The sequence below is a fragment of the Rhizobium mesoamericanum STM3625 genome (genome assembly GCF_000312665.1).
Lineage (GTDB): Bacteria > Pseudomonadota > Alphaproteobacteria > Rhizobiales > Rhizobiaceae > Rhizobium > Rhizobium mesoamericanum.
In genome coordinates this window covers 3,188,732-3,245,312 of the sequence record NZ_HF536772.1, presented here as the reverse complement: position 1 = coordinate 3,245,312, position 56,581 = coordinate 3,188,732, and the positions used below count along the sequence as shown (strand labels likewise).

56 protein-coding genes and 1 pseudogene (1 of these 57 only partly in view) are annotated in these 56,581 nt (G+C 59.0%); 20 read left to right on the top strand and 37 right to left on the bottom strand.

Annotated elements, in window-relative coordinates:
- Positions 1–512, top strand: partial view of a dihydropyrimidinase gene (gene hydA / locus BN77_RS15920; protein WP_007533692.1) — the 3' portion only. The gene continues 946 nt to the left of window position 1, outside the view; 512 of the gene's 1,458 nt are visible here — the last part of the coding sequence; the start codon falls outside the window, past its left edge; the stop codon is at positions 510–512.
- A gap of 9 nt (positions 513–521) precedes the next feature.
- Here the strand turns inward: hydA and BN77_RS15915 are convergent, their stop codons facing one another.
- Positions 522–935, bottom strand: a complete 414-nt coding sequence (locus tag BN77_RS15915) for a cupin domain-containing protein (protein WP_007533690.1) — start codon at positions 933–935, stop codon at positions 522–524.
- 95 nt (positions 936–1,030) lie between these two features.
- Here BN77_RS15915 and BN77_RS15910 point away from each other — a divergent pair, with 95 nt between their 5' ends.
- The 7 genes from BN77_RS15910 (at position 1,031) to BN77_RS15880 (ending at position 10,604) form a co-directional block, all read left to right on the top strand.
- A complete protein-coding gene (locus BN77_RS15910; protein WP_007533688.1) occupies positions 1,031–1,819 on the top strand; it encodes an ABC transporter ATP-binding protein in 789 nt (262 codons plus the stop codon).
- A gap of 36 nt (positions 1,820–1,855) precedes the next feature.
- Positions 1,856–2,740 carry an ABC transporter permease gene (locus BN77_RS15905; RefSeq protein WP_007533686.1) on the top strand — a complete coding sequence of 295 codons (885 nt, stop codon included), beginning with the start codon at positions 1,856–1,858 and terminating at the stop codon, positions 2,738–2,740.
- A complete protein-coding gene (locus BN77_RS15900) occupies positions 2,737–3,864 on the top strand; it encodes an ABC transporter permease (protein ID WP_007533684.1) in 1,128 nt (375 codons plus the stop codon). Before BN77_RS15905 ends, BN77_RS15900 begins: the two co-directional genes overlap by 4 nt.
- Positions 3,865–3,919: 55 nt before the next feature.
- A complete protein-coding gene (locus BN77_RS15895) occupies positions 3,920–4,891 on the top strand; it encodes an ABC transporter substrate-binding protein (RefSeq protein WP_007533681.1) in 972 nt (323 codons plus the stop codon).
- A gap of 396 nt (positions 4,892–5,287) precedes the next feature.
- On the top strand, positions 5,288–6,478 hold the full coding sequence (locus tag BN77_RS15890; RefSeq protein ID WP_007533679.1) for an efflux RND transporter periplasmic adaptor subunit: 1,191 nt from the start codon (positions 5,288–5,290) through the stop codon (positions 6,476–6,478).
- Between the two features lie 10 nt (positions 6,479–6,488).
- The gene (locus BN77_RS15885; protein ID WP_007533677.1) at positions 6,489–9,782 is read left to right on the top strand and encodes an efflux RND transporter permease subunit; all 3,294 of its coding nucleotides are present in this window, start codon (positions 6,489–6,491) and stop codon (positions 9,780–9,782) included.
- A 141-nt stretch (positions 9,783–9,923) separates the two neighbouring features.
- The gene (locus tag BN77_RS15880; RefSeq protein ID WP_007533675.1) at positions 9,924–10,604 is read left to right on the top strand and encodes a Crp/Fnr family transcriptional regulator; all 681 of its coding nucleotides are present in this window, start codon (positions 9,924–9,926) and stop codon (positions 10,602–10,604) included.
- Between the two features lie 5 nt (positions 10,605–10,609).
- Here BN77_RS15880 and ureG read toward each other — a convergent pair whose 3' ends face one another.
- The 16 genes from ureG to urtA form a co-directional block, all read right to left on the bottom strand.
- Complete coding sequence (gene ureG, locus BN77_RS15875) at positions 10,610–11,221, bottom strand: urease accessory protein UreG (protein ID WP_007533673.1); 612 nt, start codon at positions 11,219–11,221, stop codon at positions 10,610–10,612.
- 90 nt (positions 11,222–11,311) lie between these two features.
- Complete coding sequence (locus BN77_RS15870) at positions 11,312–11,983, bottom strand: urease accessory protein UreF (RefSeq protein WP_040677829.1); 672 nt, start codon at positions 11,981–11,983, stop codon at positions 11,312–11,314.
- A gap of 1 nt (position 11,984) precedes the next feature.
- Entirely contained in the window at positions 11,985–12,479 is a 495-nt protein-coding gene (gene ureE / locus BN77_RS32215; RefSeq protein WP_007533669.1) for an urease accessory protein UreE, read from the bottom strand.
- Positions 12,480–12,576: 97 nt separating this feature from the next.
- Positions 12,577–13,428, bottom strand: coding sequence for a GGDEF domain-containing protein (locus tag BN77_RS15860; RefSeq protein ID WP_007533667.1), 852 nt, complete (start codon positions 13,426–13,428; stop codon positions 12,577–12,579).
- Between the two features lie 341 nt (positions 13,429–13,769).
- Positions 13,770–15,479: an urease subunit alpha gene (gene ureC, locus BN77_RS15855; RefSeq protein ID WP_007533665.1), complete on the bottom strand. Its 1,710-nt coding sequence runs from the start codon at positions 15,477–15,479 to the stop codon at positions 13,770–13,772.
- A gap of 3 nt (positions 15,480–15,482) precedes the next feature.
- Positions 15,483–16,106 carry a hypothetical protein gene (locus BN77_RS15850; RefSeq protein ID WP_007533663.1) on the bottom strand — a complete coding sequence of 208 codons (624 nt, stop codon included), beginning with the start codon at positions 16,104–16,106 and terminating at the stop codon, positions 15,483–15,485.
- A 16-nt stretch (positions 16,107–16,122) separates the two neighbouring features.
- A complete protein-coding gene (locus tag BN77_RS15845) occupies positions 16,123–16,530 on the bottom strand; it encodes a lysozyme inhibitor LprI family protein (RefSeq protein ID WP_007533661.1) in 408 nt (135 codons plus the stop codon).
- 17 nt (positions 16,531–16,547) lie between these two features.
- Positions 16,548–16,853, bottom strand: coding sequence for an urease subunit beta (locus tag BN77_RS15840; RefSeq protein WP_007533659.1), 306 nt, complete (start codon positions 16,851–16,853; stop codon positions 16,548–16,550).
- A gap of 10 nt (positions 16,854–16,863) precedes the next feature.
- The gene (locus BN77_RS15835) at positions 16,864–17,118 is read right to left on the bottom strand and encodes a DUF1272 domain-containing protein (RefSeq protein WP_007533657.1); all 255 of its coding nucleotides are present in this window, start codon (positions 17,116–17,118) and stop codon (positions 16,864–16,866) included.
- 7 nt (positions 17,119–17,125) lie between these two features.
- Complete coding sequence (locus BN77_RS15830) at positions 17,126–17,428, bottom strand: urease subunit gamma (protein ID WP_007533656.1); 303 nt, start codon at positions 17,426–17,428, stop codon at positions 17,126–17,128.
- A gap of 20 nt (positions 17,429–17,448) precedes the next feature.
- Complete coding sequence (locus tag BN77_RS15825) at positions 17,449–18,270, bottom strand: urease accessory protein UreD (RefSeq protein WP_007533655.1); 822 nt, start codon at positions 18,268–18,270, stop codon at positions 17,449–17,451.
- Positions 18,271–18,449: 179 nt separating this feature from the next.
- Complete coding sequence (gene urtE, locus BN77_RS15820; protein WP_007533654.1) at positions 18,450–19,145, bottom strand: urea ABC transporter ATP-binding subunit UrtE; 696 nt, start codon at positions 19,143–19,145, stop codon at positions 18,450–18,452.
- Position 19,146: 1 nt separating this feature from the next.
- Positions 19,147–19,902 (bottom strand): urea ABC transporter ATP-binding protein UrtD, encoded by a 756-nt coding sequence (gene urtD / locus BN77_RS15815; RefSeq protein ID WP_007533653.1) that lies wholly within the window; start codon positions 19,900–19,902, stop codon positions 19,147–19,149.
- 6 nt (positions 19,903–19,908) lie between these two features.
- Positions 19,909–21,072: an urea ABC transporter permease subunit UrtC gene (gene urtC, locus BN77_RS15810; RefSeq protein WP_007533652.1), complete on the bottom strand. Its 1,164-nt coding sequence runs from the start codon at positions 21,070–21,072 to the stop codon at positions 19,909–19,911.
- Positions 21,069–22,688, bottom strand: a complete 1,620-nt coding sequence (gene urtB / locus BN77_RS15805; protein WP_007533651.1) for an urea ABC transporter permease subunit UrtB — start codon at positions 22,686–22,688, stop codon at positions 21,069–21,071. Before urtB ends, urtC begins: the two co-directional genes overlap by 4 nt.
- Before the next feature lie 185 nt (positions 22,689–22,873).
- Entirely contained in the window at positions 22,874–24,166 is a 1,293-nt protein-coding gene (gene urtA / locus BN77_RS15800; RefSeq protein WP_007533650.1) for an urea ABC transporter substrate-binding protein, read from the bottom strand.
- A gap of 216 nt (positions 24,167–24,382) precedes the next feature.
- Here urtA and BN77_RS15795 point away from each other — a divergent pair, with 216 nt between their 5' ends.
- The gene (locus BN77_RS15795) at positions 24,383–27,769 is read left to right on the top strand and encodes a hybrid sensor histidine kinase/response regulator (RefSeq protein WP_007533649.1); all 3,387 of its coding nucleotides are present in this window, start codon (positions 24,383–24,385) and stop codon (positions 27,767–27,769) included.
- Positions 27,762–28,673, top strand: a complete 912-nt coding sequence (locus BN77_RS15790) for a response regulator transcription factor (RefSeq protein WP_007533648.1) — start codon at positions 27,762–27,764, stop codon at positions 28,671–28,673. Before BN77_RS15795 ends, BN77_RS15790 begins: the two co-directional genes overlap by 8 nt.
- A gap of 30 nt (positions 28,674–28,703) precedes the next feature.
- Here BN77_RS15790 and BN77_RS15785 read toward each other — a convergent pair whose 3' ends face one another.
- The 7 genes from BN77_RS15785 to BN77_RS15755 form a co-directional block, all read right to left on the bottom strand.
- Positions 28,704–29,675 (bottom strand): 2-hydroxyacid dehydrogenase, encoded by a 972-nt coding sequence (locus tag BN77_RS15785; RefSeq protein ID WP_007533647.1) that lies wholly within the window; start codon positions 29,673–29,675, stop codon positions 28,704–28,706.
- A 123-nt stretch (positions 29,676–29,798) separates the two neighbouring features.
- Positions 29,799–30,923, bottom strand: a complete 1,125-nt coding sequence (locus tag BN77_RS15780; protein ID WP_007533646.1) for a branched-chain amino acid ABC transporter substrate-binding protein — start codon at positions 30,921–30,923, stop codon at positions 29,799–29,801.
- A gap of 119 nt (positions 30,924–31,042) precedes the next feature.
- Positions 31,043–31,396 (bottom strand): DUF6867 family protein, encoded by a 354-nt coding sequence (locus tag BN77_RS15775; RefSeq protein WP_007533644.1) that lies wholly within the window; start codon positions 31,394–31,396, stop codon positions 31,043–31,045.
- Positions 31,397–31,420: 24 nt separating this feature from the next.
- Positions 31,421–32,149, bottom strand: coding sequence for an ABC transporter ATP-binding protein (locus BN77_RS15770; protein WP_007533642.1), 729 nt, complete (start codon positions 32,147–32,149; stop codon positions 31,421–31,423).
- Entirely contained in the window at positions 32,149–33,024 is an 876-nt protein-coding gene (locus tag BN77_RS15765; protein WP_040677272.1) for an ABC transporter ATP-binding protein, read from the bottom strand. Before BN77_RS15765 ends, BN77_RS15770 begins: the two co-directional genes overlap by 1 nt.
- Positions 33,024–34,418 carry a high-affinity branched-chain amino acid ABC transporter permease LivM gene (gene livM, locus BN77_RS15760; protein ID WP_007533638.1) on the bottom strand — a complete coding sequence of 465 codons (1,395 nt, stop codon included), beginning with the start codon at positions 34,416–34,418 and terminating at the stop codon, positions 33,024–33,026. The genes BN77_RS15765 and livM overlap by 1 nt, the downstream gene beginning before the upstream one ends.
- Positions 34,419–34,422: 4 nt before the next feature.
- Entirely contained in the window at positions 34,423–35,325 is a 903-nt protein-coding gene (locus BN77_RS15755; RefSeq protein ID WP_007533636.1) for a branched-chain amino acid ABC transporter permease, read from the bottom strand.
- Between the two features lie 365 nt (positions 35,326–35,690).
- On the opposite strand from BN77_RS15755, the gene cysQ reads away from it, so the two are divergent.
- Complete coding sequence (cysQ, locus tag BN77_RS15750; RefSeq protein WP_040677827.1) at positions 35,691–36,485, top strand: 3'(2'),5'-bisphosphate nucleotidase CysQ; 795 nt, start codon at positions 35,691–35,693, stop codon at positions 36,483–36,485.
- An 86-nt stretch (positions 36,486–36,571) separates the two neighbouring features.
- Here cysQ and BN77_RS15745 read toward each other — a convergent pair whose 3' ends face one another.
- A complete protein-coding gene (locus BN77_RS15745; protein WP_007533633.1) occupies positions 36,572–37,312 on the bottom strand; it encodes a helix-turn-helix transcriptional regulator in 741 nt (246 codons plus the stop codon).
- A gap of 403 nt (positions 37,313–37,715) precedes the next feature.
- Here BN77_RS15745 and sciP point away from each other — a divergent pair, with 403 nt between their 5' ends.
- Together sciP and BN77_RS15735 are read left to right on the top strand one after the other, a co-directional pair.
- The gene (sciP, locus tag BN77_RS15740) at positions 37,716–37,991 is read left to right on the top strand and encodes a CtrA inhibitor SciP (RefSeq protein ID WP_007533628.1); all 276 of its coding nucleotides are present in this window, start codon (positions 37,716–37,718) and stop codon (positions 37,989–37,991) included.
- A 316-nt stretch (positions 37,992–38,307) separates the two neighbouring features.
- On the top strand, positions 38,308–38,589 hold the full coding sequence (locus BN77_RS15735) for a GNAT family N-acetyltransferase (protein ID WP_007533610.1): 282 nt from the start codon (positions 38,308–38,310) through the stop codon (positions 38,587–38,589).
- Positions 38,590–38,684: 95 nt separating this feature from the next.
- On the opposite strand, the gene BN77_RS15730 is transcribed toward BN77_RS15735, so the two are convergent.
- Entirely contained in the window at positions 38,685–39,035 is a 351-nt protein-coding gene (locus tag BN77_RS15730) for a hypothetical protein (protein ID WP_007533608.1), read from the bottom strand.
- Positions 39,036–39,475: 440 nt separating this feature from the next.
- Between BN77_RS15730 and ctrA the strand changes: the two genes are divergently transcribed.
- Positions 39,476–40,177 (top strand): response regulator transcription factor CtrA, encoded by a 702-nt coding sequence (gene ctrA, locus BN77_RS15725; protein ID WP_007533606.1) that lies wholly within the window; start codon positions 39,476–39,478, stop codon positions 40,175–40,177.
- Between the two features lie 117 nt (positions 40,178–40,294).
- Here the strand turns inward: ctrA and BN77_RS15720 are convergent, their stop codons facing one another.
- Both BN77_RS15720 and chpT read right to left on the bottom strand, forming a co-directional pair.
- On the bottom strand, positions 40,295–40,657 hold the full coding sequence (locus tag BN77_RS15720) for a response regulator (RefSeq protein WP_007533597.1): 363 nt from the start codon (positions 40,655–40,657) through the stop codon (positions 40,295–40,297).
- A 111-nt stretch (positions 40,658–40,768) separates the two neighbouring features.
- On the bottom strand, positions 40,769–41,416 hold the full coding sequence (chpT, locus tag BN77_RS15715; RefSeq protein WP_040677824.1) for a histidine phosphotransferase ChpT: 648 nt from the start codon (positions 41,414–41,416) through the stop codon (positions 40,769–40,771).
- Positions 41,417–41,606: 190 nt separating this feature from the next.
- Between chpT and BN77_RS15710 the strand changes: the two genes are divergently transcribed.
- Positions 41,607–42,206: a DUF1134 domain-containing protein gene (locus tag BN77_RS15710; protein WP_007533592.1), complete on the top strand. Its 600-nt coding sequence runs from the start codon at positions 41,607–41,609 to the stop codon at positions 42,204–42,206.
- Positions 42,207–42,325: 119 nt separating this feature from the next.
- The gene (locus BN77_RS15705) at positions 42,326–43,486 is read left to right on the top strand and encodes a coiled-coil domain-containing protein (RefSeq protein ID WP_040677271.1); all 1,161 of its coding nucleotides are present in this window, start codon (positions 42,326–42,328) and stop codon (positions 43,484–43,486) included.
- 2 nt (positions 43,487–43,488) lie between these two features.
- Here the strand turns inward: BN77_RS15705 and BN77_RS15700 are convergent, their stop codons facing one another.
- Both BN77_RS15700 and BN77_RS15695 read right to left on the bottom strand, forming a co-directional pair.
- Positions 43,489–44,307, bottom strand: a complete 819-nt coding sequence (locus BN77_RS15700; protein WP_007533588.1) for a TrmH family RNA methyltransferase — start codon at positions 44,305–44,307, stop codon at positions 43,489–43,491.
- A gap of 4 nt (positions 44,308–44,311) precedes the next feature.
- Positions 44,312–44,698, bottom strand: coding sequence for a hypothetical protein (locus BN77_RS15695; protein WP_007533585.1), 387 nt, complete (start codon positions 44,696–44,698; stop codon positions 44,312–44,314).
- A gap of 42 nt (positions 44,699–44,740) precedes the next feature.
- Between BN77_RS15695 and BN77_RS15690 the strand changes: the two genes are divergently transcribed.
- Together BN77_RS15690 and rpoH are read left to right on the top strand one after the other, a co-directional pair.
- Complete coding sequence (locus tag BN77_RS15690; RefSeq protein WP_040677269.1) at positions 44,741–45,775, top strand: RluA family pseudouridine synthase; 1,035 nt, start codon at positions 44,741–44,743, stop codon at positions 45,773–45,775.
- A gap of 158 nt (positions 45,776–45,933) precedes the next feature.
- Positions 45,934–46,842, top strand: a complete 909-nt coding sequence (rpoH, locus tag BN77_RS15685; RefSeq protein WP_007533581.1) for an RNA polymerase sigma factor RpoH — start codon at positions 45,934–45,936, stop codon at positions 46,840–46,842.
- 77 nt (positions 46,843–46,919) lie between these two features.
- Here rpoH and BN77_RS15680 read toward each other — a convergent pair whose 3' ends face one another.
- Positions 46,920–49,283, bottom strand: a complete 2,364-nt coding sequence (locus BN77_RS15680) for a hypothetical protein (protein ID WP_007533579.1) — start codon at positions 49,281–49,283, stop codon at positions 46,920–46,922.
- A gap of 60 nt (positions 49,284–49,343) precedes the next feature.
- Positions 49,344–50,642 carry an adenylosuccinate synthase gene (locus BN77_RS15675; protein ID WP_007533577.1) on the bottom strand — a complete coding sequence of 433 codons (1,299 nt, stop codon included), beginning with the start codon at positions 50,640–50,642 and terminating at the stop codon, positions 49,344–49,346.
- Between the two features lie 197 nt (positions 50,643–50,839).
- Here BN77_RS15675 and BN77_RS15670 point away from each other — a divergent pair, with 197 nt between their 5' ends.
- A complete protein-coding gene (locus BN77_RS15670; RefSeq protein ID WP_007533574.1) occupies positions 50,840–51,757 on the top strand; it encodes a DMT family transporter in 918 nt (305 codons plus the stop codon).
- On the opposite strand, the gene BN77_RS15665 is transcribed toward BN77_RS15670, so the two are convergent.
- The 5 genes from BN77_RS15665 to ung all read right to left on the bottom strand — a co-directional run bounded on the left by BN77_RS15665 (position 51,754) and on the right by ung (position 56,254).
- Positions 51,754–52,599 (bottom strand): GNAT family N-acetyltransferase, encoded by an 846-nt coding sequence (locus BN77_RS15665; protein WP_007533572.1) that lies wholly within the window; start codon positions 52,597–52,599, stop codon positions 51,754–51,756. The two genes, BN77_RS15670 and BN77_RS15665, sit on opposite strands and share 4 nt — an antisense overlap.
- Before the next feature lie 308 nt (positions 52,600–52,907).
- On the bottom strand, positions 52,908–53,390 hold the full coding sequence (greA, locus tag BN77_RS15660; protein WP_007533570.1) for a transcription elongation factor GreA: 483 nt from the start codon (positions 53,388–53,390) through the stop codon (positions 52,908–52,910).
- A 470-nt stretch (positions 53,391–53,860) separates the two neighbouring features.
- Positions 53,861–54,469 carry an alpha/beta hydrolase gene (locus BN77_RS15655; protein ID WP_007533565.1) on the bottom strand — a complete coding sequence of 203 codons (609 nt, stop codon included), beginning with the start codon at positions 54,467–54,469 and terminating at the stop codon, positions 53,861–53,863.
- An 11-nt stretch (positions 54,470–54,480) separates the two neighbouring features.
- Positions 54,481–55,413: a VOC family protein gene (locus tag BN77_RS15650; RefSeq protein ID WP_007533563.1), complete on the bottom strand. Its 933-nt coding sequence runs from the start codon at positions 55,411–55,413 to the stop codon at positions 54,481–54,483.
- Positions 55,414–55,552: 139 nt separating this feature from the next.
- A complete protein-coding gene (gene ung, locus BN77_RS15645; RefSeq protein WP_007533561.1) occupies positions 55,553–56,254 on the bottom strand; it encodes a uracil-DNA glycosylase in 702 nt (233 codons plus the stop codon).
- Positions 56,255–56,409: 155 nt separating this feature from the next.
- On the opposite strand from ung, the pseudogene BN77_RS32210 reads away from it, so the two are divergent.
- Positions 56,410–56,581 (top strand): annotated as a pseudogene (locus tag BN77_RS32210) (phosphomannomutase); the annotation flags it as partial.

The window sequence follows — 56,581 nt, the reverse complement described above, 5'->3', positions numbered from 1 at the left end:
GCGCCTTTACTACCGAGCAGAAGCGCTTCGGCGTCGGGAATTTCGCCAAGATCCCCAACGGCACAGGCGGCCTGGAGGACAGGTTGCCGATGTTATGGACCCATGGCGTCAACACGGGCCGCCTGACGATGAACGAGTTCGTTGCCGTCACCTCAACCAACATCGCCAAGATCCTCAACGTCTATCCGAAGAAGGGCGCCATCCTCGTCGGCGCCGATGCCGATATCGTCGTCTGGGATCCTAAGCGCTCCAAGACGATCTCGGCCAAGACCCAGCAGTCGTCGATCGACTACAACGTCTTCGAGGGCAAGCAGGTCACCGGCCTGCCGCGTTACACGCTGACGCGCGGCGAAGTCGCGATCGAGGAAAGCACCGTCAAGACGAAGGAAGGGCACGGCCAGTTCGTCAAGCGCGAGCCGTTCCAGGCGGTCAGCAAGGCACTATCGACATGGAAGGAGTTGGTGGCGCCGCGCAAGGTCGAACGGTCAGGCATTCCGGCGACGGGGGTCTGATCCTTGGCATCACTCCTGCACCAGCCGATCAAGCTCCGGAAGCAGAACAACGCTTTCCTGCTCGTTCGGGTCGGTGCGGGCAATGATCGCGGTGCAAGGGGTACTGCTGAGGTTGGCAGGCAGATGCGGCACACCGGCGGGGATGTAGAACAGCTCGCCGGCGTGCACGACCACATGATGCTCCAACTCGTCGCCATACCAAGTGTGGGCCTCGCCGGAGAGCATGTAGATCGCCGTTTCATGCGCTTCGTGCAGATGCGCCTTGGCGCGAACGCCGGGCGGAATCGTCAGCAAATGCATGCAGATGCCCTTCGCGCCGACCGTCTCGGCTGCGATGCCTTCGAAGTAACTGAGCCCCTGCTTGCCGTCATAGGCATGACTAGGGCGCACAATGTGACAGGTGGGCTTTGATGTCGCGTCCATCGTCATCCTCCATGGACCTTGCCGGAACAATGAAAACCGCTACTCATATTATCACGCAAACCGCGCAAGCGCGGGCAAAACAGGATACACAAGCATTGACGCAAGCTGCCTCCGTCGTATCCGCCAAGGATCTCTGTCTGACCTATCAGGCAGGCGATGCTCCTGTGCAGGCGCTGACGAACGTCAACCTCGAAGTTCGCAAGGGCGACTTTGTCTCCTTCATCGGCCCGTCAGGCTGCGGGAAGACAACTTTCCTGCGCGTGATCGCCGATCTCGAAAGGAAAACATCGGGCGAGATCACCGTCAATGGCATGACGCCCGAGGAAGCTCGCAAAGCTCGTGCCTACGGCTATGTCTTTCAGGCGCCGGCACTCTACCCGTGGCGTACGATCGAGAAGAACATCGCTCTCCCCCTCGAGATCATGGGCTACGCCTCCGCTGACCAGAAGAAACGCATCGCCGACGCGCTCGATCTCGTCAATCTCACGGGCTTCGAGAAAAAGTTCCCTTGGCAGCTTTCCGGCGGCATGCAGCAGCGCGCCTCGATCGCCCGCGCGCTCGCCTTCGATGCCGACCTCCTTTTGATGGACGAGCCCTTCGGCGCACTTGACGAAATCGTCCGCGACCACCTGAACGAGGAACTTCTCAAGCTCTGGGCGCGCACCAACAAGACGATCTGCTTCGTCACCCACTCGATCCCCGAGGCGGTTTACCTCTCCACGAAGATCGTGGTGATGTCGCCTCGCCCGGGCCGCGTGACCGACATTATCGACTCACCGCTTCCGAAGGAGCGACCGCTGGACATCCGCGAGACGCCGGAGTTCCTCGAAATCGCGCATCGCGTGCGCGAGGGCCTGAGAGCGGGGCACAGCTATGAGCATTGAGGTTTTGGCGGCTGAGACCGTTGCGCGAGGGCGCTCATGAAGATCGACTCTCTTAAAGACAGGATCATCCCTGTCCTCACGATCCTCCTAATATTGATCGCGATCTGGTATGTCGCCGCCGTCATCATGAACGCACCGTTCCAACGCGACATGGATCAACGTGCCAACCAGACGCCGGGAACCATCGAATTCATCGAAAAGACGCTTTCGCAACCAAAGCCGCTGCTGCCGGCCCCGCATCAGGTAATGCAGAACGTTTTCGAAAACACTTTCCTGCGCAAGCTTTCTAGCAATCGCAGCCTCGTCTACCACAGCTGGGTCACCCTCTCGTCGACGCTTTTGGGTTTCGGCTTTGGCACGCTGCTCGGCATCGTGATCGCGGTCGGCATCGTTCACATCAAGGCGCTTGACCGCAGCCTCATGCCTTGGGTCATCGCCTCGCAGACCATACCGATCCTGGCGATCGCGCCGATGGTGATCGTCGTCCTCGGCGCCATCAACATCACCGGCCTGATCCCGAAGGCACTGATCTCGACCTACCTCTCCTTCTTCCCGGTCACAGTCGGCATGGTCAAGGGCCTTCGTTCGCCGGAGGTCATGTTTCTCGACCTGATGCGGACCTATAACGCGACACCCTCGCAGACCTTCTGGAAGCTGCGCGTTCCGGCCTCCGTACCCTTTCTCTTCACCTCGATGAAGGTCGCGATCGCCGCAAGCCTGGTCGGCGCTATCGTCGGCGAGCTTCCGACCGGCGCCGTTGCCGGCATCGGCTCGAAGCTGCTCGCTGGCTCCTATTACAGCCAGACGATCGACATTTGGGCGGCCCTCGTTGCGGGCTCCGTGCTGGCCGCAAGCCTCGTTGCCATCGTCGGTCTTGTTGCCAAAATCGTTGACCGTTCGATGGGGGGGAGGCAGGCATGAACCAGATGTCCTTCTCCTGGCAGGGTGTTCTTGCCTTGGTGCTGACGGCGATTGCGATCATCACCCTGCCGATAATGGCCGAAGGCGCACCGGATCCGGTGTCGTCAATGACGGTAGGCCTCACGATCGCGCTGATCGTCGCCCTCGCCTTCGTTTCCTTCTCGTCCTTGCCGAAGCCGTATATTGCTGCCGTTCTGCTGATTGGTGCGCACTGGGCGGCATGGGTTCTCCTCGCCGGGGTGACCGGAAACGAGGGTTTGGCAACGAAGTCCTTCTTCCTGCTGATGGCCGCCAGCTGGCTGCTTGCCTGGCGCTGCGTTACCGAACTTTCGGCAATGACGCCGTATTCAAGTTTCGGCCGTACGAGCCTGCGGCTGCTGATCCCGGCGATCTTCGGCGCCTGGATTCTGATCCTTTGGGAAGCCCTGACACGCGGCGCCGGCATTCCTTTCGTCCTGCTGCCGCCGCCGAGCGCCATTGGTACGAGGATCGCCACTTCGCTGCCGATCCTGGCAGACGACGTCCGTCAGACGATCTTCAAGGCAGTATTTGCCGGTTACATTATTGGCTGTGGTGCAGGCTTTGTCGTCGCGATCCTCGCCGACCGCCTCGCCTTCCTGCGTCGTGGCCTGCTGCCGATCGGAAACATGGTATCTGCGCTTCCGATCATCGGCGTCGCGCCGATCATGGTGATGTGGTTCGGCTTCGACTGGCAGTCGAAGGCTGCCGTCGTCATCATTATGACCTTCTTCCCGATGCTGGTGAACACGGTCGCCGGCCTCGCTGCATCCGGTCCGATGGAACGCGATCTGATGCAAACCTACGCTTCGAACTACTGGCAGACACTCCTGAAGCTCCGGCTTCCGGCGGCGATGCCTTTCATTTTCAATGCATTGAAGATCAACTCGACGCTGGCGCTGATCGGTGCCATCGTCGCGGAGTTCTTTGGTACGCCGATCGTCGGTATGGGCTTTCGCATCTCCACCGAGATCGGGCGCATGAATGTCGACATGGTCTGGGCCGAAATCGCTGTCGCGGCGCTGGTCGGTTCGATCTTCTATGGCGTCGTCGCCCTTGCCGAAAGGGCGGTGACTTTCTGGCATCCGTCTATCCGTGGTGGCTAGGCGTCGCTTTATTCCCGCGAATGGGATTGGGGCATAACTTCAGAGGGAAAAGAAAATGAAAAAACTGATTATTGCGATGATGGCGAGCGCGATGTCGCTTGCAGCAGCCCAAGCCATGGCTGCCGACAAGGTGACGCTGCAGCTCAAGTGGGTGACTCAATCGCAGTTCGCGGGCTACTACGTCGCCAAGGAAAAGGGCTATTACGAGGAAGAAGGCCTCGACGTCACCATAAAGCCGGGCGGCCCTGACATCGCGCCCGAACAGGTGATCGCCGGCGGCGGTGCCGACGTCATCGTCGACTGGATGGGTGGCGCGCTTGTCGCCCGCGAAAAAGGCGTTCCCCTCGTCAATATCGCCCAGCCCTTCCAGAAATCGGGTATGGAAATGATCTGCCGCAAGGACGGCCCGATCAAGACCGAGGCCGATTTCAAGGGGCATACGCTGGGCGTCTGGTTCTTCGGTAACGAATACCCGTTCTTCGCCTGGATGAACAAGCTCGGTCTGAAGACCGACGGCGGCAAAGATGGCGTAACGGTGCTGAAGCAGAGCTTCGACGTGCAGCCGCTGCTTCAGAAGCAGGCCGACTGCATCTCGGTCATGACCTACAATGAATACTGGCAGGCAATCGACGCTGGCTTCAAGCCGGAAGACCTCATCGTCTTCAACTATACCGCCATGGGCAACGACCTTCTCGAAGACGGTCTTTATGCCTTGGAAGACAAGCTGAAAGACCCGGCCTTCAAGGAGAAAATGGTCAAGTTCGTCAAGGCTTCGATGAAGGGCTGGAAATACGCAACCGCGAACCCCGATGAAGCTGCCGAAATCGTCGTCGACGCCGGCGGCCAAGACGAACACCACCAGAAGGTCATGATGGGCGAAGTCGCCAAGCTGATCGGCGACGGCACGGGCAAGCTCGACACGACGCTTTACGACCGCACGGCCAAGGCCCTCCTCGACCAGAAGATCATCAAAAAGGAGCCTGCAGGCGCCTGGACGCACGACATCACGGACGCTGCATCCAAGTAATCGGCAACGACAAGATACGAAACGCGCGGAACTTCCGCGCGTTTTTCACTTTTTTGCTATTTATTACTAAGAAGTTTCGCCGTTGATGTCGCATCGGGCGTTGCTCGCACGTCATAGCGACGATGCACGATCAACTAACGGAATGCTTGCATAACCGCGCAGTGATTGATCTGCATCACAATGGTAATTATTGTGTTCGAATGAGGAATTATTTTCCGCCGGACTTGCGCGATGGGCAAATAGCTACCACGTAAAAGCCGAATTTTGCCGGATGAGGGACTTCTTAAGTAGGTGTCGGCAAAAGAGCAGAAATACTTCTGAGAACACTCTATGGGAACTGGCCATTCGCGACGTGGACGACGCGCGAGCCTGGCCGAGCAAACTGGATAACGACGCATGGCACGTACGCCTGTTAAGATACTTCGCGCCTCCACGCTGCTGATCGCGGCAGCTGTTGCCTCGGCGGCATTTGCCCAGGAACAGCCGGTTACAAAGCCGCAGCAGAACCTGCCGGCCATCGTAGTGACCAAGGCGTCAACCCGCACGCTGGTTGACCGCGTCGTTGCGACCGGTACGGTCAAGCCTGTCGAGGAAGTCTACATACAGCCACAGGTCGAAGGACTGTCGATCCGTACCCTGAATGCCGACGTTGGCGACAAGGTTCAGGCGGAGAGCAAGCTTGCGACGCTGAACGACGACGCACTCATCCTGCAGAAGAGCCAGATGCAGGCCACAAAAGCCAAGAACGAGGCAAGCCTCGCACAGCTTCGCGCGCAGCTCATCGAAGCGCAGGCGAATGCGGAGCAGGCGCGCCAACAGCAGGCGCGCGCCCAGGAAATGGGCAAGAAGGGCACGGTTTCCACGGCAACTGTCGAGCAGGCGGATGCTGCAGCGGCGTCGGCCAACGCGCGCGTCGATTCTGCACAGCAGGCGATCCAGGTGGCGATTGCCGACATCAAGGTCACCGAAAGCCAGATCGCCGATGCGGATCTGAAGCTGGCGCGCACCGACGTTAAGACACCAGTCGGCGGCACGGTGGCCGCCAAGAATGCCAAGGTTGGCGCGATTGCGCTCGGTACCGGCGATCCACTATTCACGATCATTCGCGACGACAAGATCGAACTGGTTGCCGAAGTTGGCGAAAGTGACATTGTCAAGATCGAGCCCGGTCAGAAGGCAACACTTTCGCTCTCGGGTAGCCGCGAGAAGATTACTGGCTCCGTACGCTTGGTCTCGCCGACGGTCGATCCGCTCACGCGCCTTGGTCTTGTCCATATCCTGATCGACGACAGCAGCAAGGCCCGTTCCGGTATGTACGGCAGCGCTGACATCGTCGTACGCACCGCACAGAACGTGGCATTGCCAGTGTCAGCCGTATTGAGCGGCAATGAGGGATCCTCCGCTCGTAAAGTCGAGAACGGCGTCGTCAAGTTCGCCGAGGTGGTGACCGGCATCCAGGACGGTGCCTATGTTGAGATAGTAAAGGGATTGAAAGCCGGCGACGAAGTCGTAGCCAAGGCGGGCGCCTATGTCCGCGATGGCGACCGCATCACGCCGGTACATGAACAGCCACCGGCTTCCAACTGAGAGACGACCGATGAACTTTTCAGCCTGGTCTATTCGAAATCCAGTCGCGCCGCTTTTGGCGTTTGCACTTCTGCTTTTCGTCGGCATTCAGTCCTTTAATAAGCTGCCGATCACGCGCTTTCCGAACATCGACGTTCCGCTCGTTTCCATTGTCGTCACGCAAAGCGGCGCTTCGCCCGCCGAGCTCGAGACACAGGTGACGAAGGAGATCGAGGACGCCGTTGCCAGTATAACAGGCATCGATGAGATCCAGTCGACGGTGACAGATGGCCAGTCGCAGACGGTCGTCATGTTCCGCATGGAAGTGCCAACCGAGCAGGCTGTTCAGGACACCAAGGATGCGATCGACCGCATCCGCAGCGACCTGCCGGCAAACGTCGAAGAGCCGATCGTGTCCAAGGTCGATGTCGAAGGCCAGGCGATCCAGACCTTCGCGGTCTCCTCGCCCGATATGACACTCGAAGAGCTTTCCTGGTTCGTCGATGACACGATCAAGCGCGCCCTTCAGGGGCAGGCTGGTATCGGCCGCGTGGATCGTTATGGCGGTGCCGAACGCGAAGTACGCATCGAGCTAAACCCCGACAAGCTCAATGCCCACGGCATTACCGCAGCGAGCGTGAACCAACAGTTGCGAGGCACCAACGTCGATCTCGGCTCCGGCCGCGGCCAAGTGGCGGGCAGCGAGCAGGCAATCCGCGTGCTCGGCGATGCCCGCAATGTCGCGGAACTCGCCAACACTACGATCGCGCTGCCGAACGGTCGTTTCGTCAAGCTGTCCGACCTTGGCGCCATCAAGGACACCTATCAGGAGCCGAAGTCATTCTCGCGCTTCGATGATACGCCCGTTGTCACCTTCGGCGTGTTCCGCTCGAAGGGCGCCAGTGAAGTCAGTGTTGCGCAGACTGTCGCCAAGAGCCTCGACAAAGTTCGGGCCGAGAACCCGAACGTCGGCATCGAGCTGATCAGTGACTCCGTCTACTTCACCTACGGAAACTATGAAGCCGCCATCGATACACTGATCGAAGGCGCATTGCTTGCCATCGTCGTCGTCTTCCTGTTTCTGCGGAACTGGCGCGCAACGCTGATTTCGGCGATCGCGCTGCCTCTGTCTGCGATCCCGACGTTCTGGATCATGGACCTGATGGGCTTCTCGCTGAACCTGGTCAGCTTCCTGGCTCTGACGCTCGCAACGGGTATTCTCGTCGACGATGCGATCGTTGAGATCGAGAACATTGCCCGCCATATCAAGATGGGCAAGACGCCCTATCGCGCGGCCATTGAGGCCGCTGACGAAATCGGCCTCGCCGTCATCGCCACGACCTTCACGATCATTGCCGTCTTCGTGCCGGTCTCCTTCATGCCCGGCATTCCCGGCCAGTACTTCATCCAGTTTGGTTTGACGGTTGCCTTCTCGGTCTTCTTCTCACTCATGGTGGCACGCCTTATCACGCCGATGATGGCCGCCTACCTGATGCGTGCCGAAGACGGCATCGAAGACCATCACGACAATGATGGTCTCTTCTTCCGCGGCTATACGAGACTTGTGCGCGCCACGACTCGGCGTTGGTGGACGCGCTACCTGACGCTGATCGCGGCGATCGGCTTTCTCATCGGCTCCGTCATGCTGCTTGCGCAAGTGCCCGGCAGCTTCCTTCCGCCGGAAGATGCGTCGCGCATCGTCCTGTCTGTCGAGTTGCCGCCGAACGCGACCCTTGAGGATACCGAAGCGACGACGGATGCAATCTATAAGGACGTAAAAGATATCGATGGCGTTGAGAGCGTCTTTGTCCTTGGCGGCGCATCGCCGAAGGGTGACCTCGAACTGCGTCGCGCAACCGTAACGCTCACGCTCGATAAGCTTGACCAGAGGCTTTCGAAGAAACTGGTCGATAACTTCCTCGGCGGTCTCCCGATCATCGGACCACATCTGCCGAAGGTGGAGCCAAAGGGCCGCGTTCGGCCACAGTGGGATATCGAGAAGGAGGTCTTCGCCAAACTCCACCATATCCCCGATGTACGCATTCTGAAACTCAACGACCGCGGAGAGCGCGACCTGTCGTTCAACTTCCTTTCGAAGAACGAGAAGGACCTGAACGACGCCGTCGGCATCCTTGAGGCAAAGCTGCGTGCCGATCCGCTGCTGGCAAACGTCAGCGCCGAGGGCGCCCTGCCCCGTCCTGAGCTTCAGGTTCGTCCTCGCAAGGACCAGGCTGCCCGCCTTGGCATCACTCCGCAACAGATCTCCGAGACCATCCGCGTCGCCACCATCGGTGACATCGATGCGGCCCTCGCCAAGATCAACCTGGATGATCGCCAGATTCCGATCCGGGTACAGGCGTCGCTCAACATGCGCCGCGATCTTGCCGCCCTGCGGGCATTGAAGATCCAGACCGCAAGCGGCGGCACCGTGCCGCTTTCCACCGTCGCCGATATTGACTATTCGGAGGGCGTCAGCTCGATCAAGCGCAACAACCGCTACCGCGTTGTCGCGATCGGATCCGACCTGCCGCAGGGCGTCGCACTCGATACGGCATCCGCCCGGTTCCGTCAGATCGTCAAGGAAGCAAATCTTCCTACGACCGTCCAGCTCGCCGAGAGCGGCGACACGAAGGTTCAGGCCGAAATGCAGCAGAGCTTCGTCAATGCCATGTTGATGGGCCTGATGCTGGTGTTGACCGTGCTGATCCTCCTCTTCAAGGACGTGATTCAGCCCTTCACCATCCTGTTCTCGCTGCCGCTTGCGATCGGCGGCGTGGCAGTCGGACTGCTGGTCACCCAGAACCCGCTCTCGATGCCGGTGATGATCGGTATCCTTATGCTGATGGGCATCGTCACGAAGAATGCGATCCTCCTCGTCGATTTCGCGATCGAGATGCGCCATCGCGGCATGGAACGCGTGGAAGCCATGGTCGAGGCGGGCCGCAAGCGCGCCCGGCCGATCATCATGACGTCCATTGCGATGTCGGCAGGCATGCTGCCGTCGGCGCTCGGCGTCGGCGAAGGCGGCTCGTTCCGCGCTCCGATGGCGATTGCGGTGATCGGCGGCATCATCGTGTCGACCGTTCTTTCGCTGGTCGTCGTGCCCTCATTCTTCCTGATCATGGACGATCTCTCCCGCTTGCTCGGCTGGCTTTTCGGTCGCCTTGTGGGCAAGAAGGACAAGGAGGATCTGGCAATGTCCCGCGAAGAGCTGACGCAGGCCGTTGGCGCTCTCGAAGGGCGGGTGACCGCAATCGAGAAGCCCGAGGAAAAGCGCGGCAAGTCGGGCAACGTCGTGCGCCTTCCACCTTTCGCAGCCGAGTAGCCACTCAACCAAAAGCCGGGTGCCACCCGGCTTTTTTATTTGGCTGTCATTTGATCCAGATCAAGTCTTGAACCGCGCCTCCCGGTTATCCTTACCGATGTCAGGTAAGGGCGGCACTCGCCGCTCCACAGGGAGTAACAGATGATTGGAGCCTTGAAACTCAGCAGCGCACAGCAAGCGATGCTTGGTCGCGCGTTGATCGCTTCCAGCCTTGATCGGCATGAGCGGGACGCACTGCTGTCCTGCGCGGTGGCAGTGCGCTATGAGCCGCAGGATATGCTTTTCTATGAGCACGAGAAGGCGCGCTATTTCTACTGCTTGCTGAGCGGCTACGTTCGCCTTTTTCGTGGCTCGGACGGTCGCGAAGCGGATATCAGCATTTGCGAGCCGGGCGAGAGCTTCGGAGAAGGCCTTGTGCTTGCCGGCGACGGCTACAACTACAGCGCTCAGGCGATGGAGCACGCGATCCTTGCCCGTTTCGATATCGCGCAGGTAAAGGGGCTGCTTCGTGAAAAGCCGCGCATTGCCGGCGCGATCGCATGCAGCCTCTCGCAGCATCTGCTTTCGACCATGGATTGCCTGGCACGCGATCGCATGCAGACGAGCCCTCAACGCGTCGCGCATTATCTCTTGACGCACTGCACCAGCGAAGGCACGCGGGCCTCCTTGCGGCTGCCATTCCAGAAAAGCCTGCTGGCACGAAAGCTCGGTCTGGCGCCGGAAGCGCTGTCCCGTGCGTTCTCCGCCTTGCGGACGTCTGGCGTAACCGTCAGTGGCCGCGCCATCGCGATCGAAGACGTCGATTTGCTGCGCCAGGTCTGACCTTCTTAGAGGCCGCCATATTCCTTCAGAAAGCTGATGATGGAATTAACGCCATCGCCACGTTTCATATCGGAGAAAACGAATGGCCGTGCTTGGCGCATCCGTGTCGCGTCGCGGTCCATAACATCAAGGTCTGCGCCGACATAAGGAGCCAAATCCTTCTTGTTGATGACAAGGAGGTCCGACTTGGTGATACCGGGGCCACCCTTGCGCGGGATCTCTTCGCCCTGGCAGACAGAGATGACGTAGATCGTGATATCCGCCAGATCTGGAGAGAAGGTGGCAGCCAGATTGTCGCCGCCTGACTCGATGAAGACGACATCGAGATCAGGAATCCGCTCGTTGAGGCCGGCAATGGCCTGCAAATTGATCGTCGCATCCTCACGGATTGCCGTATGTGGGCAGCCGCCGGTCTCCACACCAACGATCCGATCCGACGGCAAGGCCTGCATCCGCATCAGCGCCTCGGCATCCTCGGTCGTGTAAATATCGTTCGTGACGACGGCGACGGAGTATTCCTCGCGCAGGGCCTTGCAGAGTTTCGCAGTGAGCGCTGTCTTGCCGGAACCAACCGGCCCACCGATACCTACGCGAAGTGGTCCATTTCCTGATTTCATATTTGAACTCCAAATAACGGCCGATGATAGCGCCCCGCTCGAAGAGGGACCACCGGCAAATGACTAAGGTCGTAGCCGCACGTTCCGGGGCTATGACCGAAACAGTCGCGTTGACTGCGTCTCGTGGCACAGCGACATGATATCTGCCTGAATGGTTGCCGATCCGAGATCGTCCAATGTTGAAACGGCCGCTCGTTTCGCAACCGAGGTTATGTCGTCCTCCAGCCCTGAAAGGATGGCAACGCCGTCCTTCTGCCCGGCGACGCCGAGACGGATGCCTGCGGAAACCGCCTGCGACAGATAGGCGTGCAAGAATGCCGCAACCGCCTTCTCCGGCCCAATCCCATGCGCCCCCGCAACGGCGCCGATGGCCACCGGATAGGCTGCCTGTCGCGGTAATCGATCGAAGACATCGTGCGGCCATGCGCTGGCCGCAGACAGGAATGCGTCGCCGAGCAACATCGTTTCCTGATGACGCTCACGCGAGCCGGCAAGCGCTGCGGCGAGTTCGGCCAGTTCGCCAAGCCGCTCCGGCTGTCCGTGACTGCGGTGGCTCTCGGCGACAAGAACGGCGTCGTTCCACACCGCCCCGTGCTCGATCAGGTTGAGCGCCCATGCCGCAAGCGAATGTGCATTCGTGACCAGGCCATCATGGACGGCGTGCTCCAAGCCACCTGAATACGCGAAAGACCCCACAGGAAAGGCCGGCGAGAGCCATGCCATAAGCCTCAGGAACGCCTGCAAATCGGCATCGTCGGCCATGTCAGTCGTGCGAGTGATGATGGTGCCCATGGTCATGACCAGGGGCGTGCCCATGTGCCTGTCCATGTGAATGATAGGCCCCGCGCGCCGGCTGGAATGGCTCGGCAACTTCCCGGACCGTCGCACCAAGCCCTTCGAGCATGGAACGGATCACATGATCCCGCAGGATGAGAATACGATCTTCCTCGATCTGTGCACCAAGATGCCGGTTGCCGAGGTGCCATGCGAGCTCGATCAGGTGCAGGCGATCCCTGCCCTTGATCTCGAAGAGCTTCTCGTCAGCGGCAACGATTTCGATGAGTTCGCCATCATCGAGAACCAACATATCGCCGCTCGCGAAAAGCACAGGTTCCTTGAGGTCGAGCATGACCATCTCGCCGTTTTCGAGATGCAGCAGCTTCCGCCGCAAGTGCCTCAAGTCGTGCGGCAGAACCACTTTTCCGATTGGGTTGGATGAAGGGGTCCCGGCCGGCAAATAGGAAGTAACGTGTTGCATGACATGTCCAATTCACTTGAGACTGCGACCATGCAAAATAGCCCGATGCGATGCAAGAAGGAATGAAGCGTTGACGGCAATGCCAGGCGATTTTTCGTCAGGCCAGCCGAGCCTCATCGCAATCCACGGTTGTCGCGCGAACCGCCACAGGTTCCACCGGCAAATGCCTGCGCCAACCCGGATGTAGCCCTTCGTTCTCATGCACCACACGGTTTCGACCGAGCGCCTTCGCCAGGTAGAGTGCCTTGTCTGCCGAGGAATAGGCGCCCTCCTTGCTCCGCCCCGGTTCGAGCTCCGCAATACCGGCCGACACAGTCAGTGCGACCACGCAATCGTCGGTAACGATGGGATGCGCCGCTAAGCGGTCGCAGACAGACCGTACTCTCTCGACCCGCTGCTCCTGCGAGCCACCGACAACGATCACGCCGAACTCTTCACCGCCGAGCCTCGCCGCGACGGAGCTCCCGTCAAAGGCTGCGGCCAGAATGGCCGACACGGTCACGATCACGGCATCGCCACTGGCATGGCCGAAGCGATCATTGATAGCCTTGAAGCGGTCGACGTCGAAGATTGCTAGGCAGGCGTCTCCGTCGACCTGCTCCAATGCTTCGCTAAAGGCCCGCCGGTTGAGAAGACCTGACAGCACATCGGTCCGGCTCAGTTGCTCGAACTCTGCGCGCGAAACGCTGAGCTGATGCAACGCGTGGCCCGCCACGAGGGACAATACGCTTGCAACTGCGCCGCCTATTAGCCACGACAGCAAGACGCCGTAGACAAGGCCATCAGCGAGCGGGACAGGCAACATTCCTATCCAGTCGAGCAGCGGCAATACGAGCGTAACCACCACCGACGACAGCGTCACCGCGAGGAAGCTCATCTTGAGCGCGAACACGTAAATTGTGTGGCGATCCTGGAAATCGCCAAGCTCCGCCTGGAGTGAAATTCTCATGCGAATCGACCTTCTTGCCCACCGCCAAGCACCTGCTTAGAGGCCAACCGCTGCCGAGTTCTTAAATGAATTGTTAAGATTCGAACGATTCTGGTGAATTGATCGCCGGTTGAAAACTGCTCAAAAACGTGACGGTGCCGGAGCTGAATCACTCAACAAGTCTTAGGCAATAAGGTACTGTTTTGACGAGCGTTTTCCAGAAATGCCGCTGGGAGTGTCCTATTAGGAACAGACCGCCTCAAGGTGGAACAAGCACAAATAGATAACAACTCTGGGGAGATTCTGATTTAACGTATGGCCTTGGGAGCAACCGGCGCCTCGCGCCGGCCGCTCCTGATCGATCAAAACAGGAAATAACGCTGTGCCATAGGCAGCACTGTCGCGGGCTCGCAGGTCAGCAACTCGCCGTTTGCGCGGACTTCGTACGTCTCGGGATCAACCTCGATTTCAGGCGTCAGGCTGTTGTGGATCATCGACGCCTTGGAAATGCCGCCGCGGGTGTTCTTCACCGCGACGAGATCCTTTGCCACACCCAGCCTGCCCTTCAGGCCGGCGTCAAGGGACGCCTGCGAGACGAAGGTAACGGATGAATTCGTCCGCAGCTTGCCGTGGGCGGCAAACATCGGCCGGTAGTGCATCGGCTGCGGCGTTGGGATCGACGCGTTCGGATCGCCCATGGGTGCCGCCGCTATGGAGCCGCCGAGCAGCACCATCTCAGGCTTGACGCCGAAGAAGGCCGGGTTCCACAGCACGAGATCCGCACGCTTGCCGACTTCGATCGAACCGATCTCATGGCTTAGGCCCTGAGCGATCGCCGGGTTGATGGTGTATTTCGCGATGTAGCGGCGAACGCGGAAGTTATCGTTCTCGCCCGTCTCCTCCTTGAGGCGGCCGCGCTGGCGCTTCATCTTGTCGGCCGTCTGCCAAGTGCGGATCGCGACCTCGCCGACGCGACCCATAGCCTGGCTGTCGGACGAGATGATCGAGAAGGCACCGATATCGTGGAGAATATCTTCGGCGGCGATCGTCTCCTTGCGGATGCGGCTTTCGGCAAACGCGATATCCTCGGGGATCGACGATGACAGGTGATGGCAGACCATCAGCATGTCGAGATGCTCGGCGATCGTGTTGACCGTGTAGGGGCGGGTCGGGTTGGTCGACGACGGGATGACGTTCGCCTGGCCGCAGATCTTGATGATATCTGGAGCGTGGCCACCACCGGCGCCTTCCGTGTGAAAGGCGTGGATCGTGCGGCCCTTGATGGCACCGATGGTGTCTTCGACAAAGCCGCTTTCGTTCAGCGTATCCGTGTGGATCATCACCTGGATGTCGTATTCGTCGGCGACCGAAAGGCAGCAGTCGATCGCCGCCGGCGTCGTGCCCCAATCTTCGTGCAGCTTCAGCGACGACGCGCCAGCCAGCACCATTTCCTCGAGTGCCGCCGGCAGCGAGGCATTCCCCTTGCCGGCAAGCGCGAGATTCATCGGGAAGCCGTCGAAGCTCTCGATCATCCGCTCGATATGCCAAGCGCCGGTGCAGGTGGTTGCAAGCGTGCCATGCGCCGGACCCGTGCCGCCGCCGAGCATGCAGGTAACGCCGGACATCAGCGCTTCCTCGATCTGCTGCGGGCAGATGTAGTGGATATGCGCATCCATGCCGCCGGCGGTGATGATCTTGCCCTCGCCGGCAATCGCCTCGGTTGATGGGCCGACGATGATATTGACGCCTGGCTGGGTGTCGGGATTGCCTGCCTTGCCGATCGCCGCGATGCGGCCGTTCCTGAGCCCGATGTCGGCCTTTACGATGCCCGTGTGGTCGATGATCACGACATTGGTGATGACGGTGTCGACGGCACCCTGCGCCCGCGTCGCCTGGCTCTGTCCCATGCCGTCGCGGATCACCTTGCCGCCGCCAAACTTCACCTCTTCGCCATATGTGGTGAAGTCCTTCTCGATCTCGATGAAGAGCTCTGTGTCGGCGAGCCGCACCTTGTCGCCGGTGGTCGGGCCGAACATACCGGCATAGGCAGCACGGGAAATCTTGTAAGGCATAGGTCAGGCTCCTTGGGAGGAAGAAAGGGATGCGCGCGCCGGCAGCCGCATAACGCGACCGGCGGCGACATAACTGTCGACAAGCTGCCGCTCGGCAGCGAAGGGATGCCATTCCCACCCCGCGTGGCCGAAGCCCGCGAGATAAATGGCCGCCTCGGGAAATCTGTTCATCACCTCGGCGATCACGATCATGCCGCTGCTCGGCACCACGTAGGGCGCCGGGAGGTAGGCCGCGAGTGCCTGATCCACCGTTTCATGAATCACTTTGTCAACGACCACATGCGCCTTGCCAACTTCCGCGCAGAACGCATTGAATTGATGCGTGTAGTCGTCGCAAAAATCGTCCAGTTCGGGATGCGTCACCGCAAGCGGCGCACGCAGTTCCGCAAATTTTTGCGGATCGCGCACGCTCCAAACCGCCGCCGCTTCACGCACGCCGGGATGCTCCCGCCAACTTTGCGAAGTGAGCATCGCCTTCGCTGGCCGCCCGGTATTGCAGACCGCAACGACATCAGTGCGCCCGCGGCTCGCCTCATAGGATCGGCATTCGTTGAAACGGATGACGAATGCGGCATCCGCCACGGCCGCCGCCGCCTCTGCACCGATCTCTCCGTTGCCGATGATCATGATTTTTCCAACCACCTCAGTTGCCCATCGTCTCTGCGAGTTCCTTGAGCTGTTTGGTGCGCTGGTCCGTCAGCCCGGCAATGCAACCGGCGACGAGCATCGGTTCCATCGTGCCGCCGCGCGCCTGGAATCCTGTCACCTCGCACTCCGCATCGCGAAAATCCATCCAAGCGCGCTGTGCTTTCACGAGGGCCTTCTCGGCACCCCCATCGGCGCCGAGATCCTTATCGAGCGTAGCAAGCGCGGCACGCGTGATCTTGTACTGTGCGTTCAGCGCCTTATCGGCGGTTTCCTGACGGGCCCGTTCACAAGCCGTCATGTCGGCCTGCGTGACTGGATTATTGCAATCCAGATCTTCGGCATTGGCGCCAAAGGCGATGAACGTTGCAATGCCGGAGGCCAGAAGACACAGACTCACGCGCATTGTTTCCTCGCGATCATTTAAAGCTTGCCCATGACCAGCTGGCGGAAGCCATAGACCTCGCGCTTGCCGGAAAGCGGGATGAGCGTCACCGAACGAGTCTGGCCAGGCTCGAAACGGACGGCCGTACCTGCCGGGATATCGAGCCGCATGCCCTGCGCCTTCTCACGATCGAAGGAGAGGCCGGCATTCGTTTCAGCAAAATGATAGTGGCTGCCGACTTGGACCGGACGATCGCCGGTGTTCGAGACTTCAAGCGTTGTCGTCGGCGCGCCGACGTTCAGCTCGATGTCGCCGCTTGCGGCAATGATTTCTCCTGGGATCATGATCTTCTCCTCACGCGGCCTTGGTGGGCGCGCAGCCCTCGGCCTTCAGGACGCGCTTTGTCGATGCGGGGTATTGGGCGAGCTTGGCAGCCGGACGCATCGGGCGGCGTACAAGCTCTCCGCCGCAGTTGGGGCAGACCCCGCCGAGGACATCGGCAACACAATCGGCGCAGAACGTGCATTCGAAGGTGCAAATCATCGCCTTGGAACTGTCGGGCGGCAGGTCCTTGTCGCAGCATTCACAATTTGGGCGCAGCTCCAGCATCAGGACCTCAGCGGATCGGCTCGTGGACGGTCACAAGCTTGGTGCCATCGGGAAAGGTCGCTTCGACCTGCACGTCATGGATCATCTCCGCGATACCTTCCATGACCTGGTGACGACCGATGACATGAGCACCGGCTTCCATCAGTTCCGCAACCGGGCGACCGTCACGTGCACCCTCGACGACGAAATCGGTAATCAGCGCGATCGCTTCGGGATGGTTGAGCTTGACGCCCCTCTCCAGCCGCCGCCGCGCGACCATCGCCGCCATCGAAATCAACAGCTTGTCTTTTTCTCTCGGTGTGAGATTCATCGTTGATCCATCTGCTTGAACTAGAGATTCCAGACTTTCGGCACCGGCGCTCCATTGCGCAAGATCGAAATGACAGGGATGAGAATTTTTCTGAGCATAAAGCCATCAGGCGCCGATAGGCGCACGACGAGCTTGCCGGCCCAGCTGCTGGCGCCGCCCATATGGCCTTCGAGCAGCGGGCGCACTGCGCCAAGGTAGGCTTCAGACCGGGGCCCGACATAAAGCAGCGTCGCAAACGCGACCTTGCCGCCAAGCACGGCATCGGCATCGACAAGCGACGCGACATTGCCCTGCAGCTGAAGGTCCTCGGCGTGGCAGAGCCTACCTGCCCTGCGAATACGCCAGCGGTCGCGAAAGAGGCCGGTATCCACCGCCTCACCCATCGCCTTGCGGCCGAGCAGGATGGCCTCGACGGCCAGGAATTCGGCATCGACATCAAGATCAACCTCGAGCCGACGGGACAGCTTCGAGCGGTCGAACAGAATGGTTTCCTGCGGCAGCCAGTCCACCCGAGCATTGGCGCCGACGCAAATGCAGGTATTGACCTCGGCGGTTCCCGCTGACGCCTTGTAGATCCTCTCGCAGGCCTGCGTGGTGACGTCGATGCGGGCGCCAGGGCCAGCCACAACGCTCCAGTTCATCCGGTCGCCGCCGGTGAGGCCCCCCGCGGTATTTATGATGACGGCTTCCATCGAGGAATCGAACGTATCCGGAAGGCGGATTTTGGCCGCTCCTTCCTGGTAGAGCTCCTGCAGGCGGGTGCGCCCGTCAAGCGTCTTGGCAGCCAGATGCCCGCGCCCCTCGGCTCTCTGGGGTCTCGTGGCTGGCGCCGCGTTCGTCATTCCATCCCTTTCCAAGCATCGCCGGTTGGCCCAGCCGTTATCATTGAAGTCACTAACTTGCAGAAAGCAAGCAATTCCCGTGCCGTGCCGAGACGCTGACCGCGATCGGACTGGCGGCAGCCAGATCCCTCAGAGACTGCCGAGAAAAACAGCATCTGCCCAACAGATAGCCGGTGGGTTTATACAGTCAGATGACGACGCGCCTCGGGCGTATCCAGCGTTTCCGCAAGACCCTCGTGAACGATCTCGCCGCGATCCATGATGTAGACATAGTCGGCAAGTTCGCGGCAGAAATCGAGATACTGTTCGACCAGCAGGATCGCCATGCCGGTTGAATCGCGCAGATAGCGGACCGCCCGGCCGATATCCTTGATGATCGATGGCTGGATGCCTTCGGTCGGTTCGTCGAGCACCAGGATCTTTGGCCGCGTCACCATCGCCCGGCCGATCGCCAGCTGCTGCTGCTGCCCGCCAGACAAATCCCCGCCGCGCCGCCCGAGCATCGACTGCAGCACTGGAAACAGACTGAAAATATCATCGGGGATGGAACGATCCCGACGCCCGAGCGGTGCGAAGCCGGTCTCGAGATTTTCCTTCACCGTCAGCAAGGGAAAGATCTCGCGGCCCTGTGGGACGTAGCCGATACCCTGCTTGGCTCTCGCAAACGGCGGCAGTCCATTGAGCTTCACATCATTGAAGCTGACGCTGCCAGCAGACAAGGGATGCTGGCCGGTAACGGCGCGCAGAAGAGAACTCTTGCCCACGCCGTTACGCCCCAGCACGCAAGTGATCTTGCCCATCTCGGCCTTGATGGAGATGCCGCGCAGCGCCTGCGCCGCACCGTAATGAAGATTTGCATTCTCGACTGTCAGCATCTCACCGCCCCAGATAGTTCTCGATCACCTTCGGATCAGAGCTCACGAAATCGATCGATCCCTCGGCAAGCACCGAACCTTCCGCAAGGCAGGTCACCTTGACGCCGAGGTCGCGGATGAAGCCCATGTCGTGCTCGACGACGATTACCGAGCGCGTCTTGGCAATCTCTTTCAGCAGGATCGCGGTTTCGGCTGTCTCGGCATCGGTCATGCCGGCGACTGGCTCGTCGACAAGAAGAAGCTTCGGCTCCTGCGCCAGGAGCATGCCGATCTCCAGCCACTGTTTCTGACCGTGCGAGAGGTTGGCGGCGAGTTCGTCACGCCGATGCGTCAACCGTACCGTCTCAAGGATCTCCTCGATGCGAGCCTTGTCTTCGCTGGAGAGCCGATAGAACAGCGTAGCGAAAACCCCGCGATTACGGTTCAGCGCCAGTTCGAGGTTGTCCCACACGGTATGGCTCTCGAAGACCGTCGGCTTCTGAAACTTGCGGCCGATCCCGAGCTGGGCGATATCTGCCTCGTCTCTCTTTGTCAGATCGACGTCGCCGCTGAAGAACACCTCGCCCTCATCAGGACGGGTCTTGCCCGTAATGATATCCATCATCGTCGTCTTGCCGGCGCCATTCGGACCGATGATGGCGCGTAGCTCACCGGGTTCGATGACGATCGACAGCGAATTGAGTGCTTTGAAGCCGTCGAAGGACACCGAGACGTTGTTAAGATAGAGAACGCTGCTTGGTTTGAGGTCAGGGATCATGATCGCTCACTCTGCCGGCTGGATTTTTGCGTCGACGCCCTCTTCCTGAAGCGCGGGGGGCGTGGCCTCGGTCTTCGGCTTACGGCGGCTTAGATATTGACCGATCGTGCCGACAATGCCCTTCGGCAGAAATAGCGTGACGAGCACGAAGAGACCTCCGAGCGCGAACAGCCAGAACTCCGGGAACAGACCGGTAAAGATCGTCTTGCCGCCGTTGACGAGAATGGCGCCGAGGATCGGACCGATCAGCGTCGAGCGACCACCAACGGCCGTCCAGATGACGACTTCGATCGAGTTTGCCGGCGCAAATTCGCCGGGGTTGATGATGCCGACCTGCGGCACGTACAGCGCACCGGCAATGCCGGCCATCATCGCCGAAACGACGAAGGTGAAGAGCTTGAAGTGTTCCACGCGGTAGCCAAGGAAGCGGGTGCGGCTTTCCGCGTCGCGCACGCCGACAAGAACCTTGCCGAACTTCGAGCGAACGATGGCGGAGGCTATGATGAGAGACAGCGCCAGGAAGATGGCGGTCGCGGCAAAAAGTGCAGCGCGCGTTGCGTCCGCCTGCACGTTGGAACCCAGAATTTCCTTGAAATCGGTCATGCCGTTGTTGCCGCCGAAGCCCATGTCGTTTCGGAAGAAGGCGAGCAGCAGCGCATAGGTCATGGCTTGCGTGATGATCGACAGGTAGACGCCGTTGACGCGCGAGCGGAAGGCGAACCAGCCGAAGACAAAGGCCAGCAGCCCCGGTACCAGCAGCACCATCAGCGCCGCGAACCAGAACTTGTCGAAGCCATACCAGAACCAGGGCAGTTCCTTCCAGTTCAGGAAGACCATGAAGTCGGGCAAGATGGGATCGCCATAGACACCACGCGAGCCGATCTGACGCATCAGATACATGCCCATCGCATATCCGCCGAGCGCGAAGAAGGCGCCGTGACCCAGCGAGAGGATGCCGCAGAAGCCCCAGACGAGATCCAGCGCCAGTGCCAGCAGCGCATAGGTGAGGTACTTGCCGAACAGCGCCATGATGTAAGTGGGAATGTGCAGCGGATTGGTCGGCGCGGTCATCAGGTTGAGCACCGGCACAAGGACGGCAACTGCAAGCAAGATGACGATCGCAGCAATGATCTTGCGATCGAGAGACCGGAGAAGGAAGGCCGTAATCATGCTTCCACCGCCCTTCCTTTGAGTGCGAAGAGCCCACGCGGGCGCTTTTGGATGAATAGAATGATGAGGACAAGCACCAGGATCTTGCCGAGCACGGCGCCGGCGAAGGGCTCGAGGAACTTGTTGAGGACGCCGAGCGACAGAGCACCAACCAGCGTACCCCAGAGATTGCCGACACCGCCGAAGACCACGACCATGAAGCTGTCGATGATGTAACTCTGGCCGAGGTTGGGAGAGACGTTGTCGATCTGCGAGAGCGCGACGCCCGCGATACCTGCAATGCCGGAGCCGAGCGCGAAGGTGAAAGCGTCGACCAAGCCTGTGCGGATACCCATCGACGAGGCCATGCGGCGGTTCTGCGTGACGGCGCGCATCTGCAGGCCGAAGGCCGAGCGCTTCAGAAGTACGAGCAGCGTAAAGAACACGGCCATCGAGAAGAAGATGATCCAGAGACGGTTCCAGGTGATCGAGAGACCGCCCAGCTCGAATGCACCGGACATCCAACTCGGATTGCGGACTTCGCGGTTCGTCGGTCCGAAGATCGTGCGAACCGCCTGCTGCAGGATGAGCGACACGCCCCAGGTGGCAAGCAGCGTTTCAAGCGGGCGGCCATAAAGATAACGGATGACGACGCGCTCGATGACAAGGCCGACACAGCCGGTAAAGAGGAAGGCCGCCGGCACGGAGAAGGCCAACGAGTAGTTTCCAAGTTCCGGGAAGGCGGAGCTGATGTACTCCTGCACGACATATGTCGTGTAGGCGCCGATCATCACCATTTCGCCATGCGCCATGTTGATGACGCCCATGACGCCGAAGGTGATGGCAAGGCCGATCGCTGCCAGCAGCAGCACGGATGCGAGCGACAACCCGTACCAGACATTCTGCCCGACATCCCAGAGAGCCAGGCTGCGGTTGATCTCGTTGATATGCGTCTGGATAACGCCCTTGAGTTCGTCCGGAGCGGTCGCCAGCGCGGAATTCAGGATGGTCAGCGCACCGCGCCCGCCGCGCGCCGCAACCGTGTCGATGGCGGCCTTCTTCTCTTCGGCGCTGACGTCGCTCTTAAGCACCATGACGGCGCGCGCCGCTTCCATCGTATTCTTGACCTCTGCATCCTTTTCTTCGGCGAGCGCCGAGGTGAGGAGATCAAGATTTGCCGGATCGGCGTCCTTGAGCAGTCCCTGAGCAGCCGCAAGCCGCGCGCCCCGATCCGGGCTCAATAGGGTCAGCTGGCTCGTGGCGGTGGCAATCACCGTACGCAGCGAATTGTTGATCTTGACCTTGGACATGTAATCCGGATCGACGTCGGAGACGATCTCGCCGGAAATCGGATCGGCGTAGGTCGGCTCATCCTCCGTACCGCCCAACACCAGCACCGGGCCGCCCGTCTCCGAATTCACGTAAAGTTGACCGTCGCTCAGAAGCTGCAGGATCTCGCCGACACGCGGGTCGTTGGAGGCGACCAGTGCCTTGATCGCGGTTTCGCGCTCAGGGAAATCGCCGACACCAAGTGCATCGATCAGGGGATGGATATCTTCCTGCGCTTTCAAGACGGTTGCGAAGGCCGGCATTGCCAGGCACAGCGTAAGGAGCAGGATTTTGAGAGCGCGATACATCGGCTTTCTTGCCTCGGTGCATTGGCCTTTCGGCACTATCGGGGAACTCTGCCTTCTCCAGGTGCGATCGGTAAGATCGCTAGGCACGACTGGGAAGACTGCACTTTTGGGAGATGGACCTTCCGCCCGGACAGGAGAGACCGGGCGGAAGTCTTGGGGCATCAGAGTGACAGGGTGGAATGCACTCAGGAGCCCTTGCCGCCGCATTTGCCCGAGGCAACGTTGAAGTTGCCGCAGTTCATTGGCTTGCGCCAATCGGAGATCAGATCTTTCGAGTCAGGCAGGTAGTCGGACCATTCGTCGCCAACGACTGCCGGGGTCTGCTGAACGATTTCGAACTGGCCGTTCGCCTGGATTTCACCGATCAGCACCGGCTTGGTGATGTGGTGGTTCGGCATGACAGTGGCGTAACCACCCGACAGGTTCGGAACCGTGGTGCCGATGATCGTGTCGAGAACCTTGTCCGTGTCGGTCGTGCCGGCAGCCTGGACAGCCTTAACCCAGGCGTTGAAGCCGATGTAGGCGGCTTCCATCGGGTCGTTGGTCACGCGCTTGTCGTTCTTGGTGAAGTCGTGCCACTGCTTGATGAACTTCTTGTTTGCTGGGCTTTCGACCGACTCGAAGTAGTTCCAGGCAGCGAGGTGGCCGACGAGTGGTTTGGTGTCGAGACCGGCAAGTTCTTCTTCACCGACGGAAAAAGCGACAACCGGAATGTCGGTTGCCTTGATGCCCTGGTTGCCGAGTTCCTTGTAGAAGGGAACGTTCGCGTCACCGTTGATGGTCGAAACCACGGCCGTCTTCTTGCCGGCGGAACCGAACTCCTTGATCTTCTTTACTTCCGTCTGCCAGTCCGAGAATCCGAACGGCGTGTAGTTGATGATGATGTCTTCCTTCGGGATGCCCTTGGACTCGAGATAGGCTTCCAGGATCTTGTTCGTCGTGCGCGGATAGACGTAGTCGGTACCTTCGAGCACGAAGCGCTTAACGCCTTCCTTTTCCATAAGGTAGTCGACGGCCGGGATCGCCTGCTGGTTTGGAGCAGCACCCGTATAGAAGATGTTGCGCGAAGACTCTTCGCCTTCATACTGGACCGGGTAGAAAAGGATCGAGTTGAGCTCTTCGAAGACCGGCAGAACCGACTTGCGCGACGAGGACGTCCAGCAACCGAATACCGCCGCGACCTTGTCCTTTTCGATCAGCTCGCGTGCCTTTTCGGCAAACAGCGGCCAGTCCGAAGCCGGGTCGACGACGACGGCTTCGAGCTTCTTGCCGAGAAGGCCGCCCTTTTTGTTCTGCTCGTCGATGAGCATCAGCATGGCGTCTTTCAGCGTCGTTTCGGAGATCGCCATCGTGCCGGACAGCGAATGCAGAACGCCGACCTTGATGGTATCGTCAGCCGCAACGGCTCCATGGAACGCGGCCGTGGCCGACATGACGGCGCCGAGTGCGGCGCCCGTGATATAGGACTTGAGATTCATCTGGTTGATCCCCTCTTCTTGTTCGACAACAGGCCGAAACCGGCAGTTAACTGTTGCTTAAGGGACTATCCGGTGCTGCACCGCGAAAGCGTATACGCAATATGACGTAGTGGACGGGGCGAAATGTGCAGCTTTGCGCTGCACCGCACTCTTAAGCCTCGTGACGTTCCGTGTTACGAACGCATGACAAGGGGAACAAAGGGCTGGCACCAAGGCATGGCAGCGCGGCAACGCATCATTCCGGTAAGGCGCGAATACAATCGCTGGGTCGCAAACCAGACGCTGGAAGACTACGCGTTGCGCTTTACCGCAAAGGGCGCGCGGCAGTTCTCGTCGCAACGCATCTCGCAGACGGCGATCGGCGCCATTTCCTTCCTTGCGCTCGAAGCGATTGGCGGCGCGATCACTCTCTCCTACGGCACAACCAACGCCTTTTTCGCCATTGTTGTCGCCAGCATCGCCATGCTGGCCATCGGGCTGCCGATCAGCCGCTATGCGATCCGCCACGGGGTCGATATCGATCTGCTGACGCGCGGCGCGAGCTTCGGCTATATCGGTTCGACGGTCACGTCCCTGATCTATGCCAGCTTCACCTTCATGCTGTTTGCGATCGAAGCTTCGATAATGTCCGGCGCCCTGGAGCTGACGCTCGGCATCCCGCTATGGATCGGCTACATCATCAGCGCCGTTATGGTTATTCCGCTGGTCACGCATGGCGTCCGGCTGATCAGCCGGTTCCAGTTGCTGACCCAGCCTTTCTGGATCGTCCTCAACGTCCTGCCCTTCATTTTCATTGCCGCAATGGATTTTGAGAAGTTCGATCTCTGGCGGGCCTTTGCCGGAATCCGCCACGCTTCCGGGCCGCCTGGCACCGTGGCACCGTTCGATCTCGTCGAGTTCGGCGCCGCCTCTGCGGTCATCCTGGCCCTAGTGTCGCAGATCGGTGAACAGGCCGACTTCCTGCGCTTTCTGCCGCCGGACAAGCAACGCAACTGGCGCCACCGCCTCGCCGTCTTCCTCGCCGGCCCCGGCTGGGTGATCATCGGCGCGCCGAAGTTGCTCGCCGGCTCCTTTCTCGTCGTGCTCACCTTCGCCTCGGGCGTGCCGGTCGATCGTGCAGCCGATCCGGCCCAGATGTATCTGACGGCCTTCGGCTATATGATCCCCTGGCACAATGCCGCGCTGCTGCTGATGGCTGCCTTCGTGGTGGTCTCGCAGTTGAAGATTAACGTGATGAATGCCTATGCCGGCTCGCTCGCCTGGTCTAATTTCTTCTCCCGACTCACCCACAGCCATCCCGGCCGCGTCATCTGGCTGGTCTTCAATGTGGCGATCGCGCTTCTGCTGATGGAGCTCGGCATCTACAAGCTGCTGGAAGAAACGCTCGGCATCTTCTCAATCATCGCCATGGCCTGGCTCTGCACGATCTCGGCGGATCTTTTCATCAACAAGCCGCTTGGGCTTGCCCCTCCGGGCATCGAATTCAAGCGCGCCCACCTCTACGACATTAACCCGGTCGGCCTCGGCGCCATGATGCTGTCTGCCGGCATTGCGCTCATCGCGCACTTTGGCGTTTTCGGTTCCATCGCCGCCTCGCTTGCGCCCTACATCACCCTCGTCGTCGCACTGATCGCGTCGCCGCTCATCGCCTGGGGCACGAAGGGCAAATTCTACCTCGCGCGCAAGCCGCGCCACAGCTGGAAGAACCTGACAAACATTACCTGCTCTATCTGCGAGCATCCCTTCGAACCGGAGGACATGGCCTGGTGCCCGGCCTATGCGGCGCCGATCTGCTCGCTCTGCTGTTCGCTTGACAGCCGCTGTCACGACATGTGCAAGCCGAAGGCACACTTCAACGCGCAGGTCGGTGCGGTCGCCAAGGCTGTCCTACCGGAAACGGTCGTCGAGAAGCTGACCACCCGCCTCGGTCGCTACGGCATCGCGGTTGTGCTGGCCCTTTCGGCAGTCGGCACGATCCTTGCCATGATCGCACATCAGGTCTCCGCAGCCTCGCCGGAAACTGCCGAGGTGGTGAACCGCACCATCCTCATCGTCTTCTTCGTCTTCGCCGTCATCGGCGGCGTCGTTTGCTGGTTTTACGTGCTCGCGCATGACAGCCGGGTCGTTGCCGAGGAGGAGTCGTCGCGTCAAAATACCTTGCTGCTGAAGGAGATCGCCGCGCACAAGAAGACCGACGCGGCACTCCAAACTGCCAAGGAAACCGCCGAAGCCGCCAACCGCGCCAAGAGCCGCTATGTCGTCGGCCTCAGTCACGAATTGCGCACACCACTGAATGCCGTGCTCGGCTACGCGCAGATTCTCGAGCGCGACGAAACCATTCCCGCTCCGCGGCAGTCGTCGATCAAGGTCATCCGACGCAGCGCCGAGCATCTCTCCGGCCTCATCGATGGCCTCCTCGATATCTCCAAGATCGAAGCCGGGCGCCTCCAGGTCTACTCCAACGAGATCAACATTCAGGACTTCCTGGATCAGATCGTCGACATGTTCCGCCCGCAGGCCCAGGCTAAGGGATTGACCTTCCATCACGACCGTTCACCCGCCCTGCCCCAGTTCGTACGCACCGATGAGAAGCGGCTGCGCCAGATCCTCGTCAACCTGCTCTCCAATGCCATCAAGTTCACCGACGAAGGCAGCATCACCTTCGACGTCGGCTACCGCAGCCAGGTCGCAACCTTCACCGTCACCGACACCGGGCGCGGCATTGCCGAGAAGGACTTGAGCCGCATCTATGAGCCTTTCCAACGTGGCGAGGCCGACAGTATCCGCCCAATGCCGGGGCTTGGCCTTGGCCTGACAATCACGCAGCTGCTGACGAACACCCTCGGAGGCGAAATCTCGGTAAGCAGCGAGAAAAATCGCGGAACAGTCTTCCGCGTTCGCCTCATGCTTTCTGCCGTACTTCGCGAAATGACGGTCCCGCCGCAGGAAAAAAAGATCGTCAGTTACGACGGTCCACGGCGCACGATCGTCGTCGTGGACGACAATGAGGATCATCGCGAAATGATGCGCGAGGTGCTTGCTCCACTTGACTTCGTCGTCCTGACCGCGGCAAGCGGGGCAGACTGCCTGACGTTGATCGAAGGAATCCAGGCTGATCTGTTTCTTGTCGATATCTCTATGCCAGGCATGAATGGGTGGCAACTCGTCTCGCGGCTGCGCGCAAGTGGCCAGACCGCTCCGATCGTTATGCTGTCCGCCAATATCGGCGACGCCGCCGCTCACCGCGATAGCGACGACAGCCACAGCGATTCCATCGGCAAGCCTGTCGACATCAAGCAGCTGCGTGACAAACTTGCGCTGCACCTGGGCTTGAAGTGGATCTATGCGGAGGCGATCCAGCCTGCCCCCGCCAAACACGATCGACCGATGGTCAGCCCCGGCCCCGCTCACATCCAGGAATTGTTACGGCTTGCCGAGATCGGCTACATCAGGGGCATCGAGGCAAAGCTCACCGACCTTGCCAAGGTGGAAGCAAATCAGCCATTTACAGAAGAACTTCGTTCCTATGCGGCCTCATTCGATTTGAACGGCCTCATGAATTTTCTGAACCGCTTCGATGAGAAGGTAGAGACCCTTGGCTGAGCTCCCGCGCGATATCGTTCTGTTGGTGGATGACTCGCCTGAGGCGCTGGGGTTCCTGACTGATGCTCTGGAGCAGTCCGGCTTGTCCGTCCTGATAGCAACATCGGGCTCCGCCGCGCTGAACATTGTGGAACGGATTACCCCCGACATCATTCTGCTGGATGCGGTCATGCCATCTATGGATGGCTTCGAGACCTGCAGGAAACTCAAATCCAATCCGGCGATCAGCCAGATACCGGTCATCTTCATGACCGGTCTGACCGAGACCGAACACGTCGTTCGCGCTCTTGAATCCGGCGGGGTCGACTACCTGACGAAGCCGATCAATATCGATGAACTGCGAGCGCGGATCGGAGTCCACCTGCGCAACGCACGCTCCACACAAAGCGCGCGCGTTGCGCTGGACGCCGCCGGTCGTCATTTGCTTGCGGTCAAGGGTGACGGTGACATTCACTGGTCGACGCCACAGGCAACGCGTCTCGTCAACGCTGCAATGAACCGAGACGACGCTATGAACATGGTGGTTAGTAAGATTGCCGAATGGATGAAGACCCGCCCGGGCTCAGCGCGCGACGGCCATATCTCGGTTTCGCATGCCGGCAAGGACGTGCTTCAACTTGCCTTTCTGGGCGCGATCGGTGCTGACGAATATCTGTTTCGCCTGACGGCAAATAACGCACGCGCCGACGACGAGGTGCTGCGCCGGCATTTCTCGCTGACACAGAGAGAGTCCGAAGTGCTGTTATGGATTGCCAAGGGCAAGGCCAACCGCGACATCGGCGAGATTCTCGGTCTGTCCGCACGCACCGTCAACAAGCATCTCGAACAGATCTATGTGAAGCTCGGTGTCGAAAACCGCGCCTCCGCGGCGGTCAAAGCCGCTCATGTCCTGCATGAGACGTGATCCGACCATCCTGCGGATCGAACCGACATCTCAAACAACGCGATCGGGCGGCGATCTGCCCTCGAAGAAGGCGGTAATATTGTCCACCACCTTCATCCCCATGGCCGTGCGCGTTTCTTCGGTCGCGCTGCCGAGATGAGGTAGCAGAACGACATTCTCCATGGCCTTCAACGCGTCTGGTACGCGCGGCTCGGCCACATACACATCAAGGCCGGCACCGCGGATGACGCCGCTCTTCAGGGCCGAAATCAAAGCGACGTCGTCGACGACATCGCCGCGTGCCGTATTGATCAGGAAAGCACCCGGCTTCATTGCCGCAAGCCGCTCAGCATTCATCAGGTGGCGGTTTTCCGCGCTGCCTGGGCAATGCAGGGACACGAAATCGGATTGCGCCAGTACGTCTTCGACCCTTGGCAATTGACGGGCGCCATAGCGCGCGGCTTCCGCAGGATCGACGGGAGACCTGTTGTAGAAGACCACGTCCATCGCGAAGCCGAAATGACAACGCTGCGCGAGCGCCTTGCCGATGCGCCCAAATCCGATAATGCCCACCGTTTTGCCGGTGACCTTCGTCCCGATCATATGCGTCGGGCACCACCCTGCCCACTCACCGGAGCGGACCTGACGCTCTCCCTCGCCGCCCCGTCGCGCAACTGTCAGCATCAGCAGCATGGCGATGTCCGCCGTGCAATCGGTCAGCACGCCGGGAGTATTTGTCACCACGATCCCGCGATTTTTGGCGGCATTCGTATCAATATGATTGTACCCGACCCCGAAATTGCCAAGTATGCGTGTGCGCGGTGCGACCGCATCAAAAACAGCTGCGGGCAACTTGTCCGAGACCGTGGGTAGAATTGCATCATACTCTCCGATCGCCTGGGCCAGTGCCTCCACACTCATCGCCTGATCGTTCCGATTCAATGTTACATCGAACCGTTCCAAAAGAATGCGTTCGACGGCTGACGGCCAGCGGCGCGTGACGAGAATGCGTGGCTTGGACATAGTCACCTGTTCCGGATGCTGATTGGCCTTCTAGCCACTAACGCAAAAAAACCAACGGGCCAAATGAAGAAGCCCGGCCTTGCGACCGGGCTTCCAAAAATCCGCAAAAGCGTGGGTGAACCCTTACTTGGCTTCCTGCGGGAAGTAGCTGTACTTGCCGTCCGGACCCTTCTTCCACTCGTACATGATGTAGCCGGGAAGCTTCGGGTCGCCCTTCTCGTCGAACGACATGTCGCCGAGAACGGTCGGGAACGGGCCCTTTGCCTTCAGTGCAGCGGCAACGGCTTCAGCGTCCGTCGAACCAGCAGCCTTCGCGCCACCAGCGATCGTCTGGAGTGCAGCGTAGGAGTAGAGCGTATACGCTTCGGGGTTGAAGCCGGCGGCCTTGAACTTCGCAACGAGGTCCTTGTTGGCCGGGTTCAGCGTCGGATCGGGGCCGAAGGTGTTCAGCGTACCTGCGACGGCGTCACCAGCGATCGATGCCAGTTCGTTCGAAACGATACCATCACCGGAAACCAGCGTAGCCTTGAGGCCCTGGTCTGCGGCTTGCCGGATGATCAGACCAGCTTCGGTGTGAAGACCACCCCAATAGATGATCGAGACGCCAGCTTCCTTCATCTTGGCGATGAGGGCCGAGAAGTCCTTGTCACCAACGTTGATACCTTCGTAGAGGACTTCGGTAACGCCAGCAGCGTTCAGAGCCTTCTTGGTTTCGTCAGCGAGACCCTGGCCATAAGGCGTCTTGTCGTGAACGACAGCGATCTTGGCGTCCTTGAAGTGGTCAGCAAGATACTTGCCGGCGATTGCGCCCTGCTGGTCGTCACGTCCGCAAGTACGGAACGTGTTCCAGAGGCCGCGCTCGGTAAACTTCGGGTTCGTAGCCGCCGGAGTGATTTCGAGCATGCCGTTTTCAGCGTAAACTTCGGAAGCCGGGATCGAAACGCCCGAGTTGAAGTGGCCGATGACGAACTTAACGCCGTCAGCAGCGAACTTGTTCGCAACCGAGATGCCCTGCTTCGGGTCGGAGACGTCGTCGCCCAGTACGATCTTGACCTGCTCGCCGTTGATGCCGCCAGCAGCGTTGATGTCAGCGGCCGCCTGCTCTGCGCCCTTCTGAAGCTGAGCGCCGAACGCAGCGTTCGGGCCGGTCAGCGGACCAGCAACGCCAACGATGATGTCGGCCCACGCGTTGCCGCTGAAGGCGACCATCGCCGTCAGAGCCACAGCCGACAGGAGAGACTTTTTCATTCTGTTACTCCCAATTTTTTTGCGGGTTCCGTTCCACACCCCAGCGCATTACCCACTTAACTGCGCCAGGAAACATGTTCCACTCCGAGGAGCGATCTGTCCCTAGATTCAACCGGCTGTCAATGTTTTGCCTTCCAGGAGAAGGGGGACGTCTTTTGATATAGCCAGTAGTAGTTATTGACCATCTGATTTGTCCGGCGATAGCGATAGCCAGCCGTCGAGAAGATCAAAAGAAGGACGAAGTCGATCACATAGTAAAAAAGGCTGAGGACCGGTCCATCGAACAGTGCGTGGTGCAGGAATTGCATCGCGCCGGCAAGCAGAACCGTATAGACGATCACCAGAGGATATCCGCTCCAGCTCTCTGCCGCGGCTCTGCCGGCCCGCCACGCCGTCCAGAATCCGATCAGCACGACAAAAAGCCGAATGGCGCTGCGCACACCTGTATCGCTTTCAAAGAAAAGTCCCTGCATATCAAAGTCTCCCCTTCGTCATGCTTAATGACGCCCGCCTTCAAGATAGGCAGCGCGAACTTCCGGATTAGCGAGGAGCTCCGCACCGGAACCGCTCATGGTGACCTTGCCGTTAACCATGACATAGGCACGGTCCGACAGACGCAGCGCCGCAAAAGCATTCTGCTCCACGAGGAAGACGGTCAGCCCCTCTTCCTTGTTCAACTTCTTGATTGCCTCAAAAATACCCTTGACGATCAAAGGAGCAAGACCAAGCGAGGGCTCGTCGAGGAGCAGCAGCTTCGGACGCGCCATGAGCGCGCGGCCGATCGAAAGCATCTGCTGCTCGCCGCCCGAGAGCGTGCCGCCGCGCTGGCCCTGCCGCTCCTTAAGGCGTGGAAACATCGCAAAGACTTTCTCGACGTCCTCTTTGAAGTATTTCAGATTGTCGAGGCCGGCACCCATCTGGAGGTTTTCCATGACGGTCATGCGCGGAAAAATGCGCCGGCCCTCCGGCGACTGGGCGATGCGCAGCCGTGCAATCTCGTGCGTGGGCAAACGCGTGATGTTTTGCCCATCGAAGATCACCGAGCCGGCGCGTGCCTGCGGGCTTCCACAAATCGTCATCATCAGCGTCGACTTGCCGGCACCGTTGGCACCGATCAGGCTGACGATCTCGCCCCGGTGGACCTCGACGTCGATTCCGGCCAAGGCCCGGATGTTGCCGTAATAGGTTTCAACGCCCTGAACGTTCAGAAGTGGCTGACCAGTCATCAGTGCGAGCCTCCTTCGAGGTTCTCTACGGCTGCAATCACTTCTTCCACTTCCTCGTCCTCGACACCGAGATAGGCCGCGATAACTCGCGGATCGTGTTTCACTTCCTCAGGCGTGCCGTCGGAAATCTTCTGGCCGTACTCCAGCACGACGACATGGTCGGAAATTTCCATGACCACCGACATGTCGTGCTCAATCAGGAGGATCGACGTGCCACTGTCAGTACGGATGCTGCGCAGCAACGCGTTCAGGGCAGCCGACTCGCGGGGATTGAGGCCAGCGGCGGGCTCGTCGAGGCACAAAAGCTCCGGTTCGGTACACATCGCGCGTGCGATCTCGAGCCGGCGCTGAGCGCCGTAAGGCAGATCACCCGCCGGGTCATCGGCGCGATCGATGAGATCAGCCTTCTGAAGCCAGTGGCGCGCCAGTTCGATGGCGTTCTTCGCCTCCGTCCGATACGGCCCGATGCCCACGAGACCCATCACAGTGAACCCGGAGGCCTTCATCAGCTTGTTGTGCTGGGCGACGAGCAGGTTTTCGAGAACCGTCAGGCCGGAAAATAGCCGAATGTTCTGGAACGTACGGGCAACCTTGGCTTCTTTGGTGATTCGGAAGTCGGGAAGGCGTTCCAACAAGAACTCCTTGCCACCCTTCTGCTTCAGCGTGATCATCCCCATCGTTGGCTTATAGAAGCCAGTGATGCAATTGAAGACCGTCGTCTTGCCGGCACCGTTGGGGCCGATGAGCGCGGTAATGTCGCCGCGCTTGGCTTCAAATGAGAAGTCGTTGATCGCCATCAGGCCGCCGAACTTCATCGACAGGTGCTCGACCTTGAGCAAAGTATCGCTGGTCATGTTTGTTTCCTGAGGGCTCATCAACCGTGGCCCTCCTTGGTGAAGCTTCCGGAAACTGCCTTGCGCTCCTTGAGGAAGGCCGTTGGTTCACGCGACCCCACGAAGCCGCGCGGCTTGATCAGCATTACGACGACCATCGCCAGACCGAACAGCAGCATGCGATAAAGCTCAGGCGTGAAGTCCGGCCCGAAAACAGCTTTCAGGAAATCCATTTCGCGCAGCACTTCCGTGCCGCCGACCATGACGATTGCGGCAATCGCAATACCCGTCAGCGAACCCATACCGCCGAGGACGACGATGGCGAGGATGACAGCCGATTCAAGGAAGACAAACGATTCCGGAGAAACGAAGCTTTGGCGGGCAGCGAAGAAGGAGCCCGCGAAGCCGCCAAACATGGCCCCCGTTGCAAAGGCCGTGAGCTTCGTCGTTGTCGTGTTGATGCCAAGGGAGCGGCAGGCGATTTCATCCTCACGCAGGGCTTCCCATGCGCGGCCAATCGGCATGCGGCGCAGGCGGATCGTCACATAGGCGGTCAGCATGCAAAGGGCCAGGATCAGGTAGAACAGGAAGATCTTGTAGTAGGCCGAGGACATCGGCAGATGGAAGAGCTTCGCAAAGCCGCCGGCACTCGCATCGAAGGGAATACCGAAAAGCGTTGCCTTTGGAATGCCAGAAATACCGAACGTGCCCTTGGTGAGATCCGTCCAGTTGATGATCACAAGGCGAATGATTTCACCGAAGGCCAGCGTTACGATCGCGAGGTAGTCGCCACGCAGTCGCAGGACAGGGAAGCCCAGAATGACACCCCACAGCGCTGCCAGAACACCCGAAAGAGGCAGCAGCACCCAGAATGACAGGCCGAAATAACTGGATAGAAGCGCGTAGGAATACGCTCCGATCGCGTAGAAGGCGACGTAGCCAAGGTCGAGCAGACCGGCGAGACCGACGACGATGTTCAGACCCCAGGCGAGCATCACGTAGATCAGGATCTGGATGCCAAAGTTATCCACCCACTTCAGCGACCCCTGCGGCCCAGCCACAGCGTAGATGAACGGGGGATATAGGAGCAGCGCCACAAGTGCGATCTTTAGAAAATGCGTATGAAAAAAGCCCTTCTCGGTCGAAATGTCCAGCTCGCCGCTTCGTGCCTTTTTCAGCTTGCGCGCATCCAGATGCGGCTTCACAAAAACGACCATCAGGAAGCGACCGACGGCCGCAACCGCGACGAAGATGGCCAGCAGGCCCCAGCGCTGAATGATGATCAGCTCGTTGCTGATGTTCTGATCGGTCTTCAGGCCGACGTACAGCACGAACATGCCGAACGCGATCAGGGCAGCAAACAGGGCTTCTTTAATACCGGTCTGGACAAGTCCGGCTTTGGCGGGCTTGTCAGCGGAACGTACAACATTTTCCATGACGTTAAACCTTCTCGACTTCCGGCCGGCCCAGGATACCCGTCGGCTTGAAGATCAGCACGAAAGCGAGGATGGCGAATGTCGCCACATCCTTGTACGCGATGGTGAAGTAAGCCGACCACAACGACTCGATCAGGCCAATCATCAACCCGCCCAGAACAGCGCCTGGAAGCGAACCAATGCCGCCGAGAACGGCCGCGGTGAACGCCTTCACACCCGGTACGAAGCCATCGTTGAAGTTCACGACACCATAATACATCAGATACATCGTGCCTGCGACCGCAGCGAGCGCTGCACCCATGATGAAGGTGATGGAAATCGTCTGATCGACATTGACGCCCAAAAGCGCCGCCATCTTGCGGTCCTGCTCGGTTGCGCGTTGGGCGCGGCCGAGGGAGGTGTGATTGACGAGATACCAAAACACCGTCAGCAGCACGACCGTAATGAGGATAATGACGATTTGCTTCAGCGAAATGGAAATGCCGGCGACGTTGTAGACCGTGCTGACCAGCGGCGGGATCGGCTTGTTGCGCGGGCCCTGGGTCACCTGGATGAAGTTCGACAGCGTGATCGACATGCCAATCGCGGTAATGAGCGGCGCCAAGCGGAAAGAGCCGCGCAGCGGACGATAAGCAACACGCTCAATCGTCCAGTTCCACAAACTCGTCATCAGCATCGCAATGAGAAGCATAACCAGGAGCAGAACTGCAACCGGAAGGCCCGCGAATATGGAAGTGAGGACGAGAAAGACAATAAGGCCGGCAAAACCGCCAAGCATGAAGATATCGCCATGGGCGAAGTTGATCATGCCAATAATGCCGTAAACCATCGTATAGCCAATAGCCACGAGGCCATAGATGGATCCAAGAGTCAGCCCGTTAACGAGCTGCTGGACAAAATATTCCATATGTCATTTCCCCTGGATGCAAGCCAGATCGGCCAGCATCTCTTGTTATTAGAGCCTTTGATGAGCCCTTGATTAAAGATTTCATACCGCTTTCAAACCAAAAGGGAAGTGCAAAATCGCAAAGCCCCAAAGTTCTTTGCTGTTTTGGTGAAAATGACTTTTTTGCGGCCAGGAGTTCGCTTTTTTTAGCACAAGAAGCTCAAGAAAGCGCTTTTTGACTGTAAAATGCCGAGGCTGCCGCTTTACCGCAACCAAACCAAGGATCCGGCGGCCCGTCGGCCGATACGATTCCCATCGCCGAAAAAAATGCCTATATAAGTCAAGGCGCTTCAGGAAAGCGCGAGATGGAATTCGGAAGGCGAGCAATGCTCGAAGCATTTGAGCGCGCCGCTCTCGAAGCGGGCAAGGCAATCATGCAGATCTATCTGGATGGATGCCCCTCCGTGAGGAAAGCAGACAACAGCCCTGTGACAATCGCCGACGAGCAGGCCGAGCGTATCATCATTGCAGAGCTTGAAGCAGCCTTCCCGAGAACCCCGATCATCGCGGAAGAATCGGTGGCGGCTGGCAATGTGCCTGCGATCGGCTCGTCCTTCTTCCTTGTAGATCCGCTCGATGGCACTCGAGAATTCATCGACGGGCGGCGCGAGTTCACCGTGAACATCGCCTACATTAGTGACGGGCGCCCACTCGCCGGGATCGTGTATGCACCGGCGCTCGGCATTGCCTTCTCCGGCCAAAACGACAAGGCCGAGAAGCTCTTTATCGACGATCATTTTCAGGTCACCCGTAGGGCCGCCATCCGGGTGCGCCCACAACCAGCCGATCGAATGGCATTGGCAAGCCGATCACACAACAGCCCGCAGACAGACGTCTTTCTTGCTGCAAACGCAATCTCCCGATGCACCAACATCGGCTCCTCGTTGAAATTTTGCATGCTGGCTGAAGGTTTGGCGGACGTCTATCCGCGCTTTACGCGGACAATGGAGTGGGATACGGCCGCCGGTGATGCGGTCCTGCGTGCCGCAGGCGGTTCGACCGTCACGCTGGACGGATTGCCGCTGACCTACGGAAAGATATCACAGACGCATGACACCGATTTCGCCAACCCGAACTTCATTTCCTGGGGCGGCATGAGGTCGGCGTTGGAGCGGGCATAGCTTTGCGAGAAGACACGAAATCGACCCGACGCGCTCTTCACCGAGCGAACTTTCGGCAATGATGCTGTCGATCGGATCACGCGCGCCTAAAGCAGTCGATATCGAAAGGCGCGGGCAATTGCCTGCATACGATTGACGGAATCGAGCTTTCGCATCGCGCTCTTCAGGTAACCGACAACCGTATGCGCAGAGAGATCAAGAATGATCGCGATTTCTTCGCTGCTCTTTCCCGCGGCCGACCAACGAAGGCATTCGACTTCCCGGCTGCTGAGGCTTTCGGTCGGCTGCTCTACTGGTTTCAGTTGTGCGAACAATTCGAGAAACTCCATCCCCCGAAAAACCTGCCCCATCGCCTCCTCACGAGCGAGGTGCGCGCGCTCACCCGAGAACGCAAAAATATACTGTCTTAAGTGCATGTCATGCAGTGCAAACGCAAACGTGTTCTTCAGGCCATATCCCCTGAAAAGAGCCGTAAGCCGCTGATTTACTTGGCTTGCCGCCGTGCTTTCAAACGGCGCCTTGTCACAAAAAACCGGCATCGCCGTCTTCTTGAGAGCTGAAACGAGTTTACAGCAATAAAAGAGATCAACCTCTTCATAGAAATCGGTGAGTTCTTGCGGCCAGTTGCTGGCAAGACAGTTACTGGCAAAGCCGCTGCGGTCTCCGCGCGGAAACTCCGCCAGAAGGTAGTGATTGAAGCCCGCCTCTATTGCCATCTCGGCCACGAAATCCTTGAATTGCTCCGCTGACGTTTTCTGCTCAGACTCGATCAGCGAAAAAATAAAACCGTCCGCGCCGTCGCGGACGGCGCGCTCTTGTTCATTCATGCTCTTGTCCCTCGGCGGCTAACTCCGGCTCAGGTCTTTGTTTACTGGCCCCAAAAAGGCCGCGCGGCACCGGGCAAAAAACAAAAGACCTCGTATCGAAAAGATACGAAGCCGAAAGCCTTAGTCATTCCGGGCGTTACAATAAGAACGGAGACCAGGTCTTGCGTTCACAACTATGTTGCAGCGCTTATAAATTGGCGATTATCAATTGCCCACCAACCATTACGCATGGCTCCTATGCGCTGATCACAAATTTACCTAGCGTAAGGGTGCAATGGCGCAAATCGCTTCTTCAGGAGCGGACGCTTAAATTTCTTATCAAAGTGTTACACTGTGCTTAGGCAATTCTTAAATGTGACAAGCTAGAGTGCCTGCCGTGGTCTTGAGTTGTGTAGAGAGTCCAATGACCGAAATGATACGTCCCCGAGTGAAATATGTCATCGGCCCCGATGGCAGCCCGCTGACGATTGCGGATTTGCCGCCGCCAAATACAAGGCGCTGGGTTATCCGTCGCAAAGCTGAGGTTGTAGCGGCTGTTCGCGGTGGCCTGTTGAGCTTGGAAGAAGCCTGCGAGCGTTACACGCTGACCGTCGAAGAATTTCTGTCCTGGCAGTCCTCCATTAACAGCCACGGCCTTGCCGGTTTGCGTACCACGCGCATCCAGCAGTATCGCCACTGACCAGCCCTTTGGGCAACGAATTTATCTTTCGGGCCGCTTGGATTTCCTGAGGAAGATCTACAGCCGGCCCGAAATCATTAATGCAGCCGGCGATGTCCTGCTTGCACCAGGTGCTACTAGCTTCACCGCAGCTTCCCTGCCCCATAGACCACTCGGCAGAATGCTCATTCGGTGATCCGAAATCGCTGCCGGCGTCATTCCGGCAGCAATCTTCCCCACCGTTCTATCGAACACTGTGTCCTCATCGGCCGGCTTGGCGCGACAGAGACGTCATGCCAATTTCCGACCAACAGCAAAATGTTGATGAGGACTGGCAATGGACATCACGGACGAAGAGAATCCCTCCGGCGGCCGCTACGTTGCGGAAGTGGAAGGCCACCAGGCAGAAATGACTTACTCCCGCACCTCGCCGAAACTCGTGATCATTGACCACACCGGCGTTCCGGACGCGCTGCGCGGCAAGGGCGTTGGCCAGGCACTTGCGCTCCACGCAGTCGAGGCGGCACGCAAAGGCGGATGGAAGATCTTCCCGCTATGTCCTTTCTTCAAGGCGCAGTCACAACGCCATCAGGAATGGGGCGACGTGGTCAGCGGTTAAATGCCAAAAGCCATGTATGACGGACACGACAGCCCGTCATGCATGGCTTTTTTCGAGGCGATGCCTGAGCGCCACATGGCGCCCGTTTCCTGCCTTTAGGCTCTTGCCCGGATTGCGCCGTCGCGCTCTTCCAGCGCGGCTGCACGTTGGTATTCCGCCTGCATCTCTTCGAGCGCCTGTTCAAGCGACTCTTCCTGCATCTTCAGTTCCTTGATCGAGACCTGAAGATTGTCCGCGCGCTGGCGTGCTGCCTTTGCGAAGGTCGGATAGGCGAAGTGATTCGGGTCGGAAATGCCGGATTTTTTTTCTTCGACGACGATCTGGGTTTCCAGATCCTTCGTCATCCGCTCAAATTCGGACATCATCATCTGCAATTGCTGCAGCTGGCGACGTTTTTCGTTCACCTGAAACTCCTTCAGGCGAACTAGGCTCTCACGCGACTTCATACGCATTACTCCAGTGATGCGAGACCCCTGCTCCACTTAAACCGCCCCTGCGAGCCGCTTTTATGCGGCCTGCTAAAAAATTTCCCTCGGTATTAACAAAAACCTACCGCTGGTAACCTTTCGTTTACGGGCATCGTTAATGATAGTGCCGATGATTTAAGGGTCGGTAAACACAACTACGCGATTTCCGATACCGTTTCATTGGTGAGTCGAATGAATCGCTTACCAGCCGTTCTTAATGTAAAACTTAAGAAAGTGGCTTTGCGAATTCTCGTTGGAAAACAGCGGAGTGGACAAATTATTTAATAAATTGATTACCTCTTGCCAGAGTGAATCAGAATTTGTTAACCATTTCGTGGCAGCTTCCAAATCACGCAGTGACATATTCGGTATCGCGTAGGGGGCCAGGCCACCTTTCGGCGGCGGTAAAGGGGATAAGAATGCGGGTACTACTCATTGAAGATGATAGCGCGACAGCGCAGAGCATCGAATTGATGCTCAAATCAGAAAGTTTTAACGTCTACACCACCGATCTTGGTGAAGAAGGCGTGGATCTCGGGAAGTTGTATGATTACGACATCATCCTTCTCGATTTGAACCTTCCCGACATGTCCGGATATGAAGTGCTTCGCACTCTGCGCCTGTCCAAGGTCAAGACACCGATCCTGATCCTGTCCGGTATGGCCGGCATTGAAGACAAGGTTCGCGGTCTAGGCTTCGGCGCCGACGACTATATGACCAAGCCCTTCCACAAGGACGAACTGGTCGCGCGCATTCATGCGATTGTTCGTCGTTCCAAGGGGCACGCCCAGTCGGTCATCATGACCGGAGAACTGATCGTCAACCTCGACGCCAAGACCGTCGAAGTCGGTGGCCAGCGCGTGCATCTGACGGGCAAGGAATACCAGATGCTGGAGCTGCTCTCGCTGCGCAAGGGCACAACGCTCACCAAGGAAATGTTCCTGAACCACCTCTACGGCGGCATGGACGAGCCGGAACTGAAGATCATCGACGTCTTCATCTGCAAGCTGCGCAAGAAGCTCGCAAATGCTGCCGGCGGAGCAAACTATATCGAGACCGTCTGGGGCCGTGGTTACGTTCTGCGCGAGCCCGATGGCACAGAGTACGCCGAAACTGCCTGACGTTTCATCCCCTTTGCCGAAATCTAGAATCCCGTCCTTCGTGGCGGGATTTCTGTTTCTGGCATACAACAAGCCACCCGATGGGGCGGCCCGGGTCAGCTGGCGGATATGGGTCGACTAGGCGGCGATTGCGCGGTTGCCGAAAACGGCCGTCAGAATCTTGCGGTCGAACGGCTTTAGGAGGAAATCAGTTGCCCCTGCCCGCTTGCCCATCATCAGCTTCTTGAGATCGGCCTCGACCACGCAATAATAGATTTTGACCTCCTTGCCGCCTTCCATGCCGCGAATGGTGGAAATCAGCTCGAGTGCGTTGTCCATACTGGAATCAACGACGAGGTATTCGGGAAGTAGAACCTGACAATTGGCGAGAGCTTCGGCGGCGCTTGAGGCTTCACTGACCATAAAGTCGAGCTCGGAAAGGATACGCTTTCCCACCTTGCGAACGACATCCGACGAATCGGCGATCATAAACCTCTGCATGGCTGCTCCTTGCCCCAGCTTCTGTCCCGGCTGGCGTCTTACCAGCCAAGGATAGAAACATTAGGCTAAGGATTTATTACCTCGACAAGCCGAAACGGGCTGAGGTCTTCATCAAACAGCGACAACATCGGCGGTAAATGTCAGCTCCTCGGTGGTCGCGCTGTGGCCAAGGGCCATGCCGCATTCGTCAGCGAGCAGCACCGTGTAATACGGCTGGATCGAATGGGCATCGATGGCTTCCTCGATTTCCCCGGTCGAAATCTCCACGAATTTCGGCGGCAAGCGCATCAGCTTGCCTTTCGCGACGATCTTGAACTTGGCATCGAGTTCGGGGTTTTCAAGCGTGACTTCAATGACGCCGCCGCGTGGAATCGACGAATAGGCTACCAAAAAGAGATTGAGCAGCAACTTGACCCGGTTCTTGGCGATAATCGCACGCGGACCGCTCCAGACGACCTCTGTCTTCTTTTCGGCCGCCGCGAAGTCTTTCGCCGCACGTTCGGCTTCGCCGGTATCGATCGAAGCCCCGACCGATCCGGAAGCACCAAAGGCAAGCCGGGCGAATTTCAGACGGACAGACGCGTTGAGTGCGCTTGTCCTGATAAGATCCATCGCGTCGGCATCGGCGCCGCCCTCATCCAGAAGCTCCAGACCGTTGTTGATTGCACCAACCGGCGAGATAACGTCATGGCAGACGCGGCTGCACAGAAGCGCGGCCAGGTCCGGTCCGGTCAGGGTGAGGTTTGGATTCTTCGACATCATCGTCTCCAGGAGCGGCAAGATCATTCCGCCGTGTATCTTGCTTAATCAAAATTGCGCGAACTTTGCGGCCGTACTCGGCGCCATAATGACACCATATTTGGTAAACCGATTGTTAACACCATACGCGCAAAATGATTCAAACGCCGGAAACGGCTCACCGTACCGACCATGATGAACGGATGACACCATGCGCTCCCATTTCCACGGAAGATTTTCCGCCATCTGCCGGCTCTTCGTTGCGCTGACCCTTTCGCCTCTCATCCTTGTCCCAACCGAGGGAGCAGCGCAACAGCAGTCCAACAGCGGCCAGTATTCGATGCAGGAAATCGTCGATGCCGGGCACTCGTTCTTCGGCTCGACCAGCGGTGGGCTGGCCAAGGTGATCGAAGCGGCCTTTCAGAAGTATGGCCTTCCGAACGGTTATATTCTCGGCCAGGAAGGCTCTGGCGCCTTCATCGCCGGCCTCACCTATGGCGAAGGTCAGTTGAATACAAAGAACGCCGGGGAACATCCGCTCTACTGGCAAGGTCCGTCGCTTGGGATCGACTATGGCGGTCAAGGCACGCGCGTTATGATGCTAGTGTACGATCTGCCCTCGACCGACGCGATCTACGCCCGCTTCGGCGGCGTCAGCGGCCAGGCCTTCGTTGTCGCCGGTTTCGGTATGACGCTTCTCAAGAACGACAACGTGCTTGTCGTACCGATCCGCACCGGCGTCGGCGCTCGCCTCGGATTGAACGTCGGCTACCTCAAAGTCACCCCTGATCCGACCTGGAATCCCTTCTGATTCCCAATTGCGCGGCGAACTCTCGCTCGCCGTGACCGATCCGCCACTTGCTCTACGCGCCAGCTCCGCATAATCATTGGTCCTGACGCAACTCAACTTCTGGAAGCCGTGGCCGCGCCGTGATCGAATATGCTCTCTTGTTCGGATTGGGCTTCCTGACAGCAGCATTCATTGTGTTCCTGGTATCGCCTGCCGTCCATCGACGAATTGTTTGGTATACGGAAAACCGGATGCGAGCGACCATGCCGCTCAGCCCGCAGGAAGTGCGCGCGCAAAAGGATATGGTGCGCGCCCTTTATGCCGCCGAGAACGCCAAGACGACACAGGACCTCGTGCGCGAGCGAGAAAAGTCACTGGCGCTGCAACTGAAGCATGACTCGCTGGCCCTTGACGCGGGACGATTCGCCGCTGAGATCGGTGGGCTGCAAGCGCAAATCAGCGACATGAGTGTCGAAGCAGCGGAACTGCGCTCGCACCTGCGTAAGGACGAGAACTATATCACCCAGCTGAAAACGAGCCTTTATATCGCCGAGCAGGCAAGCGCGGCTAAGGAAGGGGAACTCGACGCCCTCCGCACACGCCTAAACAAGCTTGCGGAGCAGACTGACAATCTCAAGATCGATCTGGCAGCACGCGAAACTGAAATCGAGAGCCTGACGTTCAAGGCGAATTCAGTCCGCATCGAACGCGACAATCTTCGCCAAGACGTAAGCCTGCTGCAGAAGCGCGCGAAAGATGCGGAGCAGGCGCTCGTCCAGCATGAGCACGCGGTTATGCGGCTCAAGGATCAGGCGGAGCGGGACGCGGCGTCGGCGGCCGACAAGGATACACTGCTCGAACGCCGTCAGCAGGAAATTGCCAAGCTGAAGGACCAGATCAGGGCGGCGAATTCCGAACTGCGCAAGGCAAACCGTGCGTTGCGCAACGCCGGCATTCAGCCTTTAGCGGCGGATGCGGTTTCAAAGGAGCGGGCAACCGAGGAAACCATGACAACCGAACTCGAGACAGCAGCGATCGCGGCGCGCCTTAGCGAAGAAGTACGCAAGCGCAGCGCCGCCGTCTCAGAACAACTTCTAAAAACGAAATCCGATGCCAGTCAGGATGGCGCGGTGCGCGAAGAGATTGCTGACATTGCCGCAAGGATGGTCGCGTTGACCGCAATCAACGAGGGGCCCTCCTCACCGATCCGCGACCTTCTGCCGGACGCCACCGATCATCCGGACGGTGAGCGCATCAACCTCGCGCAACGTGCGGCGACAATCCTTTCCGAACCGGGTTGAAATCAGATCAATTTCGCAGCCGATGACATGGCGAAGAGTGCAATGCCTGTTGCGGTCGCCACATTGAGGCTGTCCAATTCTTCCGATTGCGGGATCCGCGCGCTGCAGAAGCGCTCCAGGACTGCGGGCGGCAGCCCCTCGCCTTCCGTGCCCACAACCAGTGCCATCCGACTGGTCGGCGGTATCTCCCGGATGTCGGTCTCGCCGCGGGGCGAAAGCGTCCAGATTGCAAAGCCGTTCACTGCAAGCCGTGTCAGCACGTCGAGCGCCGTGCCCTTCCGCTCGTAAGGAACACTCAGCACGGAGCCAACGGAAACCCGGAGTGCCTTCCGGTAGAGCGGGTCACACGACGTCTCGTCGAGAAAGACCGCATCCGCCTTGAAAGCAGCTGCATTGCGGAACATCGACCCGGCATTGTCATGGTTGGAAATGCCGCAGCCGACGAGAACCAACGAACATTCTGGCAGTCGTTCGATAAGATCGATCTCGGCCACCTCTCGCCTGCCAAGTGCTAGCACGCCACGATGCAAATGAAATCCGACGATCCGGTCCAACACCTGCGCCTCGGCCACATAAACCGGCACGCTATCCGGTAGCCCCTCGAGAATAGCAGCGATGCCATCGACCCGGTTGCGCAGCAGGAGAACCTTTTCGACCGCGAAACGACCGCTGCGGTTCGCCTCCACTAGCATGCGAAGAACGACCGAACCCTCCGCGATGAAGCGGTTCTGCCGACCCGTCAGATCGCGCTCGCGGATGTCACGAAATTCGGCGATTCGAGGATCGTCTGCACTCTCGACGGCAATGAGACGAGAAGCCATCGCCCTAGCCGCCGTCAATCGTCACATCGGCAACAATGCGCCCCGACAGAATGTCGACGACAAGCGACTTCTTAATCCCGCTGGCTGTAGCCCCAAAGAACATGATCTGGCCTCCCGAGAGCGACGACGATTGAATGATGAAGCCCGGCGGCAATGTGGCGGTCACCGAAACGGGCGCATCCGACGGCACCCCCGCGGACGTTACGGCGGTTGGTTCCTTGGCGGGGGCCCGCATCGTCTTGTAGACAACGGCGCCGAAGACAGCCATAAGGCTCACGAACATGATGATGGCTGAGACGATCTGCAGGCGGATCATCTTGCGCCTGACACGTTCAATCGCCGGATCAAGGGGCTTTTCGTCCTGATCGTCCTCTGGCTGGATATTCGTCATTTGTGGCGTTCCGTTCTATAAATCATTCGGAGAAGAAGCGTCTTGAGCGACCCCTTTAAACAAGCGTCCGGCATTAGAAAAGTCCTCACTGCCGACGAGAACGCCGAAGGTCGTCTGGACGCGTGGATGACGGCACAGCTTGGCGAAGAGTTTTCCCGCAGCCGCGTGAAGGTGCTGATCAAGGAAGGCCAGGTCTCTGCGGCCGGCAAGGTCGTCGCCGATCCCCAGAAAAAGGTGCGCCCGGGCGACATCTTCGAGATATTGCTGCCCGATCCCGAGGATCCGACGCCACAGGGCGAGAACATCCCGCTCGATATTCTTTATGAGGATGAAGACCTCATCGTGATCTCCAAACCGGCCGGCCTCGTCGTACACCCCGCGGCTGGCAATTGGACGGGCACACTCGTCAACGCACTCATCCATCATTGCGGGGACAGCCTTTCCGGCATCGGCGGCGTGCGTCGTCCGGGCATCGTCCACCGGCTGGACAAGGATACCACGGGCGTGATGGTCGTCGCGAAGAACGATATCTCTCATCGCCACCTGTCGCTGCAATTTTCCGATCATGGACGGACCATGCCGCTGGAGCGCGCCTATCAGGCGATCGTCTGGGGCCGCCCCCGCTCACTGACCGGAACAATCAACGCACCGCTCGGCCGCGCTTTCGGCGACCGCACGCGGCGAGCCGTTAGGCGGCCCGGAACACAGGATGCCGACGAGGCGATCACGCACTACGAAGTGCTCGAGCGCTTCCATGAGAACCCCGACGCGACATCGCTCGCCTCGCTTGTCGAGTGCCACCTCGAAACCGGCCGCACCCACCAGATCCGCGTGCACATGGCGCATATCGGCCACCCGCTGCTAGGCGACACGGTCTACGGAGCAGGTTTCAAGACAAAGGCAAACCTGCTTCCGGATGCTGCTAAGAAGACCGTGAATGCCTTCGCAAGGCAGGCGCTCCACGCCTATATGCTGCAGTTCGAGCATCCCCGCACTGGCGAGGTCATGCACTTCGAAGTGCCGCTGCCTGAGGACATGGAAGAGTTGGCAAGCGCCCTGCGGGCCGAGCCGGAGTAACGCCTTCGTGAAGCGGTGTGCGGCCTTGAACCCCTGTTCCGCCATACTTATCTGTACATTGACTTAGTGTGGGCTTTGATAGAGCTGCACGTCCCGGTTCGCCTTCACGCAGGGGCGCGTTCCATCGGGAACCGGAATTCAGATAGGAGGGTGCTTTGATGGCCCGAAATAACTTGCCGTCCATTACCGCCGGCGAAGCCGGTCTTAATCGTTATCTCGACGAAATTCGCAAGTTCCCAATGCTGGAGCCGCAGCAGGAATACATGCTGGCCAAGCGCTATGCGGAACACGGCGATCGCGAAGCCGCGCACAAACTCGTCACCAGTCACCTGCGCCTCGTTGCGAAGATCGCGATGGGCTATCGCGGCTATGGCTTGCCGATCGGCGAAGTCGTCTCCGAAGGGAACGTCGGCCTGATGCAGGCGGTCAAGAAGTTCGATCCGGAACGCGGTTTCCGTCTTGCCACCTATGCCATGTGGTGGATCAAGGCCTCGATTCAGGAATATATCCTGCGTTCCTGGTCTCTGGTAAAGATGGGTACGACCGCCAACCAGAAGCGGCTGTTCTTCAATCTGCGCCGCCTTAAGGGCCGTATCCAAGCCATTGATGATGGCGACCTAAAGCCGGAACACGTCGCGGAGATCGCCACTAAGCTCAACGTCTCCGAGGAGGAGGTCGTTTCGATGAATCGTCGCCTATCCGGCGACGCATCACTGAACGCACCCATCAAGGCCTCGGAAGGCGACTCCGGTCAATGGCAGGATTGGCTCGTCGACGACCACGACAGCCAGGAAGATGTTCTAATCGAGCAGGACGAGCTCGATACCCGCCGCCGCATGCTGGCGAAGGCGATGAGCGTTTTGAATGACCGCGAACGCCGCATCTTCGAGGCACGCCGCCTGGCCGAAGATCCGGTGACCCTGGAGGATCTCTCAGCCGAGTTCGACATTAGCCGCGAACGCGTTCGTCAGATTGAGGTTCGCGCCTTCGAGAAGGTCCAAGATGCAGTGCGCAAGGACGCTCTCGAACGTGCCAAGGCCGTTCGTGTCGTGGAAGCCACCGCGTAAGACTTGATGCAGCTCTCATGAAAAAGGGCGGGACCGGTGGGTCTCGCCCTTTCTTTTTATGATCAATTCGACCGGCTCTACTGGCTCGTCGATACGTCTCCCAAAGCGGCCCATTCCTTGATTGCAGCGTTGAACGCCTCCCCGCCCGTCGCACCCTTCTGCATCGTCAGCAGCGCGCGACGACCGTTGCGATAGGTGATCGGAATATCGATCCAGTCACGGTTTGCGAGGAGATCGAGGTTCGCCTTACGCGCATCCGGATAATCGTTGAGGGCGATCATGTGGAAATCGTCGGTGATCTTTGCGGGAACAGCGATCAAGGCATCCCCGCGATCCTGTTCGGTGCGCTTCATCGAAATACGCTGAACGCTTTCGATGGCCCCGCCTTCAAAATTCGGCGGCAGCGAGAAGACCACCTCAACGATATGGCTCGCAGGCAGCGATGGATCGGAATTCCGCTTAAAGGTGAGTTGGGCCGACAGATTGCGTTCCGGCACCGTTACAGTCGCCTGCACCGCCGCTTCCTGCTTGCCATCCGAGCCAGTCTCGTGCTGGAGGCTCCATACGACCGAGCCCTGGATGGCAGTCGGCGAACTCTGACCGATCCGCTCCTCGTACAGGAACATCTTTTCGGTGGAACCGACCGGTGCGGCCTGCGTGGCTCCGGCCGCCGGAGGCGTTGCCGCTGGCGCGGCTGCAGCCGGGGCAGCCGTTGGGGGCGTCGCTGAGGTCGCTGGCGGTGTCGTATCCGCCGCTGCAACATTCTGCTCGGCTACAGACTTTCCTTCAGCCGTGGGCGTTCCCGGAACGGATGCCGGACCGCTGTCAACCTCGGTGCCATCGGCAAGAAGCCGCTGGTTGAACTTGTTATTGACAGAAGCGCCGTCATTCAAGGAAGCAACTTCCTTGTTTGCCTCAGCCGGCTTTGCTTCATTGGTCGGCGGCGTCGCTGCGTCAGGCTTGGCAGGCGTCGGCACGCTCTTCGCGCTTTGCGAAGGGGCAGCGCTGACAAGGTTCTTTACCATTGACGACAGCGCGTCCCGATTGCTCCAGGCGGCGTATCCACCACCACCAACCACGCCCAGCGCAACGAGGATTGTCACGATGGAACCGATGCCGAAGCGGCGGCGCTTCGGCTCCATACGGAAGCTCTTACCCTGAAATTTGGCAGCAACGACACTGTCGATATCGGCGGCCGGAACGCCATCATCGTCCTCGGCAACAACGCCACGATTATCGTATCCGCGAAGCGGCTTTGCCTCCTGCCAGGCAGGGTTGGTTGCCGGTGTAGACTTTGCTCCCGGGATACCGTGAATTTCCGAGAAGAGATCGCCATCGTCAAAATGGGCGTTGATCGGAACTTTCTTGCCGTTTTCGATCGGCGGCAGGTCGTCGAAGGCCGCCGCTTCCCAGGAAAAGCCCTCATTGGCGGCGGGCATCTTGATGCCGCCCGGTGTATGGTCAATCCCTGCGATGACATCTTCGAACGCGCGCGCCGCTTCGCTTGTAGGAGCGACGGGGGCTGCTTCGGAAAACTGTCGGAGTTCTTCGAGCGCCCAGTCCGTCTGGGCATCCTTGGCCGGCGGCGCAGGCGTTTCCTCTACGGGCTCTGTCCACACGGGATCGAAATGCCCGGCGGCATCCGCCTGGAGCGGCTCCTCCTGGCTGCGATCCACGAATTCTTCCGGCGGACGGTCCAGCCCAAGGACCGGTTCGACCAGGCGGTTGGTCAGGTCATAGTCGCGTGCAATCGGCTGCAGCAACGGTGTTTCATAGCTTGGCTCGACCTGTTCGACGACTGGCTCTTCACCTACGCCGACAGCCTCCACGTGGCTGTGCCGCTCCGCATGAACAACATCTTCGGAACGAGCGGCATGCCAGTGTTCGACGGCCGCGGCTTCCTCGACAGGAGCTGGCGGCTCTTCATGCGCCAAATGCTCCTGCGGTTGCACGGTATGCTCCGGCTCGGCAGCGACGGGCTCGTCATAATGAGCCGCGGGCTCTTCGTGATGAGGAACCGGCTCGTCAGTCCGCTCGTGATACGCAGGCGTCGATTCCTCGGCTGCCAGGTGATCCTCGTGGACCGGAGCCTCATGCGCCGGCTCTTCAGTGCCGGCTTCGCTGGCAAGCGGTTCGGGAAGCGGAGCAGCCACATCCGGCTCGGGGGCGACGTCGCCCCCGGCCTCGACCATAGGCTCGGCCGCAAGTGAGGTATCGTCGACCGGGACGGCTTCGGCATGCTCCGCTTCGACTTCGCGGATTGCAGCTTCGAGCTTTTCAAGCTGCCGTTGCAGCATCGCTTCCGGTGGGCGCGGCTTCATATTCTCAAGCTGCCGCTGAACAGCACCGCGAGCGCGCTCGTAGACTTTCACCCGCATGTCGGGAGTATTTTCAGACAGGCCGTCAACCGCCCGCCGGATAACTGCGATAAAATCCGCCATTCGTACTTTCTCTAAGAGTGCGGTCCGCCCTGCGAACCGCACAAATAATGACCCGCGACCTTAGTCCTCAAACGGATCGGTCACAAGTATCGTGTCGTCCCGCTCTGGACTTGTAGACAAGAGAGCGACGGGCGCCCCGATCAACTCTTCCACTTGGCGGACATACTTGATCGCCTGGGCCGGCAGATCGGCCCAACTGCGCGCACCGACCGTCGATTCCTTCCAGCCTTCAAGCGTAATGTACACAGGTTCGACGCGAGCTTGCGCGCCCTGGCTTGCCGGAAGATGATCGATCTGCTCGCCGTCGAGCTTATATCCGATGCAGATCTTCAGTTCATCGAGACCATCGAGAACATCGAGCTTCGTAAGTGCGATCCCAGTGATTCCATTGGTTGCAACCGACTGGCGGACGAGCGCCGCATCGAACCAGCCGCAGCGACGCTTGCGACCCGTCACCGTGCCGAATTCATGACCCTTCTCACCGAGGAACTGACCAATGTCGTCATGCAGCTCGGTCGGGAACGGCCCCTCGCCAACGCGCGTCGTATAGGCCTTGGTGATGCCGAGGATATAACCGAGCGATCCCGGACCCATGCCTGAACCGGCCGCGGCCTGACCGGCAACCGTGTTCGAGGACGTTACGAACGGATAAGTGCCGTGGTCGATATCGAGCAGGCTTCCTTGCGCACCTTCAAACAGGATGCGAGAACCCTTGCGGCGTTCCTTGTCGAGGAAGAGCCAAACGGTATCGCGGTAGGGAAGGACACGGTCGGCAATCGACGTCAGCTCGGTCATGATCGCGTCGTGGCTGACCTCGGCAACACCGAGGCCGCGACGCAGTGCATTGTGATGCGTCAGGATGCGGTCGACCTTGCCCGGCAGCGTATCGAGATCGGCGAGATCCATCACGCGGATGGCGCGACGACCAACCTTGTCTTCATAGGCCGGACCAATGCCGCGGCGCGTGGTGCCGATCTTCGTGCCGCTGTTGGACGCTGCGTCTTCGCGATAGGCGTCGAGCTCGCGGTGCAGCGAAAGAATAAGCGTTGCGTTGTCGGCAATACGCAGGTTCTCGGGAGAAATCTTCACGCCCTGCTTTTCCAGCTTCTCGATCTCGGCAATCAGCGCATGCGGATCGACGACGACACCATTGCCGATCACGGCCATTTTGCCCGGACGCACGACGCCGGATGGCAAGAGCGACAGCTTATAACTGGTCCCGTCGATAACCAGCGTATGGCCTGCATTGTGTCCACCCTGATAGCGCACAACGATATCCGCACGTTCGGAGAGCCAATCGACAATTTTGCCTTTGCCTTCGTCACCCCATTGCGAACCGACCACGACTACGTTCGTCATTCACGTCTTCCTGTTAAAGGCGGATTTAACCGCACCCTTCTCAAACCCGCGCATCTATAAAGCTTTGTCATCGGGAAAGCGACCCTGTTATGCCGCTGGATTCGGCTTTTTACGTGACAAATCAGCCGTCATCGGGCTATTGGCCCGCCATACACTGGGGCTGAGACCCACATCCCTGTCACCTGAAAGAATCGCCCGTGCAGATCGCCGCTTATATTTCTCTAGTCGTCGCGGCGCTATGCTGGGGCGGAAACGCGGTGGCGGGCAAACTCGCGCTCGGACACGTCAGCCCGATGATGCTGACCTTTCTGCGCTGGTTCCTTGCGACCACATTGATTGCCGCCGTTTCGGTACCCCAATTGAAACGCGACTGGCCGATCGTCCGCAAGAACCTGCCGCTTCTTTTCTTTTATGGCATCATTGGTTATACGCTGTTCAACGCCATGCTTTACTCGGCCGTCAAGTATACGACCGTGATCAATGTTGCGATTGAGCAGGCCGGCATTCCGATGCTGATCTTCCTCTTAAATTTCGTCTTCTTCCGTACTGGCGTTTCTACGGCGCAAATCGTCGGCTTCGCCATGACACTCGGCGGCGTCGCATTGACCGCCGCCCATGGCGACCTGACGACCCTGCTGCAACTCGGCCTCAATCGCGGCGACGGGCTTATGCTGATCGCAGTCGCCGCTTACTCGGTCTATACGATTTTTCTACGCTGGAAGCCGCCGCTCGATTGGCGCACGCTGATGGCCATCCCTGCGCTCGGCGCGACGCTGACCGCCCTGCCGCTTCTCATCTGGGAGAGCACCCAGGGCGTGGTTCAGCTGCCAGACAACAAGGGCTGGCTGATTGCTCTCTACACGGCAATCTTTGCCTCCCTGCTCGCGCAGATCCTTTATATCAAGGGTGTTGAGGCGATCGGCGCAAACCGGGCAGGGCTTTTCATCAACCTCGTGCCGGTCTTCGGAACGCTGCTATCGGTCGCCCTTCTTGGCGAGCAGCTGCAGGCCTTTCATCTGATCGCGCTTGCGCTTGCATTGGGCGGCATCGCCATTGCCGAAAGAGGCCGCCCTCAAAAGGGCCCCTCGACCGTGCCTGCATCGCCCATGGACTAGCCGAGCTCCAGCGTCGTCACCCCGAAGACGCTCTTGAGCGGGACATTTGGCGCTTTACCGCGATACATCCGCGCCGTTTCGAAGACAGGCGCCAAGCCCATGCTCTCGGCAAGATCAACCGCGTCGCCATTGCTGGTCGGAATATCAATGAAGACCTTGGCCCCTCTGGCATGTGGCCTGAGCGCTGAAAGCAACGCGGCAGCGCTATCCTTGTCGGCTGCAAACAGCGGGCCAATCTTGTAGCCTTCATAGCAGCGACGGATTGTCCCGTAGCCGCGAATCTTGCCACTCTTACGCACCACGGCCGAGTGCCGGTCCTTGCGCGTGGCACACCACGACGCGACAAACGACGGCCGCGGAGCAGGAAAGATCGTCGCGTCATAGCGCAGCAATCCGTCAAGCTTGTCCGATACGGCATGTGCCACCTGCACCGATTCCGGCACGGCCGAAATCACACCGCTATACCGAACCGTTCGGTAGGCCTCCTCGAAGCCCGCTTTGCGGTAGTTGACTTGCTGCGCGGCGACGCCATCCAGCCCGATGCTGCGGCCTTCCGCGGATGCTATGCCGGCATTCCAGATGGCTTTGCCGTAGCCTCTGCCCCGAAACTCCGGATGGACGATATAGAGCCCCAGGAAAGCGAACTCATCACCGTACTTGACAACGGATATCGATGCGACCGGCACCTCCCCGAGCACGCCGACGAAAAACCCAGACGGGTCTGCGTCGTGGAAGGCAATCGAATCGTCGAGGCCGGGATTCCATCCCTCCTGACGTGCCCACTCGAGCACTAACTCTAACTCACCGGGTCGCATCGGGCGAACGGCAAACTCCGAATTCATGCAACGTCCCTAAATCAGATCGACCGCAAGTTAATATTTGCGGGACAAATAAAGATCAAAGTTAACAGCCGTAGAGCCAGACGACGGCGAAGAAACATGTTCACGGCTAAGGCGATCTGCAGCGATCGTCATGAAGCACGACCCGAAATTCTTCGCATCGCAACCATCATGGAACAGGGAGATTACAATCTCAAGATAATTGCTTAATAGAAAATGAAGATGCGAAAAGCTTGGCAGTTTGGAGGGCCTTAGGGCGTTCGAAAATATGATAAACCCGTCGCCAGCGGCCAGCCAGGAGGATGAAACGCCTACGCGATCGCGATGACTTCGAGTTCTTGACCACCGACACTGACAATATCTCCAATCGTCTTGCCGATAAGAGTTCTTGCCACCGGGGATACGAAGGAAATCGACCCGGCTTTTGGATCGGCCTCGTCCTCGCCCACAACCCGATAGGTCTGCACGCGCCCGTCATCCCGGCTGAAGGTCACGGTATGTCCAAAGGCAACGGTATCAAATGAAACCGGATCGGGGATGACCTGCGCCGCGCGGACTCGCGCAGCAAAGTAGCGTAGATCCCGCAACGGGCTTGCTGCCTGCCGCCGCCGTTCGTTCACGTCTTCGATCATGCTTGCAGCGTCAAAGGCCTCGCGCGCTTGTTCCAACTGTAGTTCCAGAGCCCTCAACCCCGCTTCCGTAACGAGGTTCGGGTGCGGTGAAATTGGACGGTCGGGTAAAAGCGTTTCTGAAGCAGCTTCGGCGCTTTCTTCTTTGACGAAGGCAACACTCATTTCGAAACTCCGTTTCAGTACTGTCTGTGGTCTTGCAACGCCTGGTGAATAGGTCTGGTTGCCTGGAATATCGATCCGCTGAAGCCGCCTGGCCGCAATCGATCTTACGCCATCTCTTCCAGTCCTCATAGGGGTCGTAAGACCAATGACCGCACCCCACCGTCCCGACGAACTGCTTGCGCCGACGATTGTGTCGAATTTCTCCGATTTTCGCAAAAGCGGCTCGGTGCCTCAGCCCCAAAATACAGTCCCACCGGCAATATTGCCCGAATACGCCGGTGGGCCGATCCAGTCAGCATTCGAAGGTCTGCTCGTTCACGCGTAATGCAAACCTTCAAACAGCTACCAAATGCTATCCGAAGTTTAGCGCCTTGCCACAATCAAGACGCTTCAACCGTCGATAACCCTGTTGGAATTATCATCCTCTGCCTTCGAACGAGGCCGGTCGGATGGCGATCTACCAGAGCCTTTTAACGATATGGCTCGAAGAACCTGTGAATGGCGTCGATTTCGTTCTGTCTGATATCGTGTCCGCCTGGGTGCCATTCTGCCGTGACCGTCGCATTCTGCGCCCCGAAATACTCCGCCAATGCCTTCGTCACGGGCGCAGGGCTAATCGGGTCGCGCTCGCCGGCAGTGATCAGTATCTTTCGCCCGCCGAGCCCAGGGTTCGCTTTTGGCTGAAACGGGATCAGCGGATGCATCAGAATTGAAGCATCGAACAATCCCTTTTCGATCAGTACGTTTGCAAGGATATTCGCCCCATTGGAGAAACCAAGACCGAGCACGGCGCTCGCCTCGTGTTGCTTTGCCAGGCTTGCGACAAAGGACGCCAACTTCGCCGTTGCTCGGGCAAGGTCCGCCATGTCGTATACGCCCTCGCCGGTTCGCTTGAAGAAGCGTGCGGCACCAAACTCCGAGACGTCCCCTCGCGGCGAGACAATCGTCGCTTCCGGCAAAAGACGCCGTCCGAAATCAAAGAACTGGTTTTCATCACCGCCCGTTCCGTGCAGCACGAAAAGGATGGGTTTTCCGGGTGCACCGCTGTGAAGCCGGTGCACATAGTTGTTGTCGGTCATTGCGGCCTCCGTTAGGCTTCAAGTGGCTGCAAATGTTGCTCGATAAGAGCACGCAAGTGCTGATGTTGCTGTGGCAACTTTAGGGCTTCGCCAAGATGCGCAGTGTCCTCATCACGGTTGAAGCCAGGTTCGTTGGTCGCAATCTCAAAGAGGATGCCACCTGGGGTCCGGAAATAGATCGCCCAAAAATAGTCACGGTCGATGACGGGCGTAACCTGGTAGCCGGTATCCATCAGTGCCTTACGGACTTCGAGCTGCTTCTCGCGATTTTCCACGGCGAAGGCCACGTGGTGCACGGAGCCCGCCCCTGGCAGCGCGCGCGAAATGTTCGGCATGGTTTCAAGATCGACGAGATGTGCACCATTTCCGCCCGGAATGGTCAGGCGCTTCACCCCGTCGCGCTCCTCCTGGACTTCGTAGCCCATGAATTTGAGCAGTTCCGACGTTGCGCCGTCGTCGCGCAACCGCATGGCGACAGAGTGGAACCCGCGGATCGCATGATCCTCACTGACGCCGCCATGCGTCCAGGGCAGACGACTGTCGTCCCTGACCTCGACAAGTGCAAAGCCGTCACCATCCGGGCCGGCAAAATTCAGGCGCTTCTCACCGAATGTTTCCTCGGTCTTCAAGCCGGTGACATTCAACTTGCTTAGGCGATCGCTCCAGAAGCCGATCGAGCCTTGCGGGACCGAGAAAACAGTCGTGCCGACTTCGCCGGTTCCCGGCCGACCTTGCGCCATCTTCGGGAATGGGAAGTACGTCATGATCGTGCCGGGTGCACCGGTTTCGTCACCATAATAGAGGTGATAGACATCGGGTGCGTCGAAGTTCACGGTCTTCTTGACACGGCGCAGACCCAGCGTGTTGGTGAAGAACTGGTTATTTGTGCGGGCATCCTCCGCCATCGATGTGACGTGGTGCAAACCCTTGATTTGATCGAGCATTTTAGACCCCTTTCTAACCCGCCTCGCGGGCTTCGGATGGGGTATAAATGATCACTAAGGGCCGATTGGAATAGTCCCGCCGACCGGAACGCATTGTCTCCCGTGAGTGAACGACGAAATGAAATCGTTCAGAAACTGTCTAGCTGTCATGTGGGGCTGCGGGCAGCTCCCAGTCGATGGGTGTGCGACCGCGCGCCTGCAGAAACGAGTTGGCTTTGGAAAAATGGCCACAGCCAAAGAACCCGTTATGCGCGGAGAGCGGTGATGGGTGCGGCGCTTTCAGCACAAGATGACGCGTTGTATCGACGACGGCTGCCTTGCGCTGCGCATAAGAGCCCCAGAGCATGAAGACCACCCCGTTGCATTCGTCATTGACCTTGCGAATGACTGCATCGGTGAAGCGCTCCCAGCCCTTGCCTTGGTGCGATGCAGCTTGCGCCTCCTCAACTGTCAGCACACTGTTCAGCAAAAGGACGCCCTGGCGGGCCCAATGCTCCAAAAACCCATGTCGCGCCGGCGTAATCCCCAGGTCACTTTGCATTTCCTTGTAGATATTGACGAGCGAAGGCGGGATGCGAACGCCCGGTCGGACGCTGAAACACAGGCCATGCGCTTGTCCCAGGCCGTGATAGGGATCCTGCCCCAGGATCACGACCTTGACGTCCGCCAGCGGCGTCAGGTCGAGAGCACGGAAATATTCGGATCCCTTGGGAAATATCCGTTTGCCTTCCAGCTTCTGTGCGACGAGGAAGGCTTTGAGCTGCTGCATATAGGGGCTGGCGAACTCGCCGGCGAGAGCGTTCCTCCAGCCCTCCTCCAGAGCAATTGATCGTTCATTCATTGGTATTCCTCGTAGGCTCGTACACGCTTTCAGCTTGCCTCAAGGCAGGAATTGGCAGACATTTTATTGTCGACCGGGGTTCACTATTTACGAACGCTGAGTAGATTGCGGTCGAATCGCTGGCGAATTCAAGCGCATCCGGGGGCTTATTCAGAATGAAATTCGGAACAAGTGGGCTTCGCGGCCTATCGGTCGACCTCAAGGGCCGAGCCTCAGCGCTCTATGCGACAGCCTTTGGCCGCTACCTGCTCGACGCTGGGATGGCGCGCCGCGGTGATGCCATCCTGATTGGCCAGGACTTCAGGGATTCCAGTCCGGAGATTGCGG

What these genes read in the sequence shown, in the direction of transcription:
- BN77_RS15655 (WP_007533565.1), bottom strand. Translation starts at nt 54,469, where the DNA reads ATGACCGACAACAACTATGTGCACCGGCTTCACAGCGGTGCACCCGGA.
- sciP (WP_007533628.1), top strand. Translation starts at nt 37,716, where the DNA reads ATGACCGAAATGATACGTCCCCGAGTGAAATATGTCATCGGCCCCGAT.
- ung (WP_007533561.1), bottom strand. Translation starts at nt 56,254, where the DNA reads ATGAATGAACGATCAATTGCTCTGGAGGAGGGCTGGAGGAACGCTCTC.
- BN77_RS15845 (WP_007533661.1), bottom strand. Translation starts at nt 16,530, where the DNA reads ATGCGCGTGAGTCTGTGTCTTCTGGCCTCCGGCATTGCAACGTTCATC.
- chpT (WP_040677824.1), bottom strand. Translation starts at nt 41,416, where the DNA reads ATGTCGAAGAATCCAAACCTCACCCTGACCGGACCGGACCTGGCCGCG.
- BN77_RS15650 (WP_007533563.1), bottom strand. Translation starts at nt 55,413, where the DNA reads ATGCTCGATCAAATCAAGGGTTTGCACCACGTCACATCGATGGCGGAG.
- BN77_RS15775 (WP_007533644.1), bottom strand. Translation starts at nt 31,396, where the DNA reads ATGCAGGGACTTTTCTTTGAAAGCGATACAGGTGTGCGCAGCGCCATT.
- BN77_RS15665 (WP_007533572.1), bottom strand. Translation starts at nt 52,599, where the DNA reads ATGAATTCGGAGTTTGCCGTTCGCCCGATGCGACCCGGTGAGTTAGAG.
- BN77_RS15785 (WP_007533647.1), bottom strand. Translation starts at nt 29,675, where the DNA reads ATGTCCAAGCCACGCATTCTCGTCACGCGCCGCTGGCCGTCAGCCGTC.
- BN77_RS15830 (WP_007533656.1), bottom strand. Translation starts at nt 17,428, where the DNA reads ATGAATCTCACACCGAGAGAAAAAGACAAGCTGTTGATTTCGATGGCG.
- BN77_RS15840 (WP_007533659.1), bottom strand. Translation starts at nt 16,853, where the DNA reads ATGATCCCAGGAGAAATCATTGCCGCAAGCGGCGACATCGAGCTGAAC.
- BN77_RS15905 (WP_007533686.1), top strand. Translation starts at nt 1,856, where the DNA reads ATGAAGATCGACTCTCTTAAAGACAGGATCATCCCTGTCCTCACGATC.
- BN77_RS15730 (WP_007533608.1), bottom strand. Translation starts at nt 39,035, where the DNA reads ATGAAGTCGCGTGAGAGCCTAGTTCGCCTGAAGGAGTTTCAGGTGAAC.
- BN77_RS15880 (WP_007533675.1), top strand. Translation starts at nt 9,924, where the DNA reads ATGATTGGAGCCTTGAAACTCAGCAGCGCACAGCAAGCGATGCTTGGT.
- BN77_RS15770 (WP_007533642.1), bottom strand. Translation starts at nt 32,149, where the DNA reads ATGACTGGTCAGCCACTTCTGAACGTTCAGGGCGTTGAAACCTATTAC.
- urtE (WP_007533654.1), bottom strand. Translation starts at nt 19,145, where the DNA reads ATGCTGACAGTCGAGAATGCAAATCTTCATTACGGTGCGGCGCAGGCG.
- BN77_RS15720 (WP_007533597.1), bottom strand. Translation starts at nt 40,657, where the DNA reads ATGCAGAGGTTTATGATCGCCGATTCGTCGGATGTCGTTCGCAAGGTG.
- rpoH (WP_007533581.1), top strand. Translation starts at nt 45,934, where the DNA reads ATGGCCCGAAATAACTTGCCGTCCATTACCGCCGGCGAAGCCGGTCTT.
- BN77_RS15795 (WP_007533649.1), top strand. Translation starts at nt 24,383, where the DNA reads ATGGCAGCGCGGCAACGCATCATTCCGGTAAGGCGCGAATACAATCGC.
- cysQ (WP_040677827.1), top strand. Translation starts at nt 35,691, where the DNA reads ATGCTCGAAGCATTTGAGCGCGCCGCTCTCGAAGCGGGCAAGGCAATC.
- BN77_RS15765 (WP_040677272.1), bottom strand. Translation starts at nt 33,024, where the DNA reads ATGAGCCCTCAGGAAACAAACATGACCAGCGATACTTTGCTCAAGGTC.
- BN77_RS15825 (WP_007533655.1), bottom strand. Translation starts at nt 18,270, where the DNA reads ATGACGAACGCGGCGCCAGCCACGAGACCCCAGAGAGCCGAGGGGCGC.
- BN77_RS15835 (WP_007533657.1), bottom strand. Translation starts at nt 17,118, where the DNA reads ATGCTGGAGCTGCGCCCAAATTGTGAATGCTGCGACAAGGACCTGCCG.
- BN77_RS15755 (WP_007533636.1), bottom strand. Translation starts at nt 35,325, where the DNA reads ATGGAATATTTTGTCCAGCAGCTCGTTAACGGGCTGACTCTTGGATCC.
- BN77_RS15900 (WP_007533684.1), top strand. Translation starts at nt 2,737, where the DNA reads ATGAACCAGATGTCCTTCTCCTGGCAGGGTGTTCTTGCCTTGGTGCTG.
- BN77_RS15745 (WP_007533633.1), bottom strand. Translation starts at nt 37,312, where the DNA reads ATGAATGAACAAGAGCGCGCCGTCCGCGACGGCGCGGACGGTTTTATT.
- BN77_RS15885 (WP_007533677.1), top strand. Translation starts at nt 6,489, where the DNA reads ATGAACTTTTCAGCCTGGTCTATTCGAAATCCAGTCGCGCCGCTTTTG.
- greA (WP_007533570.1), bottom strand. Translation starts at nt 53,390, where the DNA reads ATGAGTGTTGCCTTCGTCAAAGAAGAAAGCGCCGAAGCTGCTTCAGAA.
- BN77_RS15710 (WP_007533592.1), top strand. Translation starts at nt 41,607, where the DNA reads ATGCGCTCCCATTTCCACGGAAGATTTTCCGCCATCTGCCGGCTCTTC.
- ctrA (WP_007533606.1), top strand. Translation starts at nt 39,476, where the DNA reads ATGCGGGTACTACTCATTGAAGATGATAGCGCGACAGCGCAGAGCATC.
- ureG (WP_007533673.1), bottom strand. Translation starts at nt 11,221, where the DNA reads ATGAAATCAGGAAATGGACCACTTCGCGTAGGTATCGGTGGGCCGGTT.
- BN77_RS15915 (WP_007533690.1), bottom strand. Translation starts at nt 935, where the DNA reads ATGGACGCGACATCAAAGCCCACCTGTCACATTGTGCGCCCTAGTCAT.
- BN77_RS15735 (WP_007533610.1), top strand. Translation starts at nt 38,308, where the DNA reads ATGGACATCACGGACGAAGAGAATCCCTCCGGCGGCCGCTACGTTGCG.
- BN77_RS15680 (WP_007533579.1), bottom strand. Translation starts at nt 49,283, where the DNA reads ATGGCGGATTTTATCGCAGTTATCCGGCGGGCGGTTGACGGCCTGTCT.
- BN77_RS15895 (WP_007533681.1), top strand. Translation starts at nt 3,920, where the DNA reads ATGAAAAAACTGATTATTGCGATGATGGCGAGCGCGATGTCGCTTGCA.
- BN77_RS15780 (WP_007533646.1), bottom strand. Translation starts at nt 30,923, where the DNA reads ATGAAAAAGTCTCTCCTGTCGGCTGTGGCTCTGACGGCGATGGTCGCC.
- BN77_RS15695 (WP_007533585.1), bottom strand. Translation starts at nt 44,698, where the DNA reads ATGACGAATATCCAGCCAGAGGACGATCAGGACGAAAAGCCCCTTGAT.
- BN77_RS15850 (WP_007533663.1), bottom strand. Translation starts at nt 16,106, where the DNA reads ATGATCATCGGCAACGGAGAGATCGGTGCAGAGGCGGCGGCGGCCGTG.
- urtA (WP_007533650.1), bottom strand. Translation starts at nt 24,166, where the DNA reads ATGAATCTCAAGTCCTATATCACGGGCGCCGCACTCGGCGCCGTCATG.
- urtD (WP_007533653.1), bottom strand. Translation starts at nt 19,902, where the DNA reads ATGATCCCTGACCTCAAACCAAGCAGCGTTCTCTATCTTAACAACGTC.
- ureE (WP_007533669.1), bottom strand. Translation starts at nt 12,479, where the DNA reads ATGCAACACGTTACTTCCTATTTGCCGGCCGGGACCCCTTCATCCAAC.
- urtC (WP_007533652.1), bottom strand. Translation starts at nt 21,072, where the DNA reads ATGATTACGGCCTTCCTTCTCCGGTCTCTCGATCGCAAGATCATTGCT.
- livM (WP_007533638.1), bottom strand. Translation starts at nt 34,418, where the DNA reads ATGGAAAATGTTGTACGTTCCGCTGACAAGCCCGCCAAAGCCGGACTT.
- ureC (WP_007533665.1), bottom strand. Translation starts at nt 15,479, where the DNA reads ATGCCTTACAAGATTTCCCGTGCTGCCTATGCCGGTATGTTCGGCCCG.
- BN77_RS15870 (WP_040677829.1), bottom strand. Translation starts at nt 11,983, where the DNA reads ATGGCCGACGATGCCGATTTGCAGGCGTTCCTGAGGCTTATGGCATGG.
- urtB (WP_007533651.1), bottom strand. Translation starts at nt 22,688, where the DNA reads ATGTATCGCGCTCTCAAAATCCTGCTCCTTACGCTGTGCCTGGCAATG.
- BN77_RS15890 (WP_007533679.1), top strand. Translation starts at nt 5,288, where the DNA reads ATGGCACGTACGCCTGTTAAGATACTTCGCGCCTCCACGCTGCTGATC.
- BN77_RS15860 (WP_007533667.1), bottom strand. Translation starts at nt 13,428, where the DNA reads ATGAGAATTTCACTCCAGGCGGAGCTTGGCGATTTCCAGGATCGCCAC.
- BN77_RS15700 (WP_007533588.1), bottom strand. Translation starts at nt 44,307, where the DNA reads ATGGCTTCTCGTCTCATTGCCGTCGAGAGTGCAGACGATCCTCGAATC.
- BN77_RS15675 (WP_007533577.1), bottom strand. Translation starts at nt 50,642, where the DNA reads ATGACGAACGTAGTCGTGGTCGGTTCGCAATGGGGTGACGAAGGCAAA.